We start from the raw sequence: 55419 nt of genomic DNA on the forward strand, positions 1-55419 counted from the left end.
GCCCTGCTCCAAGGTAGTCAGATCGTTGCGATTGGTCAGACGCGGCATATTAATGGCCTGCTGGGCCGTTAGTCCCCAATCGAGTACGCCGATGATGCTGTGCGCCACATAATTTATAATACGGCTGCCGCCGGGAGAGCCTATCACCAGGCGCAGTGAGCCGTCGTCATTAAACACCATCACCGGTGCCATCGAGCTTCGGGGGCGCTTATTGCCCTCAACACGGTTTTGCACGTAGTTACCATCACGTTTAGGCGAGAGCGCAAAATCGGTGAGTTGGTTGTTTAACAAGTACCCATTAACCATCACGGTCGAGCCGAAGGCCATTTCAATTGAGGTGGTCATGGACACGGCATTGCCCTTGGCATCAACAATGGAAATATGGCTGGTATTTGGGAGCTCAAAAGCGTCATCCTCGGCATAGCTTAGACCCACAACCGGGTTACCATGACGCTGCTTTTGGTCGCGCTCACCGATAAGCGTCGCACGCTTGTCCAAATAAGCGGTGTCCATCAGGGCCTGAGTGGGGACAGGCTGAAAATCCGGGTCCGCCACATAGACATTACGGTCGGCAAAGGCCAACCGCGAGGCCTGAGTGAAATAATGCAGCGCCTCAGGGTCGTTAGCCGGGTACTGACTTAGGTTTTTGTGCTCCAGCAATTTTAGAATTTGCAGTACCGCCATACCGCCACTGCTCGGCGGCGCCATGGAGCACACGCGGTAACCATGGTAGCCAACGCAAATAGGAGCCCGTTCTTTGGCTTGATAAGCCTGAATATCCGCGGTGGTTAACAGCCCTGGTGCCACTTCACTATGCTGCACGGCATTGGCGATGGCGGCGGCGTTATCACCCTGATAAAACGCCGCAACGCCCTGCTCGGCCATCTGTCTATATAAGGCCGCCAGTTGCGGGTTTTTGCGAATGGTGCCCGCTGCAAGGGGCTCACCGCCGGGGAAAAAGTACTCGCTCGCCGCAGGTAATTTCTCAACGCCCGGGTTTATGCGTCGGGACAGCAGGTTATGCAGTCGCGAAGACACTTCGAACCCCTGCTCGGCTAAGGCAATGGCATCACCGAACAGCTCTTCCCAGGCCAGGGTGCCATATCTTGCATGCGCGTCGGCCAGGGCTTTCATCACCCCGGGTACGCCCACAGAGCGACCACCGACAACCGCATCTATCCAGCGTACCGCCTTGCCCTCGGCGTCAAGGAATAACTCAGGGGTAGCCGCCTGTGGTGCGGTTTCTCGACCATCAAAGGTGGTTAACTGACGCCCTTGACCGTCATAGTGCATAATAAAGGCACCGCCGCCTATGCCCGATGATTGTGGCTCAACCAAGGTCAAGACCAATTGCACGGCAATGGCCGCATCGATGGCACTACCGCCTTTGGCCAAGACCGCTTCGCCGGCCCTTACCGCATAGGGATTCGCGGCGGCGACCATGTACTTATCACCAACAACCTGGTGCTTAGTGACGATACTGGTGGTGGCTTCGGGTTCTCTATCAGCGAGTACCTGTTTGGTGACACCGGGTTGTTCTGTGGTAACGCAGCCGATAGTAAGAAAAAGAGAGGCTGCAAGGATCAGCAGGGATTTAGAAAAAGTCATAAAAATGCCAGGGTCCATTGTCTTGTTTAAGATTGGCATCTTAAGGGAAATACCAATTCACTTAAATAGCTAATCATTCTAGCGGGCTAAATATCATGCTCACTGTGTTGGGATTTTTCTATGTAGAATAACTACATAAGAAAAAACTCCGCCTTGTGAGCATATCATTTATCCAGCGCTATATCTGATCACATACTTAACAGAATTGGTATAAACGGGCACAATACGCAAAAAATAATAGATTATCGCCCTATGTTTCAATCCTTGTTTAAAAAGTCGACCCTGTTTGCGCCTTTAGCCCTGATCATATTCTGCACCCTGATCATGGTATTCGACCTTAACCCCCTGTTACAGTTTGATCGCGCTGACATTAATGAAGGGCAAATATACCGACTGCTCAGTGGCAATTTTAGTCACAGTAATGGTGCCCATTTATTAATGAATATGGCCGGGGTCGGTGCACTGTGGCTACTCCATGGTCACTTTTTTACGGTTCGCGGCTATTGGCTGGCGGTCGTGAGCATATCAGTGGGGTGCACCGGGCTTATTTATTTGTTTGCCGACAACATCGATATTTATGTGGGCCTAAGCGGCACCTTACACGGTTTATTAGTTTATGGCGCACTGAGGGATATTCGCAGCGGCGAGAAAACCGGTTACCTCTTGTTGTTAGGCGTATTGGTCAAGGTGGGCTATGAGCAGTTTATCGGCGCCAGTGCCGACTTAGAAACCCTCATCGCCTCCCGGGTGGCCATTGAAGCGCATTTATTTGGCGTTATAGGCGGTGTGGCGCTGGCCGCATTGCACTGGTTAAAGGCATCGCGCTCGCCAGTAAATTAGCTTATCTAGAGAAGCAAATAAAAAAAGCCCGGGGAGACCCGGGCTTTTTTATGCTGTTAACACTCAACCACTATAGGTTTTCTTTAAACAGCTTATGGATACGACGGTATTCGTCTAACCAGCTTGAAGGTTGGATAAAGCCGTGCGGCTCCACAGGGAAGATGGCCGTCTCAAAGTTTTCTTTTTCCAGCTCGATAAAGCGCTGTACCAGACGCACTACGTCCTGGAAGAACACATTATCATCCACCATGGGCGCGTTGATCAGTAATGGCTTTTGTAGGCCCTCGGCGAAATAAATCGGCGAGCTACGCTCATAGGCGATGGGATCCACATCCGGATGGTTAAGGATGTTCGAGGTGTATGGCGCATTATAATGAGCCCAGTCGCTGACCGGACGCAGTGCAGCACCGGCTTGGAATGCATCTGGCGCGGTGAATAGAGCCATAAAGGTCATAAAGCCACCGTATGAGCCACCATAGGTGCCCACGGCGCCGGTATCAACGTTGGCATGCTCAGCCATCCATTGAATACCGTCAAGCAAATCCTGGGTCTCCGGTGTACCCATCTGACGATAAATGGCAGTACGCCAGTCACGGCCATAGCCTTTTGATGCCCGGTAATCCATATCCATGACCACATAGCCTTCACTGGCCAGTAATGAATGGAACATAAATTCACGGAAATAACCGGACCAACCAAAGTGTGAGTTTTGTAGATAACCGGCACCATGGTTGAAGATCACTGCCTTACGGGTCTTACCGCTTTCACCTTCTTGGTAGTCGCTTGGGTAATACACCTTGGCATACACAGGCTGCTCGCCGTGGCTTGATGGTACGGCAACAATTTGCGGCGCTACTAGTTTGGTGGCCTTAAACTGCTCGGATACCGTGTGAGTCAGTTGCGTTACCTCGGCCTTAGGGGCCGCGTCCATCACAAATAGCTCAGGTGGATTCATAATGGTCGAGTGCGTCAGCAACAGTTTGCTCTGATCCGGGCTAAGTACATAGTCCGTCATGCCGTTAAGGTCGGTCAGCGCTTCAACCTCACCGCCTTGTAACGCCAGGCGATAGATTTCATAGATACCCGGGTGCTTTTTGTTACCCTTAAAGTACAGGTAGGCATCATCGTCGCTGAGCGTCAGGTTAGACACCTCAAATGCACCGCTGGTGCGCTGAGTCGCCTTACCATCGAGCGCCTTGGTATAGATATGACTGTAACCCGATTGCTCGGATAGGTAGTACAAGGTGTCACTGTTGTTGAACCAACCAAAATCATTAAAGGTGTAGTTGACCCAGGCATCATCATGTAAACGGTGCTGATTAACCAGCTTTTTACCATTGAAATCAACGGTGGCAATCCAGCGGTCTTTGTTATCCCAGGCTTCCAGCATCACCGCGACCTGAGTACCGGCGTTGTTCCATTGGATAGCACTTTGATCCCAGCCCCAGTCCATCATCAAATTGATTTCACGGCGCTTCTTTTCAGATGTGTACTTTTTGCCTTCGCGGGCATAGTTTTCAGCCTTAACCTCGGCCAAAACATCTTCATCCCAACCTGGCAGGGTGTTATAGGTCAAGGTCGACTTTTGCTTGTTGTCCAGGTCGATATACACCAGTTCGGTTTCCTGCGGCTTGGCATCGGCCACTCGACGACGAGCCGGAACCGCATCGATACCGGCATCATCGGTGATGTAGTTAGGCATGATATCGCCTTCACCACGCCAGCTGCGGGTGTCGGTTAGGGCCACAATAAGCTTGGTGCCATCCGGTGATAGCTGGGCATCCACTAAGCGCTTGTTCTCGCCCAGGTAGATACTGGCATCGATGACCGAGTCATTTTCATCCATCAGCGCTTGTTGGCGTGCAGCGGCATCTTTTTTATTCTTTAACTGCAAGGCCACATAGTCGATCAGCTTATGCTGCTCTTTGGCAATGTAGCTGGTCGGCTCGCTCACCTTCACCGGCGTGTCTTCAAGCTTAAGGTTCACTAGCTCGCTGCGCTGACCTGTGCTTAAATCAACCTGCATAAACAGGTTGCCGACTCTGTATACCAAAGAGTTATCATTTAAAAACTGTGGCTTAGATTCAAAGGCAGAGGTCTTGGTAATTTGGATCAGGGTATTGTTAACCATGTCCTTAACAAAGATATCCCCTTCAAAAACATAAGCCTGAAGACGCTTATCTTTGCTCATGACCGCACCGTCAGCGCCCAGAGTATGAAGCTCTTTTAAAGGCACCACGACTGCATCGTCGCCAAGCACTTGAACATAATGATCTCTTAGTTCATTGCCCTGCTGTTTCTGCTTATAGATCACCGCACCTGAGTCGGCGCGCCAAAATGCACCTTCGGGCTGATTACCCAACCAATCGGGATGGGCCATCGCCTGCTCTAAGGTGATGGCAATAGAGCCTGGTTTAGCAGGAGTCGATACTTGTTGTTTTTCAATCGTGCTGGACTCAAGGCTAGTCGGAGCATCACTTTGTGACGCCGTACTTTGACAGCCCGCGAGGATAAAGCTAGAAGCAACGGTGGCCGCTAGCACAGTTTTATGAAACATAATTATTAGTATTGAAATTGCAGGTGCCAAGATTTAAGCAAAAACTCGACAATAAAGACAGGTGTTTTAGATTAAATACGCGCTTAACGAGGCGAATAACGGCACAAAAAAAGGTCAGCAAGTGTTGCTGACCAAAACTCTGCGCTAGCAATAAAACAAGCTATGAACCTGTTCCCTATAAATATAGACCATAATTTGAACAATTACGTTTATTCATTTGTAAGTATCTGCACATCCAGCCAAACCAGACGATGGTCCGAAGAGAGCCTCCTGTCGCGCACCAATTCATAACCTGCTTCGCCTTTTGCCGGCCAGTAAACGCCGCCTTCGAGCGCACGTAATCCCTGCTTAGAAGGCAGCACATAGTCGGCGCGAGCCTGCCAACTGGCGGTATAATACTTGGCGTATGACTCGGTTGCCGACTCGGCACCGCCTTTGCTCTGAGGCGTTACACTGCTGTCTACCTTAGGATGCTCTAAGACCTGATTAATGGCCGCGGGACGCGCCTTTGGCCCTTGCGGCGCTGCATTTAAATCACCGAGGATCACAAAGCGCCCCGCTCCTTGTAAACCGCCGCGGCGACCCTTGTCATCAATAAGGTAATCGGGGACATCCGTAGCGATATAGTCCGCCAATAGCTTAATCTCAGCAAAATTACGCAGACCATTTCTGTCTTCCGGGCCGTCAAACACAGGCGGCGTTGGATGCGAAGCGAGAATATGCAAACGCTGGCCGTTAATCGTCAATGGAATATCCCAAAACGACTTAGAACTTAGGCGTGCGGCCTGCCAGGTTTGTTGATCATAGAAGGCTTGGCCGTTCAGTGTAGGGCCCACAGCCCCCGTTTGCGTATGCCAGGGCAAATGTTGGAAGGTTCGCACCGCTTCGTTATCGATGGGAAAGCGGCTCAACAACAGCATGCCGTATTGGCCGGGATAAAAGCCAAAACCATAGGCATCACCGGCTATGCCGCTTTTTTTGCCATCCCCATCAAAATCAAACTCACTGGCAACCCCGGTATTCACTGGTGCCGCATAGCTGTACTGGTAACTAATTCCCTGATACTCATCATGAGCCTGGCCGAGGAAATGTTGCTGAAATAACGCTGCATTTTTTTGCCAGTCAGCGGTGAAATCAAATTCATTGAGTAAAATCACATCCGGGCGCACGGCCTGAATAATGGTCGCAATATTATGGATTTGTGGGTGAGTGCCCTCGGCCAGTAACTGAGGCAATGGAGACTCGGTGAGTGAGGTAAAGTGTTTACTGTAATTAGAGCCGTCCATACTCACATTAAAGGTTGCGATGCGTATGCTCGGCGCTGACTGTGAGGCCTGAGATTGAAGCGCCGAAGAGGTGTTGGCGCTCACAGCGCCAGCGCTGATCAATAACGTGCTGACAAGAGAAAAAGCCCGACATTGTACTTTCATACTGGGTTCCATATAAGCTGACGAAAGAAGGCTTGTACCCATGAAACTATTAAAATTGGTACAAGGCCATTATGGTAGCAGCTAAGGCTTTGACTTTGTAATTAAAAGAGGTAAAAAAACCGAGCAGTTGCTCGGTTTTTATGGATTCACCTAAATTATCGCTTAATTTAGAATAAGTCGCTGAGCCATGGCTGCAACCCCAGGATAATGCTCCTCGGGAAGGTGCTCTGCTAACTCTGCCAGGCGCTGACCCAGAGCATGCAAGGTATCTGCACTGACATTAATATGACCCATCTTACGACCCGGCTTCACACCCTTGCCATACCAATGGCTACGGGTTTGTGCAACGCTTAGCACCTCGGCCGGAATAGCCGCCTGACCCAGCACATTGATCATCGCACTTGGGCGCAATAACTCGGTATCGCCTAAAGGAAGACCGGCTACGGCACGCACATGGTTTTCAAACTGACAGCTGTAGGCACCCTGTTGCGTCCAGTGCCCTGAGTTGTGCACGCGAGGGGCTATTTCGTTAACGAGAAGCTGGCCGTCGACGTCGAAGAACTCAATGGCCAATACCCCAACATAGTCAAGCTCATTAGCCAATTTGCGATAGGCATCAATGGCTTGCTGCTGCACACTGTCATTTACCAAACCGGCCACCGACAGAGTCAGTACACCATTGGTATGTTCGTTTTCGGTTACCGGATAGATGGCCAGGTTGCCTTGGTGGTCTCGGGCACCAATCACAGATACTTCGCGCTCAAACGGGATCATCTTTTCGCAAATAATGCTGTGATGCGCATCCTTTTGTAAAAACTCGACCATTTCAGCCCAGATAGTGTCCGCATCCGCGGCGTCTTTTAGGCGCCATTGACCCTTACCATCGTATCCCGCTTGACAGGTTTTAATCACCAAAGGTAACGACAACTCGGTGATGGCTTTATCGAAGTGGCTGCGCTCGGTTACCAACACATAAGGTGCGCTCGGAACACCGGCACGCTCCAACAAGGCTTTCTCTTTGGCACGATCACCACCACAGGCAATGGCCTCTTTCCCTGGGAAGAACTTACCACTTTGCTCACACAGGGCTAATACATCAGCAGGAATGTGTTCGAATTCGGCGGTAATGCGTTCGCTCTCGGCAATCGCCTGCTCCAGTGTTAAGCCATAATTTTCACCTGTAACAGGGTGAACGACCTGCTTTGACCCTACATCATAGGCATAGATATGAATATCCAAGGGGGCACCAACCAGCGCCATCATTCTCGCTAACTGTCCGGCCCCAAGCACTAACATTTTCATTGAAGCCTACCCCTTATTCAGCTGGGTTAGGGTTAGCTAAAACGGTATCGGTTTGCTCTTTGCGGAAAGCATCGATTTTTGCCAATAACTCTGGCTGCTGACAACCTAAGATTTGTGCCGCTAACAAACCGGCATTGGCGGCACCCGGATCACCAATGGCTAAGGTGCCCACGGCTACGCCCTTAGGCATTTGGCAAATAGATAGCAAGGAATCAACACCGTTTAGGGCTTTAGATTTTACCGGTACGCCTAATACAGGCAATGAAGTGAAGGCAGCAGCCATACCCGGTAGGTGAGCCGCACCGCCGGCACCGGCGATAATGACCTTGATGCCACGCTCGGCAGCCGATGAGGCATAGTCTGCCAATAATTGAGGAGTACGGTGTGCCGATACCACCTTGGTTTCATAGTCAATGCCAAATTTATCCAACATATCCGCTGCATGTTGCATAGTGGGCCAATCAGACTTGGAACCCATAATAATACCTACTTTCATTGTTACTCCTCGGGTCAATAACGATACTAGTTTAACTGCAGTTTACCCGCGCCGGCGCCAAGCACAATTGACTTGAGGGGTACGCCAGCACACCGCGGTTGGCCATTTGCCAACATAAGTTGCGGCGCATTATACAAAAAAGCCAGCTAAAAAGCATGCCAAGTTGGCGGATAAAATGGTGTTATCCGGACTTGCTATTTTGACCCGATGCGTTAGCGTCTCGCCACGCCCTTAGCGTCTCTTTGGGGCCTAAAATAAGCGTCAAGAGGGTTAAGCCGCCAGGCAGTAAAATTGCTTTGAGTATAGGACCTAGGATATAACTATAAAAAATGATAAATGGCATAAATAAGATATAGCCAAAAGCCCAGGTGGCAAGGTTAGTAATTGATTTCATGCTGTTTTCCTTAACGATTTTAAAATTGAGCGCGCTCATTATAATTATTGAGCGCGCTCATTTCTAGTTTTAAAACAGGTGTTTTGTGAGCGATAAAGAAGTAACAAGCAAAAAACAATTAACTCGCGAACGTATCATGAGTGCGGCCTGGCGATTATTTCAGGAGCGCGGTTTTGCAGCTACTTCTACACGCGATATCGCCAAAACTGCCCAGGTTGCCAACGGCACCCTATTCACCCACTTTGAAAATAAAGATGATTTGCTGCGCCAGCTGATGCTGATGCACATCGATGAGGTAATTGCCAAGGCCAAGCATGAGGATACGTTTGAACAGCCAAAGTTGAAAATGCGCCACTATGCACAACATCTCTATCGGTTTTATCTGCAGCACATCGAATTCAGTAAGTCTTTATTGCAAGGCTTGGTATGGCAAGGCGCGTTTTTTAGTGCGCAAATGGAAGAGTTTAAAAAGCTGTTATTCGATGGTACTCGGCAATATGACGAGGTGCGGGCCGCTGCCATGATGGATTGCTACTTTATGACCCTGATTGAAGGGCTTAACAGTGAGCGGCCGGATGTCTCCACCCTGGTTCGCCGTTTGAGTGCCAAAATAGCCTTGTTATAAAATGCGGCTCTGCGCTTTGGCGCTAACCCTTGGTCGTTCTGAGTTCCGCGCCGTGCCAAATTAGCTGGTAGCGGCTTTCTGTTACGAAGGAAAAACCAAGGCGTTGTAATAGCCTTATGCTGCGCAGGTTGTCCCTGTGAACCAGGGCTTCCACAGCCGTCACCCTCCCTCCCATATATTGCTCCCCGTGCGATAGCAGCAAAGACAAAGCGTGATACATCAACCCCTTACCCCAAAACGAGGGGTGAAGTTCGTAGCCTAGTTTTGCCACCTGGGTATGGGCGTCATAAATCCCACAACTGCCGATCAGTTGCCCTTGATGCATGATGGCCATACGCACGCCCTCGCCCGTTAGAAAGAGCTCAATATCCCCTTGAATAATGTCTCGCACCTGCTGTTTTGAGGGCATGGCATAATCGTTGTAACGCACTACCTCGGGGTGTGTGAGTAACGCATAGAGATCTGGCGCATCTTTGTGACATATAGGACGCAGTGTCACCGAGCCTTCTGGGCAATCAATCATTAAACTTGAGGAGCGGAGGTTGAGTTGTGGAATTATTGCCTTAAACTAGCGCTATCGGCAAGTTTAAAAATGACAACAGCATGAGCCAAGAACAATTTATCATGGTCCCTCCCACCACCACAGTGTACTGCCCACAGCGTGGCGAGGGATGGACGCTAACGGGGATTACAGGTATCGATGAATATACCTCGGTGATGTTCGATGGGGTGCGTTATACCCTGTCGGCCAGGGAAATCGTCGAGCAACTGCTGCCTAATCAGCAAGCGCGCGAACAAGCGGGCAGCTAAGATCAATAAAAAAGGGCCTGTCGGCCCTTTTTTATTATTACTTTTACTTTAATGCGTTGATACGCGCATCCAACGGCGGGTGCGACGCAAACAGTTCGCCGATTGAGCGCCCCGAGGCAATGCCAAAAGCCATCATTGATCCCTCCAATTGCGACTCGCGATTGCCTTTTAGGCGCTCCAGTGCAGCGCGCATCTTATTGGCGCCCACTAGCTCGGCAGCACCGCGGTCGGCGGCATATTCACGTTTACGGCTAAAGTAGGCAACAACCACGGATGCCAGTACGCCAAAGAGAATTTGAAACAGCATATCGAATAAGAAATACGTCCAGCTTGGGCCGCTCTCTTCTTCGTTGCCACTTAGGAAGTTATCCACCACACCGGCTAGCACCTTGGCCAGGAAGATCACAAAGGTATTTACCACGCCTTGGATCAGTGTCAGGGTCACCATATCGCCATTAGCAACATGCGAAACCTCATGGGCCAGCACCGCCTGGGCTTCATCCTTGGTCATGTTATGGAGCAGACCGCTGCTCACCGCGACCAGGGCATTGTTTTTTGAAGGGCCGGTAGCAAAAGCGTTAATTTCCGGGCTATCGTAAATCGCCACCTCGGGCATTTTAATGCCACGTTGCTGGGCCTGCTCGGCCACGGTAGCCATCAACCATTGCTCTGTATCGGTGCGGGCATGTTCAATCACATAGGCGCCGGTTGAACGCTTGGCTATCCATTTAGACATGGCTAAAGAAATAAACGCGCCACCAAAACCAAAGACCGCGGCAATCGTGAGGATCCCGCCCATGCTGCGTGAGGAAATACCAAATACGGCAAATATAATCGATAACACCACCCCGAGCACCAGCATTACCGCCAGGTTGGTCAATAAAAACAGCACAACACGTTTCATACTTCATTCTCCAATCGAGTAAGATTATTCATTAGGGGTCCTCCCTTAGGGTTGACCTTGACCCATAATGGATAGCATCACTCTGGCCATGAGTTCTATATATAGGCTAACTACGGCGGCATCAAGAGATAGTTTTATGAACATTTGTAAAGAGTTGTTACAGGGCGCGGGGTTGTATTGAGGCGCTAGCGCAGCGCCAACACATCCAACAAAGCACCATGAATGCGCAGTTTTGGCGTCCCTTCGCTGTATGGGCTCTCGGCCAACATGGGTACCGGCAAACGTGCCTTTAAAGTCGCCAGATTAGCATCGTACTGTGCCATTTCTGGGTCTACCTGATTGGCAATCCAACCCGCTACCTCAACGCCACTCTGTTGTAAAGAAGCCATGGTTAACAAGGCATGATTTAAACAGCCGAGTTTCATGCCCACCACCAGGATCACGGGCAGATTTACCGCTGCCACCCAGTCACTGAGTAATTCCTGGTCGTTAATCGGTAACAGCCAACCACCGGCCCCCTCGGTGAGCAAAAGATCTGTGTCCAAGGCACGGATCTCATCATAGGCCCGGTTTAGCTTAGCCATGGTGATCTGCTCTCCCTGCTGGGCCGCGGCAATATGGGGAGCTATGGGCGGCTCATAAATAAAGGGGTTCACCTGCTCATACAAAGCCTGAGTATTGCCGCTTTCGATTAACGTTAGGGCATCGGTGTTTACCAGACGACCAAAGGCCTGCTCGGCACCGGCGGCGATAGGTTTAAAGCCTAAGGCCTTGCGTTTATGTTGTACCGCCAGTTTAAGCAACAGGCTGGTCACATGGGTTTTCCCGGCATCCGTGTCCGTGGCGGTAATAAAAAATTGCTTCATTTGATAAGTTCCAAAAAGACCACGTTATAACTGAGGGCAACCTCTGAGTTATCGCCCCCTAGGCACTGCAATATTTGCGCATACTCGCCTTTACTCAGTGCCCTGTGACCCTGCTCTGCACTGTTTGCACCTATGGCAGACAGGCTTTTTAGGGCTTCCTTGGCACTTGCATAGGTGTCAAACAAGGACAACTCCTGCTGCCAATTGACCTGGAAGCCGGCATTGTGCGCTGAACCTAGTATGTCTTCAAAGCTAGCGAAGTGATTAATCGCCGCTCTCCCTATACTGGCAAACGCCGTTTTTACCTCACCCAAAGAGCCGGCGGCAACAATGGCCAGGTAGGCACGCCCCTTGGGTTTAAGCACGCGATAAAGCTCGGCCAGGGCGATGTTTAAATCACTGGACCACTGCATGGCAAAATTGCTGAACACAGTGTCCAAGCTGTTCCCATGCAGAGGAAGCGCATCCATATCGGCGCAGAGCTTAACGCTAGGTGTGTGTATTTGCGCGAGCATCGAGGGTGATAAATCAAGGGCTAGCAAAGTATCGCTTTGTGCCGCAAGGGCCGCACTGTTAACGCCGGGCCCCGCCCCTAAATCCAAACACAGCCCTAATGGCCGTAGTGCTAGATGTGCCAACAGCACCTCGCTGGCACTGGCCTGTACGCGGGCGTGATGCTGATAACGACACGCCGCCTTAGAAAAGTGCGATTGGGTTTGTTGCTTTAACGCCACGCTCATCGACAGGACTCCAGGGCCTTGACCAGGGTGTCTATGTCCCGCTCTTGATGGGCCGCGGTCAAGGTGATACGTAAACGCGCGGTATTATGAGCAACCGTAGGCGGGCGAATGGCACTGAGCCAGATCCCCTGCTCACGTAAATCGGTTTGCATCTGCAAAGCGCTTTCGCTGTCACCCACTATCAGCGGCTGTATCGGCGTTTGCGACTCCATTAGTGCCAAAGACGACTGCGCGCACCGCTCTCTAAAATACGTGATATTTCGTTGCAATTGCTGACGCTGCACATTCGCATCAAGCAATTGCGTCAAACGCTGCTCGGTAATGGCACACTGCATGGGCGAGATAGAGGTGGAATAAATGTAGTCTCTATTGCCCTGCAGCAGTAGCTCTATCACGGACGTAGATGCCAACACCACGGCGCCATTGCTGGCCAGAGCCTTACCGAAGGTGATCACCAGAATATCCGGACGGGTTTTGCGCTCGAGTGCCGAGCCTAAGCCGTCACCGAGTACACCAAAACCATGGGCGTCATCAAGCATAAACCAGGCATCATGGGCACGACATAGGGCATCAATCTCACCGACCGGCGCACAATCCCCGTCCATCGAAAATACCCCTTCACTGACCACCAGCTTATTTCGAGCTTTAGACTTAGTGAGACGAGCCTGTAAGTGGCTCATATTGTTGTGATTAAAACGCTGCATGGCGGCGTTGGCCTGCAGGCCGCCGTCGATCAAGCTGGCATGATTAAGCTTATCCTGCACTATCAGGCCATCATTACTCTCGGCAAACAGGGCTTTTAACACACTGATATTGGCGCTAAAGCCACTGGGAAAAAGCATGGCGCTTTGGTAGCCAAGCAGATCGCAAAACTGCTTTTCCAACACTTGATGACAGCGCTGATAGCCGGTCACCAAGGGCGAACTGTGAGAACCGGAACGGGCCTCTAGCTCATTCAGGGGCAGATCCCCTAGGGCAAGGTAGTCGTTCGAAGCAAAGTTAAGGTAGTCGCTCCCCTGCACCCGAATGCTGCGGGCACTGACTTCTTCTACCAGTACACGACGGCGCAACAAATGTTGCTGCCGCCTTGCATTTAATGCGTCTTGTATGTAGTCAAACGCCATTTATTTTGCTTCGTAGAACAGCTCGGACTCGGCCTTATCGGCAATCGCCGAGCTCAGTGATGCCTCATAGGCTTCATCTGAATAGTCTTCGCCCTGAGCCGGACGCATGCCTAACTTGCGAATTAGGTTCATATCCGTATCCGCTTCCGGGTTGTCCGTGGTCAGTAACTTGTCACCATAGAAAATCGAGTTCGCACCGGCGAAGAAACACATGCTTTGCATCTGCTCGTTCATGGCCGTACGACCGGCAGATAAACGAACATAACTCTTCGGCATCATGATACGCGCCACGGCAATGGTACGAACAAATTCAAAGTGATCCAGGTCGTCAACATTTTCCAGTGGCGTTCCCTTCACCTTTACCAACATATTGATCGGCACACTTTCCGGCTGTTTTGGCAGGTTAGCAAGCTGGATCAGTAGGCCGTATCTGTCCTTAGCCTGCTCGCCCATGCCAACAATACCGCCCGAACACACCTTCATGCCGGCATCGCGAACATGGTCTAAGGTGTCTAGACGGTCTTGGTAGGTACGTGTAGTGATGATCTGCTGGTAATACTCGGGTGAGGTATCCAGGTTGTGGTTGTAGTAATCCAAACCCGCGTCACGCAATTGGTGAGCTTTGTCGTTATCCAGCATGCCCAGAGTCATGCAAGTTTCAAGGCCAAGCTCCTTAACCTCACGAACCATTTTCTCGATGTAAGGCATATCGCGGTCTTTAGGATCGGACCACGCGGCGCCCATACAAAAACGGGTCGCGCCCTTTTGTTTTGCTAAACGGGCCTGCTCAACCACCTTTTCCACTTCCATCAAGCGTTCACGCTCTAAGTCGGTTTTATAATGGCCGGATTGAGGACAATATTTGCAGTCTTCTGGACACGCACCGGTTTTAATCGATAGCAGGGTCGAGATCTGAACCTCATTGGGGTTAAAGTGCTGCCTATGAATACTCGCCGCTTTAAACAGTAGATCGTTAAACGGCATTTCAAAAAGGGCTTTTACTTGTTCATGAGTCCAGTTATGGCGAATTTCGGCCTGTTGCATGGGGTTCTCTTTATTATCGACGGTAAACTTATTTTGTATCAGTCTACGAGTTGCCTTAGTATTGTCAACGCCAGTGCAATGTTTAAAGTTTACCTATGGACAATAATTATACAGAAACAAATCCCATTGATGTCGAATTTGACCGTGACCATATTTGGCACCCCTATACCTCCATGCTCAAACCCCTGCCCAACTATCCGGTCAGCCATGCCCGCGGTACTCGCTTACACTTAGCCAGCGGCGAGAGTTTGGTCGATGGCATGGCCTCATGGTGGAGCGCATTGCATGGCTACAATCACCCAAGCTTAAATCGCGCACTGCAAGAGCAAAGCGAAAAAATGAGCCATTTGATGTTTGGTGGTATTACCCATGCGCCGGCCGTGGATCTGTGTAAAAAGCTGATCGCTATGACCCCAGCGCCTCTGGATAAGGTGTTTCTGGCAGACGGTGGCTCGGTCAGTGTTGAAGTGGCGATCAAAATGGCGCTGCAGTATTGGTTCAGTCAGGGTCATAAACAAAAGCATAAAATTATGACTCCCCGAAAGGGCTATCATGGCGATACCTTTGCGGCAATGAGCGTCTGCGATCCGGTTAATTCCATGCACAGCATGTATCGCGGCTTCCTACCCGAGCAAATCTTTGTTCCGCAGCCGGTCAGTGCCTTTAATGGCGACTTTGACGAGCAAGAAGCCGAGCAATTGGCGCATTACTTTGCCGAGCATCATCAAGACGTTGCCGCCTTTATCATCGAGCCCATAGTGCAAAATGCCGGCGGCATGAACTTTTACCACCCGCACTATCTAAAAACCGTACGCGCCCTGTGCGACCAATACGATGTACTGCTGATCTGTGACGAAATCGCCACAGGATTTGGCCGTACCGGCAAGCTTTTCGCCGTCGAACATGCGGATATCTGCCCGGATATCATGTGTGTGGGCAAGGCCTTGACCGGTGGCTATATGACCTTAGCCGCCACCCTAACCAGCCATAAAGTCGCGCGCGGTATTTGTAGTGGTGAAGCCGGTGTCTTAATGCATGGCCCCACCTTTATGGGCAACCCCCTCGCCTGCGCAGTGGCGAACGCCAGCCTAAGCTTATTGCTAGAGAACGATTGGCAGCAACAAGTCGGCAATATCAATCTCTGGTTACAACAACTCACGCGCTGCACGGAGCTAGACGCCGTGGCTTCGGTGCGCACTTTGGGCGCTATTGGTGTGGTAGAGCTGGATACCAACGTCGATGTGGCTAAAATTCAGCGCTTTTTCGTAGCGCAAGGGGTGTGGATCCGACCCTTCGGTAAACTCATCTATCTTATGCCGCCGTTTGTCAGTTCGAAGCAGGATATCGACACCCTGTGCCAGGCCATCTACCAGGCTATTGCCGAAAAACATTATTAGTTCAAAGGGCTAATAACCTAGCGGCCACTTTATTAGTTTGCGCACAAAGCAATCAAATCACCGTAAAAGTGAATAAAAGACGCTTTTACGGTGAAATTTGCCGCATACTTCCCGGATTACACTAGGAATCCCCCCTTGCTTTTTGTTAGAGTACCAAACTTTTCAATAAGCAAGTGACTTTCTATGCAGCAACACGTTCAGATCCAGCCAGCGGAGGCCTTTGTACCACCGAGGTTTACCGTGTATCAACATCGCCAAATCGATAAAATTGAGGCTTTGCACCAACTGCCGGAGCATATGCGCTTTGAAATGAAGGTGGTCGCAAGCGTATTCCCTTTCCGCGTCAATAATTTTGTCATTGAAGAATTAATTGATTGGGATAAGGTCCCCAATGATCCCGTCTTTCAATTGACCTTCCCTCAACGCGGTATGCTTGATGACGAGTCATACGAAAAAATGGCGGCGCTGCATAGAAGCAACCCCAGTGCCGAAGAAGTAATGACTCTGGCCCAGGAAATTCGCTTAAAGTTGAACCCGCATCCCGCCGGACAAATGGAAAAAAACGTGCCCGAACTGGATGGCGAGCGCGTCGAGGGTATCCAGCATAAATACAAAGAAACCGTCCTGTTTTTTCCATCTCAGGGCCAGTATTGCCACTCTTACTGCACCTTTTGCTTCCGCTGGGCGCAGTTTGTAGGTAAAGCGACACGCTTTAACAACAACGATACCGAACTGCTGCACGGTTATTTGCGCGAGCATACCGAAGTAACCGACCTACTGATGACCGGCGGCGATCCCATGGTTATGCGTACGGTCAAACTGCGTGGTTATCTTGAAAAGTTAAAAGAGCCCGAATTTGATCATATTCGTACTATTCGTATCGGCACCAAGTCATTGACCTTTTGGCCATACCGATACCTGACCGACCCAGACGCGCAGGACTTACTGGCCCTAATAAAAGAATTAGTCGATGCCGGAAAGCATGTGTCCATTATGGCTCATATAAATCATAAGCAAGAGCTGCGCAGTCCGGCCACCCGCGAAGCCATCGCCTTAATCCGTAAAACCGGGGCACAAATTCGTACCCAGGCGCCACTGCTCAATAACATCAACACCGATCCCAATATGTGGGCCGAGATGTGGAAAGAGCAAACCCAGCTTGGCATGATCCCCTACTATATGTTTATCGAGCGCGATACGGGTGCAAAACGCTACTTTGAGTTGCCCCTGTATAAGACCTGGGAAACCTTCCGCGAAGCTTATAAGCAGATCTCTGGAGTAAGTCGCACCGTTCGTGGCCCGTCTATGAGTGCTGGCCCAGGTAAGGTCGAAGTATCGGGTGTGAGCGAAATAGCCGGGGAAAAGGTGTTCGTGCTGCGCTTCATCCAGGCTCGTAATCCGGACTGGGTACAACGTCCTTTCTTTGCCAAATACGATGAAACGGCGACCTGGCTTGATGATCTTAAACCGGCCTTCGGCGAAGAGAAGTTCTTCTGGGAAGACGAATACAACGCCATGTAAGGCCATTAAAAAAAATCCCGCATTAAGCGGGATTTTTTATTTGCCGAAGCAATAACTACCATTCAAACTGATAGGCCATTTTTGCTATGGTGCGCAGCGCCACATTATGGGTATTACGCTGGGCATATAAATGTTGCATGGCCTTGTCTTTGACCTCACCAACAATCACCTCTTTGACCTGATAACCCAAGGCATGAGCGGCTTCCATATAGGCTACGAATTCCCATTTCTTAATATTGGTGTTATCGGCGATCACCAGGGGGATCCCCTCGCTCAGGGCTTTGATAAAACGTGCCAAGTTTAGGTTGTGATATTCGGGCAGTTTATGTTTATCAAACTGATACCCTTCGGCGCCGACAAAGTAGTCGTCGGTACTACAAATTACATATTGACTGGTATCGCCGGCAACCAGGTCGTCGGCGAGATTGAGCGCGTAATGGGTTTTACCACTGCCGGGCAAACCGCGCAAAATAAACACTTGTTTCATTAACTACTCACTAAGGCTAGCGTGAAGCTGATGCATAAAAACGCCAAGGCGATTAAAGATAGAGGCGCTAGATGCATCATTTTATTTATCTTTCTGGCTCTTATAATGCCACAAACTGCGCACAGACTGCACAGCCCAAGTAGTAATAAAGCGGAATTTTTTGCATTTATAAGCCAAAAATCCCGAGTTTGCACTCCCAGGTAACGCCACAAGCCAAAATCCTGCTCGGGACGACCGTAATGGATCAGTATCAAAACCAGCACAAATACGCTCCATCCCAGCGTCGCACACCAGCCGACCAACACAAATGGACCCACCCTATCGCCTCGTAACATATGCGTTTGCCTTTTATAATCAACGTCAATTTGAGTTTAGGTTAATTTTCACCCAATTTTCAGCAATTAACCGGCTAAGAGCGTAATTGAGAGTTTTTTTCTCACCCGAACACGGTTAAGATAGGCCTCTTAACTTACATCATAATAAAGCTGCTTAGTAAGAGGCTAAGCACTTTGGGCAATAGTAATCATTGGAGTGAAAATGAGCCATACAGCAATCGCCGAGCTATTAAAAGGCGCCGTTGCCGTGGACAGCCAGGTCACCATTAAAGGCTGGGTGCGTACACGTCGCGATTCAAAAGCAGGTATTTCGTTTTTAGCCGTTCATGACGGTTCGAGTTTTGATCCTATTCAAGCGGTCGTGCCCAATTCGCTTAATAATTATGATGAAATCACTCGCTTAACCGCTGGTTGCTCTGTCTCTGTCACAGGTAAGCTGGTTGCCTCAGCTGGCCAGGGCCAGGCTTATGAAATCCAAGCAGAAACCGTAGAGGTAATTGGCTGGGTTGAAAACCCGGACACCTACCCAATGGCGGCCAAGCGTCACAGCATCGAATATTTGCGCGAGCATGCTCACCTGCGTCCGCGTACCAATGTGATTGGCGCCGTAACGCGCGTGCGTAACTGTTTATCGCAAGCGATTCACCGCTTCTTCCATGAGCGTGGTTATATGTGGATCAGTACGCCTATCATCACCGCCAGCGACTGTGAAGGCGCCGGTGAAATGTTCCGCGTGTCGACCCTTGATATGCAGAACTTACCGCTAACCGATAAAGGCGATATTGATTACAGCCAGGATTTCTTCGGTAAAGAAGCCTTTCTAACCGTATCGGGCCAGTTGAATGGCGAAACTTACGCCAGCGCGCTATCTAAAATCTACACCTTTGGTCCTACCTTCCGTGCCGAAAACTCGAACACCTCGCGCCACCTGGCGGAGTTCTGGATGGTTGAGCCGGAAGTGGCGTTTGCCGACCTTAACGATATCGCCAAGCTGGCCGAAGACATGCTGAAGTATGTATTTGCCGCCGTGCTTGAAGAGCGTCGTGATGATATGGAATTCTTTGCCCAGCGCATTGAGAAAACCGCCATTACACGTTTAGAAGAATTCGTGAGCAAGGATTTCGCCCAGGTGGACTACACAGACGCCATCGAAATCCTTAAACAATGCGGCAAGAAGTTCGAGTTCCCTGTTGAGTGGGGTGTTGATCTACAATCAGAGCACGAGCGTTACCTGGCCGAAGAGCACTTTAAAGCACCGGTAGTTATCAAAAACTACCCTCGCGATATCAAGGCCTTCTATATGCGTCAAAACGAAGACGGCAAAACCGTGGCGGCCATGGACGTGGTAGCTCCAGGTATCGGTGAGATCATCGGTGGTTCACAGCGTGAAGAGCGTTTGGATGTACTTGATGCCCGTCTTGAAGAAATGGGTCTAAATAAAGAAGACTACAGCTGGTATCGTGACCTGCGCCGTTATGGCACAGTGCCGCACTCAGGTTTCGGTCTGGGCTTTGAGCGTCTGGTTGCCTATGTAACCGGTATGGGCAACGTCCGTGACGTTATCGCCTTCCCGCGCACTAAGGGCAGCGCCACTTACTAAGTTTAAGTGCCTAGCCAGATAGCAAACACAGAAAAACCGCTCATTGAGCGGTTTTTTTATTGCCGTTCTATTGAACGCGCATGAATTAACGAGCCAAAAAAAGCCGCTATTAAAGCGGCTTTTCTTCACTAAGCTAGTCTATTACAGAGCGGCTTCCAGCTCAGGCAGCACATCGAATAGATCCGCAACCAAACCATAATCGGCTACCTGGAAGATTGGTGCTTCGGGGTCCTTATTGATGGCAACGATCACTTTCGAGTCTTTCATGCCTGCAAGGTGCTGAATGGCACCGCTAATACCCACGGCAATGTAGAGGTTAGGGGCAACGATTTTACCCGTTTGACCTACCTGCATATCGTTAGGCACAAAACCGGCGTCTACCGCGGCACGTGACGCACCGATGGCGGCACCGAGTTTATCGGCAATGCCTTCAAGCAGCTTAAAGTTTTCACCATTTTGCATACCACGACCACCTGAGATGATCACATCGGCAGCGGTAAGCTCTGGACGCTCAGATTCGGTCTGCTCTTTAGAGACGAACTCACTGTTGCTAGAAGCAATCACATCGGCAATGGCTTCAATCGGTGCAGCACCGCCCTGCTCGGCAATATCAAACGCACTGGCACGTACGGTAATGATGTGTTGGGATTCCAGAGATTTTACTGTGGCAATGGCGTTACCAGCATAAATCGGACGCTTAAAAGTTTCGGCGTCGATTACATCAATAATGTCCGATACCTGTGCTTTATCCAGTAGCGCAGCAACACGTGGCATCATGTTTTTGCCCGTGGTGGTGGCGCTGGCGAAGATATGGCTGTAATCGGCGCTTAGCTTAACTACTAGGTCGGCACAGTTTTCTGCTAGCTGATGTGCATATTCGGCGCTATCGGCTACCAAAACGCGGCTTACGCCACTGATGGTGCTCGCTTCCTGCGCCGCGCCCTCTAGGCCTTCACCGATAAGCAGCAGATCGATATCGGCGCCCACTTTGGCAGCCGCATGCACTGTTTTCGCCGTTTCAGGCTTAAGATGACCGTATTCGTGTTCAGCAATTACTAATGATTTCATGACACCACCTTCGCTTCATTCTTCAATTTACTGACTAAGGTTGCTACGTCTTCAACGATCACACCACCTTGACGTTGGCTTGGCTCTTCTACGCTCACCAACTGCACGCGAGGAGTAAGGTCAACGCCCATGTCTGCGGCATTTTTAACGTCCAACGGCTTACGTTTTGCCTTCATGATGTTCGGCAATGAAGCATAACGAGGCTCATTCAAACGTAGATCGGTTGTCACGATTGCCGGCAGTGTGAGTGCCACTGTTTGCAAACCACCATCGACTTCACGGGTCACATTAACCTTGCCATCATTCAATTCTACTTTTGAGGCGAAGGTGCCTTGCGGCCAACCGCGTAACGCGGCCAGCATTTGACCTGTTTGGTTATTATCGGCATCAATACTTTGCTTACCAAGGATCACAAGATCCTGTTGCTGTTCATCAATCACCTTATCAAGCAACTTGGCCACATGCAGTGAGTCCAGCTTATCTTCACTTTCGATATGAATAGCGCTATCGGCACCCAGTGCTAATGCCGTACGCAGCTGCTCCTGCGCCGATTTGTCACCTATGGTTACCGCAACGACTTCCGTCGCCTTGCCCGCTTCTTTTAAACGTATCGCTTCTTCAATGGCAATTTCACAAAATGGGTTCATCGCCATTTTCACATTGGCCAAATCCACATCACTGTTATCGGCCTTAACGCGTACTTTTACGTTGTAATCGATTACACGTTTAATGGGCACTAATACTTTCATATATGCTCCTAGTAGAGACGCAGGAAAGTGGGTTTAGGAGGCTAAAGCCTGCATGTTCACTATTTTGACACCACAACCTGACGTTAACGTAAACTTATTTATTTTGATGAAATCAGCGTACTTCCTGTTGACGTAAACGTCAACCTAAAATAACCTTGGAGCACTATCTTTTGTGTAACGATTAATTTGCATTTCGTAACACTTTGACCGTCATCAATAGCAGGGGATTATTATGGTAGAACGTGAGACCATGGAATTTGACGTGGTGATCGTAGGCGCAGGGCCTAGCGGCCTTGCCAGCGCCATTAAACTTGCGCAGCTTGCACAAGAACAACAACAAGAACTAATGATATGCGTGGTGGAGAAAGGCTCGGAAGTCGGTGCTCATATCCTCTCCGGCGCGGTATTTGAAACCAAGGCCCTCGATGAACTACTTCCGAATTGGAAAGAACTCGGCGCCCCAGTCAACACAGCAGTGACCGAGGATGAGATCTTGTGGTTTAGCGACGAGAAAAGCGCCAAAACCCTACCCCACTTTATGGTTCCTAAAACCTTCCATAATAACGGCAACTATATCGTCTCTATGGGTAATGTCTGTCGCTTCTTGGCCGAACAGGCAGAGCAGCTTGGGGTGGAAATCTTCCCAGGCTTCAGCGCCCATGAGCTGATCATCGAAGACGATACGGTCAAAGGCATTATTACCGGCGATATGGGTCTGGACAAAGACGGTAATGAAAAGCCGGGCTATATGCCGGGCATGGAACTGCGCGCCAAGTACACCGTATTTGCCGAAGGCTGTCGTGGTCACTTGGGTAAGCAACTAATCAATCAATTTGCCCTGGATGCAAACAGCTCGGTGCAACATTACGGTATCGGCTTTAAGGAAATTTGGCAGATCGATGCGGAGAAACATCAGCAAGGTAAAGTCGTCCATGGTACAGGTTGGCCTTTATCCGGTGATACCAGCGGCGGTGCCTTTATGTATCACAGTGAGGACAATCAGGTGGTGGTCGGTTTAATCGTGGATTTGAACTACTCAAACCCACACCTAAGCCCGTTCGATGAATTCCAACGCATGAAGCACCATCCAGTGTTTGCCGATGTGCTTAGCGGCGGAAAGCGCCTTGCTTACGGTGCCCGCGCCATTGCCAAAGGCGGCCTGCACTCTTTACCTAAGATGCACTTCCCGGGTGGTTTGTTGGTAGGCTGTGACGCCGGCACCTTGAACTTCGCCAAGATCAAGGGTAACCACACGGCGATGAAATCAGGTATGTTAGCCGCAGAAAGTATTTTTGCTGCGCTTAAAGCAGACCAACAACATACGGATCTGGCTGACTTTGCAGAGCGCTTTGAAGCGTCTTGGCTGTATGATGAACTGTACCGCTCACGTAACTTTGGCCCGGCCATGCACAAGCTAGGTAAGTTCTTCGGTGGCGCCTATAACACCCTAGATCAAAATCTGTTTGCTGGTAAATTGCCCTTCACCTTTAAGGACAATACGCCGGACTATGCCACCTTGCTACCAGCTTCTCAGGCACCAAAAATCGACTATCCAAAACCGGATGGTCAGCTCAGCTTCGATAAATTGTCGTCGGTATTTTTGTCTAATACCAACCATGAAGAGTCGCAGCCTTGTCACCTTAAACTCAAAGATGCCAGCATTCCCATTAAGGTGAACCTAGCGCGCTTTGATGAGCCGGCCCAGCGTTATTGCCCGGCGGGTGTTTATGAGGTGGATAACACCGAAGGCGAGCCTAAGTTTGTGATCAATGCGCAAAACTGCGTGCACTGTAAAACCTGTGATATTAAAGACCCCAGCCAGAACATCACCTGGGTGACACCGGAAGGTGCCGGCGGTCCAAACTATCCAAATATGTAATATTATCTCTATATCCTAAGTTGCAACTGGGGCGTCAGCCCCTTTTTTGTGCGTAAATTCAGACGATTACTATACTAGTAGTAACTATGCACGCAGCGGGGAAGACCAATGCCACAACAATCAGTGACCTTTCGCTTTTTAGCCGAACCTACCGACGTCAACTTCGGTGGTAAGGTGCATGGCGGTGTAGTAATGAAATGGATAGATCAGGCCGGGTACGCCTGTGCCGCCGGTTGGAGCGGCCATTATTGCGTCACCGTGTCTGTGGCTGGCGTAAAGTTCCGCCGCCCCGTGCTGGTCGGCCAACTGGTCGAGGTTCGGGCCAGCATAGCCCATACCGGCAAAACCAGTATGCAAATCTTTATCCAGGTGCGCTGCGGCGACCCGAAAACCCAGCATATGGTGGAAACCAATCATTGCGTGATCAGCTTCGTGGCCATGGATCAAGCCGGCTACCCGGTAGAAGTGCCAGAGTTTGTGGCCAAAACCGATGAGCAAAAGCGACTCGAAGCCTATGCCATACGTATGAAAGAAATCGCCATAGAAACGGAAAACCTGTTGCACCAAACCACGGATAAGGGATAAAGATTAGCCCTAACCCGTTCGCTAGGGCCGGGATTAGTCTTTGTTTGTCCTTGAATTTAGCCGGCACCGCCGATACACTGGCGCGCTAATCTTATACCTAAGCCAGTACCGCTGTGACCACATCCTTTGCCATTGACGCCATCGGCCATATCCGCTCACCCTATAAACAAAAGTTTGCCATTCCCAGGCAACCACGCTTGGTGGATAGCGCCCGGGCGCAACTGGTGCTGGCGGGCGAGTTTAATCACGAAGAGTTTGTCCGTGGCATCGAAGAGTTTAGCCACATCTGGGTGCTGTTTCGCTTTCATGAAACCGCCGATAAAGGCTATTCCGCCTTGGTGCGTCCTCCGCGTCTAGGCGGCAACGCACGTAAAGGGGTATTTGCCACCCGCGCCACGTTTCGCCCCAATGCCATCGGCATGAGTGCGGTGGAATTGCTTGGGGTGGAGTATGCAAACGGCCAAGTCTCGTTACAACTCGGTGGCGTCGACCTGCTCGATGGCACCCCGGTGCTCGATATCAAGCCCTATCTGCCCTATTCCGATGCCTTGCCCGATGCCAGCGCCGGTTTTGCCGACACCCGACCGCAAACTCAGATGACGGTGAGCTTTTCCGAGCAGGCCCTGACCTTTATCGCCTCGGTTGATCCGGCGTTGCAACTGCAAACCTTTATTACCCAGGTGCTGCAACAAGACCCGCGCCCGGCCTATAAGAAAAACAAAGAAGGGACGCAGAGTTACGGCATGACCCTGTATGATTTTAATATTCGTTGGCAGGTTGACGGCGAGCATAATCATGTCGAGCAAATATCGCCACTTTAGCGCTTTGCCCACGGGCGCAGCACTGCTAAACTAGCGCCCATACCTATTTACTAATAACAAAACGGAACCTTCATGCGTACCAGTCAGTATTTACTTGCGACCTTGAAAGAGACGCCTTCAGATGCCGAGGTGGTAAGCCACCAGCTTATGCTTCGCGCCGGGATGATCCGCAAATTGGCCTCGGGCCTGTACACCTGGCTTCCGAGCGGTGTAAAAGTACTTAAAAAAGTAGAAAACATTGTTCGTGAAGAAATGAACAAGGCCGGCGCCATCGAAATGTTGATGCCCATTATCCAACCCGCCGAGCTATGGCAGGAGTCTGGACGTTGGGAGCAGTATGGCCCCGAACTACTGCGCATTGAAGACCGTCATAATCGTCCGTTTGCCTTGGGTCCTACGCACGAAGAAGTGATCACCGATTGCATTCGCCGTGAGATAAGCAGCTATAAGCAGTTGCCTATTACCCTGTACCAGATCCAAACCAAGGTGCGCGATGAAATTCGCCCGCGCTTCGGTATCATGCGCTCACGCGAGTTTATGATGAAGGACGCCTATTCATTCCACTTAAGCGATGAATGCTTGGCGCAAACCTATGAAAAACTGCACCAGGCCTACTGTAATATCTTTGATCGTTTAGGCCTGGATTATCGTCCTGTATTGGCCGATACCGGCTCTATTGGCGGCAGCTTCTCGCATGAGTTCCACGTTCTAGCCGAATCCGGTGAAGACGCCATCGCCTTCAGCGACGGCAGCGATTATGCTGCCAATATCGAAAAGGCTGAGGCTCTAGCACCTCTCGATGCACGCCCTGAGCCAAGCAAAGAGCTGCAAAAATTCGATACGCCGAAAGCCAAAACCATCGTCGAACTAAAAGAGCACTATGGTGTGAAACCTCACCGTGGCGTCAAAACCCTGTTCGTATATGGCGAAGAAAACGAGCAAGGCGAGCGCGGCCTAGTTGCCCTGGTATTGCGTGGCGACCACGAGCTAAACGAACTAAAGGCAGAAAAGCTAGCCGGTGTGTTCTCACCGCTTGAAATGGCCAAAGAAGAAGACATTGTTAACCTAATTGGCGCCCGCCCTGGCTCACTAGGCCCGGTTGGCCTGACTGTGCCAATCATTGTTGACCGCAGCGCGGCGGTAATGGCCGATTTTGTTGCCGGTGCCAACAGCGATGGCGTGCACTACAGCGGTATCAACTGGGATCGAGATGTGAGTGACTATGAAGTTGCCGACATTCGTAACGTGGTTGAAGGCGATCCTAGCCCCTGTGGTCAGGGTACACTGAGCATTAAGCGCGGTATCGAAGTGGGTCATATCTTCCAGCTTGGAACCAAATACTCAGAAGCCATGAACGCCGGTGTATTGGGTGAAGACGGTAAAAACCAAACCATGACCATGGGTTGTTACGGTATTGGTGTTAGCCGAGTGGTTGCCGCTGCCATCGAGCAGAACAACGATCAATACGGCATTATTTGGCCCAAGAATATCGCCCCGTTCGAGGTCGCGATTGTGCCTATGAATATGCACAAGTCACACCGTATCCCGGATATTGCCGAGCGTTTTTACAGCGAACTGCAAGCAGCGGGTGTCGATGTACTATTCGACGACCGTAAAGAGCGTCCGGGCGTGATGTTTAACGACATGGAGCTGCTAGGTGTGCCTTATACCCTAGTCATTGGTGAGCGTAATCTGGATAACGACGAAGTTGAGCTGAAAAACCGCCGTACCGGTGAGAAAACCATGCTTAAAATCGACGAGGCCGTGGCCGCCATTGTGGCGCAACTGCAATAAGGCTGGTTTAGCCCGAGCCAATATAAAAAAGCCAGTCTCAGACTGGCTTTTTTAATGTCATTGATAGTCGCGATAAAACTCCCACATATCAACCTTAGTGCCATCATCCAAGACACAATATTGGTGCCGGTTCGCCGCTCTGCCCTCACTTAGGTAATGACCGCCTTGTTCAAGGCAAAAGCGTATCGCCGGATTGCGCATATCACCGGGCTGCAACTCGGTGGCTTGTTGTTGTTCACAAGCACAAACAACACAAAGTGACACGAGAATTATTACTGCACGCATCTGTGCCTCCTTAATCCTTGGTTTTACCACATCAAATTTTGCAGCTAACGCAAGTAGAGTAACACCTGTTATTTATTGGCTTATTGTTTTATCACCGAGACATCGGGTGTCGTTGCTGTGACACGAATTTGTACCCGGTAAAGCTGGGCTCCCTCTTCGGGCACCTTGATATTAAAAACATGGCTTTTAAAGTCCTTACCCTGATAATAGCTCAATCGTAACTGTTCGGCATTATAGCTGTGCGCCGGGAATCCGGTACCACACTGGCCGCTGCTGTCGATATGAGTGCAACTCACGTGGGCCATGTCCTCAATAACAGCTAATTTAACATCCCTCAACACCATCCCGGTGCGGTTGATAAAATCGACCCCGACAAACGCATCACCTGAGCTCGTGGTACTTTTACATCCCCCTAGTAATAACAACAATGACAGCAATAACATTGTCATGGATTGTTCTTTTTTTAGACTTCTTATTGTCATTCGTGCCTCCTAGGCTGGATTCTATTACTCTGGGATGAACCTGATTATGGATAAGAATAAGCGCACATACTACCGAGCAGTTTTTATATCAGATGTACACTTGGGCTATAAAGACTGTAAAGCTCAATATCTATTGGACTTCTTAAACAGCATAAAGTGCGACCGACTTTATCTGGTCGGCGATATTGTCGATCTGTGGTCGATGAAACGCCGATTTTTCTGGCATCCCAGCCATTATCATGTCCTCGAATCCCTTAAGGCCAAGGTGGATGAAGGAACCCGCGTTATCTATGTGCCGGGCAACCACGATGAAACCTTCCGCCGTTACGATCAGGATACCCTGATGGGGGTGGAAGTACATCGCCAGTTTGTCCACACCACGGAAAATGATAAGCGCTTCTTGATCCTTCATGGCGATGATTTCGACTCGGCCACCCGCTACAACAGATTGATCCGGGTGGCAGGCGATGCCGCCTATGATTTTTTACTGTTTTTGAATCGCTGGCATAACCGTATTCGCCGTCTCTATGGTGGTCGTTATTGGTCTCTGGCATCCTGGATCAAGGCCCGTGTGCATAAGGCGCAAGCGGCGATCACCGCATTTGAAAATGCCGCCATCCATGAAGCCAAGCGCCAAGGGTACGACGGTATCGTGTGTGGTCATATCCATCAGCCACAACTGCGAATCAGCGATGGCATCATTTATTGTAACGATGGCGATTGGATAGAAAACTGCACTGCCCTAGTCGAAAACGAGCACGGTCGCATGGAGCTGCTACACTGGTCTGATACACAACATGTGGTGGCAACCAACACCCTTGCCGAAGTGAACAGTAAGGCGGCTTAAATTAACCTTACCTTGGCCTCATTTGCTCCGTCAAAAATGGCCAAGGTTGCATCTCACGGCTAATTAACGTACTAATAATTGTTCACTATAACGACAATAATGGAAGTGAATCTATGTCTGACGAGCAATTATCCACGCAAAACAGCGTGGCCGGAGACGCCAAGCTGGACACCGCGTTTTTCGGTCACCCCAAAGGTCTGCAAACTCTGTTCTTTACCGAGATGTGGGAGCGCATGAGTTATTACGGCATGCGCGCCATGCTGGTACTCTTTATGACCGCCTCCTTGCAACAAGAAGGCCTGGCCTTTACCGTAGCCTCCGCCGCTGCCATTTATGGCTTATACACGGGCGCGGTGTACTTTTTAGGCCTGCCCGGCGGCTGGATCTCCGACCGCCTCCTCGGTGGACAAAAAACCGTGTGGTATGGCGGCATTATTATTATGTGCGGCCATATTATTCTCGCCATTCCCCACCCCAGCTCCTTCTTTATCGGCTTGATTTTTGTGGCCACAGGTACGGGTCTCTTAAAACCGAATATCAGCGCCATGGTCGGCCAGCTTTATCAAACCGAAGATGAGCGCCGCGATAGCGGCTACGCGATTTACTACATGGGGATCAATATTGGCTCCATGATAGGGTATGGCGTATGCGGTTACTTTATGGAAAATGTCGGCTGGCATTGGGCCTTTGGTGCAGCGGCCGTGGGCATGGCCTTAGGTCTGGTACAATACCGAGTGAGCCAGGGTTATATTGCCGGTATTAACGACAAGCCCGCCAATCCACTGTCGGCCAAAGGCGCGTCTTTGGCCTGGACCGTCATCGGCGCCTTTATCACTATTGTCGCACTCACGGTTGTCGCAGGTTATCAGGGCTGGCTGGTGATCAATCCGGTTGCCTTAGCCGGCTCCGTGGCCATCGTCTTTACCATCACCTTCTTTATTTATTTTGGCCATATCTATTTTATGGGCGAGCTCAGCAACAGTGAAAAGCAGCGGATGTGGGCGCTGTTTTTGGTCTGTGTGGCCTCGGCCTGTTTCTGGTCTGGCTTTGAGCAAGCGGGCTCATCGCTTAACTTATTCGCCCGTGACTACACAGACAGAATGTTAGGCACGTTTGAAATCCCTACCGCCTGGTTCCAATCGGCCAACTCAATTTTTATTATTATCTTGTCGCCGTTTTTCGCCGCCCTGTGGATTAATATGGCCAAACGCATGATCACCCCTTCCTACAGTGTAAAGTGCGCCGTAGGCTTGATTATCATGGCGTCGGGTTTCTTAGTGATGTTTTTTGCCGCTCAATACGCCGCTGATGGTTTAAAGGTGGCCCCTTACTGGCTGATCACTACCTATTTCCTGCATACCGTGGGTGAGCTCTGTTTAAGCCCAGTGGCATTGAGTGCCGTGAGTCGTCTCTCTCCTGCTCGTTATGTCGGGCAGATGATGGGGGTTTTTGTTCTGACTTACTCCATCGGAAATATTATCTCGGGTTTGTTGGCCGGTTCTTTCGATTCGGAAAATGTCCAGCAAATCCCGGGCTTATACATGCAGATCGCCCTATTTAGCATAGGCGTGGGTATAGTCCTGGTGCTGCTTAACTTTAAAGCCAAGTTTTGGGAGCGCGCCAACGGCAGCGACGAGCCCATGCTTGATGCCAACCCCAGTGAACAACCCGCAGAGCAAAAAGTGTAATTAATAACCAATCTAACTAGGCCTCTGAATTCAGAGGCCTTTTTTATTGCGAAAGCCAGTAACGCGCGGCTTAGAGGCCCAACCAGTCACATAAAAATACACTCTGTTACGCATAAGTATGAATTGTTTTGGCATATTAGGTATCATTGCCCCGAATTTTTATGCAGTATCAGGTAGTAGTATATGAACTCCTCTCACCAAGTCCTTGGCGCCAGCGCCTCGGCAACAGCAAGTTCATGGAATCGTCATGACACCCATTGGCTGCTCAGCCTTTTTGGCACCGCCGTCGGCGCGGGTATTTTATTTTTACCCATCAATGTAGGCTTAGGAGGGTTTTGGCCCTTAGTAATTATGGCCTTGGCCGCCTTTCCCATGACCTATTTGGCGCACCGCGGTTTGGCCCGCTTCGTGCTCTCGTCAAAAAAGGATGACAGTGATTTTACCGATGTGGTGCAGGAACACTTTGGTGCCACCGCAGGGCGTCTGATCTCCCTGCTCTATTTTCTATCCATCTTCCCGATTCTGTTGATCTATGGCGTTGGCCTGACCAACACGGTGGATGACTTTATCGTCAACCAGCTGTCAATGAGCTCACCGCCACGCGCAGTGCTCTCTGGCGTACTGGTGGCGGCCATGGTGGCCGTTATGCTCGGCGGAGAGAAACTGATGTTGCGCGCCTTCGCATTTTTGGTCTACCCCTTGGTGGCGGTATTGTTTGGTCTATCCCTGTATCTTATTCCACACTGGCAAATGCCCTCCATGGACATTAGCAGCGCCCCAGAGCTGGCCACCAACCTATGGTTAGCGGTGCCGGTAATCGTTTTTTCATTTAGCCACGCCGCAGCAATTTCCAGCTTTGCCAATGCCCAGCGCCGCCACTATGGTGAGCAAGCCCGCGCCAAGTCAGACAACATCTTAAAGTACACCGCCATTATGCTGATTAGCTTTGTACTGCTCTTTGTGTTCTCTTGCGTATTTGCCTTATCAAGCGAGCAGCTGTTAGCGGCGAAGGACGCCAATATTTCGGTGCTTTCTTATTTGGCCAACACCTATAACAACCCACTGCTTGCCTATGTTGGCCCCTTGGTTGCCTTTGTTGCCATTACCTCTTCTTTCTTCGGCCACTTTTTAGGGGCTCGTGAAAGCTTTAATGGCCTAGTGGTAAAGCACTCATCATTAAGCTATCGCGGCGCCGATAAACTCGGTGTGGCCTTGATGTTTGTGGCCATTTGGATTTGTGCCATTTATAACCCCAGTATCCTAGGTATGATGGAAGCGATTTCCGGTCCAATTATCGCCATGATCCTCTTTATTATGCCCATGATTGCCGTTTACAAGGTCCCTGCGCTGGCGCAATACCGAGGTAAACTCAGTACCCTGTTTGTACTGCTGGTTGGAGCCTTAGCGGTGTCGGCCCTGGTGTACAGCCTACTGAGCTAACCTAGTTCTGTGCTTGGTTCTATAAGCCAAAGCAAGCTTGAGCCCACCAGACTGGGCAAAAAAAATCCACCTGATGTACAGGTGGATTTTTACGTTTTGACTGCTGGGTTTAATTAGAAATTAACCGTAACTTCTGGCGAACAAATTGACGTGCCAGACTCACACACCTTATAAACGAAGGAGCCGCCGCCACCGAATGAGTCGGTATGGGCACCATCGTTAGCCGTGGAAAAGGTCACGGTGTCACGGTTTTTGGTGCGATATACATCCACATTACTGCCGTTTGCATTGCTCCAGGTTAAATCCACATAGCGGGTGCCTCTGGAAGCATAACCGGAAGCCTGCAGGGTAATATCGCTGCTTGAGCCGCCTGTGACGGTGACAACTTGGCTGCTACTATCCGATGCGCCGTCGTTGTCGGTGACGGTCAAGGTGACGTTGTAGCTGCCATCGGCACTGTAGCTGTGCGAGGCAACCTGACCACTGGCCGACGCGCCATCACCAAAGCTCCAGCTGTAGCTGCTGATGCTGCCGTCACTGTCAGCGCTGAGGCTAGCATCAAAATCACAGCTTAGATCCGTGCAGGTGTAGCTGAAATCACTGGTTGGCGGCGTATTGGGCGTGCCCCCGCCATCATAGTTACCGACCAGAGACACGCCAGAGAAGCTACTATAACCGAGCACCGTGACGTAATAGGTGCCGGTCTGTGGCGAGGCGAAGCTACAGCTTTCGTCGTTGCCCCCTGAATACGGACGACAATCGTAACTGCTGGCCGTTGGTTTTGAACCGAACTTAACATAGAGGTCAGCGTCACCGCTGCCACCGGACATATCAAACACTAGGTTGGATGCACCAGAGGGCACAGCCATCTTATAGTCAAAGGCATCGCCGCTGGCTCCGGCCAGGTTCTCGACTGGCACGCCGTTAACTAAATCTTCCGGCTCTGGAGGCGGTGGCAATTCACCGACATCACAGCCATCGGCAAATAGATCAAACATGGCCTTGGCTTTGACTATACCCCATCCATAGCTGTTATCTCTTCCCGCGCTGCCACGGTCTTCTGCTGACAGTGCCATTGCGGTGCGGACCTGGTCATTGCTACAACTTGGATAGTGGCTCCATACCAGAGCTGCAACACCCGCTACATGTGGAGTCGCCATGGAAGTACCACTCCAGGCGGCATAACTATTATTGGGCAAGGTTGAATTAACTGCAACGCCCGGAGCGGCAATTTCAACCTGGCTGTTGTACTGGGAGAAGCTGGCTTTAGTGCCGTTAGAGTCAACCGCCGCAACCGACATCACGGAATCGTAGGACGCCGGATAAGACATGCTGCTGTTACCGTCATTTCCCGCCGCAGCGATAGAAAGCAGGCCATTAGCATGGGCATTATCGAACGCCGCTTGCTCGGCGCTACTTGAACCACCGCCGCCCAGGCTCATGCTGATCACCTTGGCGCCGGCGGCCATACACTGATCAACCGCGGCGATTAAATCTGAACCGTATGCCCAGTTGCCGCTGCTATTGAATACCTTGACCATATGCAGGCTTAAGTTACCACTGGGGTTCACACCCACCACACCCGTGCCATTACCGCCTAGTGCGGCAATAGTGCCGGAGACATGAGTGCCGTGGCCATGACCATCTTCATACCAGTTGCCGGAGTTGTAGTTATCGTATCCGTCATCGCCGGTCACGCCGGTAGTAGGCAGGTCCTCATGACCGAGATCATAACCGGTATCCATGATACATACCTTCATATTACCGGTTAGCGCATCGCTCACTTGATCCGCTTGTACCATAGAGATGCCATAAGGCGTACTTTCAGCCATTAGGTAGCGCTTTTGATCCACTTCGACAAATTCAATGTCTTTTCTATTTTTGAATTGTTTGGCCGCTTGCGCTGGGAGTGTAACGGCAACGAGGCGATGTTTGTCGAGCTCCCGCTCAACCTTGCCCCGGCTATTGCTCACCGCCGTCATCACCGATGCTTTGTGACCTGGTTTGAATTTGACTATATAGCGTTGATCTTCGTTGGCCGCCTGTGCGGTGCCTGCAAGTGCTAACGCAGACAGTACTGCAGACACAACCAGGGGTCGTTTTATTTTCAGCATAGATAGATTCCTAAGATAGATTTATAAATTTTCCTTCATCGGGCCGGGTTTGCTGGAACCTCTTACGCTCACTCGTCCCTGCTATTCGCCACTTTTGTTTACGGCTTTTTGTTAATAGAAAGTGAACAAATATTGAACAGAGTATAGCAGGCGATTTTAGAGTCGAAAGAAATCGGCGAAGAAATGGGCATTTTTTAGGAACTAAGAAGGAAATATAAAAGATTAGCGCTGTAACTCCCCTCATTAAATAAGGAAAATCTGGCCAGTTCCGAGACTTAAAGTACTAACCTGGTAAGGGAAAATGCCTGCCAAGTAGTAAACAACTCGGCAAGCAAAAAGCGCGAGAAATTAAATCATAGATACAAGGTTGAAGCGGGGTTTCTAAGGGGTCTGAGTGGCCTATTCACGTCCTTGTAAATCTAAAATGATGCCTGGCTAAAATACGCTTTTTAACGCAAATAGCGTCTGCCCCAGTGCCGGGACGTTGGCACAGATGGGAATTAGCCGCAAAGCGAGAGGCCACAGGTGCCCTGGTACATGGGCTATTGACTGTTTAATAAACTCCAAAGGATAGTCAAAATAAACCAGTAAATAGAGTACATTCGCCAAGCCAAGACGGTAGCCATCTAATTTATACTCACTTTGGTCATTAAGCACTAAGGCTAGCTGGTTCACCGAGGCTCTCGCCCCAGAGCTGCCCACATCATGGTCGTGAGTAAATGTATGGTAAACCTTTACTCTGGCAATATCCTGGCGAGATAAAACAATCGTTTCACTTAACTGTGCGCATGCCAATGGGCTTACCTCGATCCGCTCAGCGCTCAAAGTCATCAACTTTTTCTTATCGGCTCCCAAGGTGCGCCAAAAGACAATGCGCTTAAGTATCAAGACGCCAACTAAGGCCGGAAAATAGATAAATACAAATGCCCTAGGGCCAAAATAGGGCTCAAGGATAAGAGGCAGCGGCGCTAACGCCAGTACCATAAGGGCAAACGGCCATTCCTTTTTTGGCGACAGCGTTGCCAGCAGCCTAAGTAATGGCAGCTTAATAACACTGTGCGGGGAAAGCCCCTTTTGCCCTTTAAAATGGGCGTAGGAAAACCACACAGGATCGGTAAGTTCAAGCTTCATAATTGAATTAACAGTTAATTTAAGACATTCATCATGACCCAACGGCCACCGATTTGTGCAAACTTGCACTGCCCGCTTTTAACAGCATCCTTTTTATCGACGCGGCTGGTATCAAACGAATAATTAACCCAAATTTCTTCGTCATAATTATATTTTTCTGCATTTTCGCGCGTATCTTGATAGATGCTGGTTTTGGCATTTTCTATTACTTGCACCTCGTTGGTACGAAAATTTCTAATACCCTGATAGCTACCCTTGGTGTAATAGGTGTGGATTTTTGCCAGATACGGCGTCATGGCCTGTTCTTCTTCTGGATTCAAATCTCTTACCAGTGGTTTTAACAAGGCTGCATCATTATTCTTAACGGCCTCGGCGGCCTTTACGCAGTTTTCGATGGGAGTTGAGTAATCTTGAGCTATGACGCTAAACGAGGTTGCGGCCACGGCCGCCAGTAATATGATTGCTTTCATTTTCGTCATCCATTGACAGTGCTATCCCTGTAGTCATGCACCGATATTAACAAAGTCACATAGATAGTAAAGCTGAGCGGGTCATCTAGACCCGCTCCTGCTATTTATCTGAACAGCACTTTTTCTTGATTAAACCAGCGCACACAAAAGGCTAACAGTCCTACCGCCAGCAGGATACTCGAGCCGACGATCACCGCCAGTATGCCAATCTCGCTGGTCCCCTTTAGCAACTCCTTGATTGCTAAGGCCACATTGGTCACCGGAATAAACGCCGTTTTATAGGTCAGTTCCATATTCGGCATCACAGAAATCATCACCGGAATAAAGACCAGCATAGACAGCGGACCCATATAGTTTTGCGCTTCCTTGAAGGTGCGTGCATAGATAGAAATAGACAACACGATACTTGAGAACATCGCCGCCAAGGGGATCAACAAGGACAACATGGCGAGCAGCTCAACAAAGGTGATGTGCGATAGCGCGACGGTGAACTCACTGACATTAACAAAGGTGCGGGCCACAAACAGCCAGAGCCCCATGCTGAGTATACTCAAACTGGCCGTTGCCAGGGAGGCGGACAGCACGGTTAAGAACTTACCCAAAACTATGTTGGTTCTGGATATTGGGGTAAGTAGCAGGGTTTCCAGCGTGCCACGCTCCTTTTCACCAGCGCCTAAGTCGATGGCCGGATAGACGGCCCCGGTCAGTACAATGGGGATCAACAAATAAGGCAGCAGCACGCCAATTTTTTCACCCCAGCTTTCACGTGCATCTGCGGTATCCACCTTCTCCAGCTTGATGGGGGATATCAAAAACTCCATCTCGCTCTCTTTGGTGACACCCAGCGCATTAAATGAGAGGGTTTGCACCTTGCTTTGGTATTGCTCTTTTAATTCTTCGATGTATCTAAACAGGTAATTGATGCGCGCAGAGTCATTATAAATCACCTGCCAGGTGGTTTGTTCTCTAGTCGATGGTTGCGCCTTGGCTTCAATCACAATCCCCACATCCAGCTCTTCATTCTGGATTGCCTGGATAATGTCATTCTTATTTGCGTAGTTGGCGGTGACAAGTTCAAAGTTCTTATGGTATCTGACACTCTCGGTAAACTCAGGCGCCGCCTCCGCACCTATGATATACACCTTATGGACTTCTTGTTCCGCCTCCAGGTTAGCCATTGCCATCATGTAGCCGACCACGGCAAAAATAACCGGGAAGATCAGCAGTGGCAAAGCGACAATAAACATCAGGGTTTTTCTGTCACGTAACAGCTCTTTTATTTCCTTTAAAAATACTTCAAACATGACGATGCCCCTCAAGAATGTTCATAAACGCCTGGTTTAGCTCCTCACTGTGCCCCTGTTCTTTAAAGGCCGCCAAGGTGCCATCAAAACAAGTGAGTCCCTGGTCAATCACGGTTACGCGGTCACACAACAATGCCACTTCATCAAGATGGTGGGTTGAAAACACCACTGGCGTGCCCTGCTCCTTTAGGCCTTTAATAAAGTTGATCACCGTTTGTGTGGTCATGATGTCCAATCCCGTGGTCGGCTCATCAAGAATGACCACCTTAGGTCTGTGCACTACGGCGCGGGCAATATTGGTTTTTTGCTTCATCCCGGTGGAGAGATTATCGGCGCGCTTATCCAAAAAGCTATGCATATCAAGCAGGGTAAAAAGCTCATCACAGCGCTGCTTGAGCTCGGCGCCCTTCATGCCATGTAATTTGGCAAAATATTCGACATTTTCTTTAGCGGTCAAACGACCATAGAGCCCGGTTGAGCCGGATAAAAAGCCGATGGCCTTACGCCCGGCCAAGGGTTTTTTGACTAAATCAACGCCGCCGACCTCGATACTGCCTTCATCCGGTTTAAGCGCCGTAGAGAGCATGCGCAAGGTGGTGGTTTTACCGGCGCCATTGGGCCCTAACAAGCCCAATACTTCGCCCTGTTCACAGTGAAAGTGCACATCGCGGACGGAGTGGAAGTAGTCTTTTTCTTCGCGCGGGTCTTGCTGCGCCTCGGTGATCCCCTTTTTATGATCCTTGGTGAGCTTGAACTTCTTCTTAAGCCCGTTCACGCTTATCATTTATTATTCTTCCTTCGTTTTGGCCTAAAGTAGTCGGTATTGGCATAAAAATCGGCGTTATTATTGTCTTCATACCAATGCGGCACCCCCAATAACGGCAGTGGCGACATGGCTGAGTTATCCGCCAACACCCTATCTTTGGCTATCATCTCATAGAGGCGCTCATCTAGGTAGCTGTATTGGCTGGCTAAATCTTTACAAAATATATCAGCGCTTACCGGCACAAACAGCGCCTTACCGGTTAGGCCAATAAAGGGCTGAGTCAGCATTTCATAGTTCGCATGGCCAAAGGTATAGGCACGGATTTCGCTCTGCCACCCTTCGCGGCGTGATACAAACACCTCATGCCATTGATGTTCACGAAATGCCTCTGTCCAACTTGAGTCAGTCACCGCCAAGATCACCGCACATTCGTCAAACAGGGTCAGGGCATTGCGCATTTTACTGCGCTGATTTCCCTGTTGCACCGCCATTTCGTCGATATGCAAACGGTTTAATAACGCCTTGGTTTTGGGAAATAAATGCCACATATAGGCGCCAAAAAGGTCGTGCCAGTTATGCTGGCGGGTAGGTACCTTGCCGGTTTCAAATATAAACGACTCATAATAACGTCCGTCACGCTCAAACTCGGCGTTGTCAATAAACTGCAGCGGTTGGTTATTAGCATTGACGATAGTGTGGCGGTTAAGCTCGGCCAGCGTTGGCCAATCCTTGTATTGGTCCAGTGCAAAAAGCGCATTTAGATGAGCAAAGGCACCAGTCTGCAAACAGGCTGTTTGCCAGTGTTTAAAAGGGGTAAAACGTTTCATTACTGCGATTATTAGGCGTAAATTTTGCGTAGTTTAGCGCAAAAACTGGTTTAATTTTACCGCTATCCTTATACTGGCTCGGTCTTATAGCAATGAAACCAATAATTATGAAGCGCTATTTTCCTTTGACTCTAGTCAGCGCGGCGATTCTTGCCGGCTGCGCTAGCACACAGATCAGCAACCAGGACGTCATGGCTGGTTGGAACAGTATCAATGCCGAGCAACTGGCAACGCATGTAAAAACCTTGGCTTCTGATGAATTCGGCGGCCGTGCCCCTTCTTCAAAAGGCGAAGAGCTGACGCTGGCTTATTTAACCGAACAGTTTAAAGCCCTGGGTTACCAGCCGGGTAACGGTGACAGCTTTTTACAACAAGTGCCTTTGGTGTCTATCGAGGCCGATGCCAACATGACCCTAAGCATTGGTGGTAAAGACTACCAATACAAAAAAGACATGGTGATAGGTACCAGCCGTATCAGTGCCAAAGAAAGCATTCAAGATTCCGAGTTGGTATTTGTTGGTTATGGCGTTAATGCCCCTGAATACAACTGGAACGACTACGAAGGCCTGGATGTTAAGGGCAAAACCGTGGTGATGCTGGTAAACGATCCAGGCTTTGCCACTAAAAACCCAGAACTCTTCACCGGCGATGCCATGACCTATTACGGCCGCTGGACCTACAAATTTGAAGAGGCCAGCCGTCAGGGCGCCGCCGGCGCCATCATAGTGCATGAAACCGCACCGGCCTCCTACCCTTGGTCCGTGGTTGAAAATTCTTGGAGTGGTCCGCAGTTCGGCTTCCAAAAAGATAACAACAATATGGATCGCGTGGCCGTCGAAGGCTGGGTAACTTTGGATGTGGCTAAAGAGCTCTTCACCAAGGCCGGACTGAATTTTGATGAAGCCAAACAACGTGCCGCCGAGGGCGCCTACCATGTGGATATGGGCGATCTGACTGCCAGCGTTGAGGTAAACAGCGAAATCAAAAAATCGGTATCGTATAACTTTATCGCCACCCTACCGGGCAGCAAAAAGCCGGATGAGCACATTATCTACTCGGCACACTGGGATCACCTGGGTACGGATAAAAACCGCAAGGGCGACCAGATTTATAATGGTGCCCACGACAATGCCACCGGCACCGGCGGCATGATTGAAGTGGCTGAAGCCTTTACCACCTTGCCGCGTCATCCCGACCGCTCTATTACATTCTTGGCCGTGACCGCCGAAGAGCAAGGCCTGTTGGGTTCTAAATACTATGCCGCTAACCCTGTGATTGCTACAGATAAAACCGTGGCCAATATCAATATGGATAGCCTCAACCTGCTGGGCAAGGTTAAAGATGTGAGCGTAGTCGGCATGGGTAAGTCTGAGCTCGACGATATGCTAGGTGAAGCGGCGAAAATCCAGGAGCGCACCATCTCTGGCGATCCTAAGCCAAGTTCGGGTGGTTACTATCGCTCGGATCACTTCGCCTTTGCCAACATGGGTGTCCCGGCCATGTATGCCGGCGGCGGAAGTAAAGCTCGTGACGAAGAAACCGCTCAATACCGTAAGCGCATGAGCCTGGTACTGCGCGGTTGTTATCACCAGCCTTGCGACCGTTACCGCGATGAATGGGATCTGTCCGGCGCGGTGCAAGACCTGCAATTGTTCTATAAGGTGGGCTTTGATATCTCGCAACAGGAACAATGGCCAAAATGGTATGCCAATTCAGAGTTCCAGCGTAAATGAGATAAGAGATAACTGCGAAATATTCCCTAATTTGATTTCTAGGGAATATTTCATTGTTAATTAGCTTTATAATTTAAAAATAGCTCCACAATATCTACATTTTAACGCTTCAGCCTTGATAGATTCAGCGCAATCAGGACACTTCTTTGTCAACTCATTACACTGCTCTATTTTTTGATAGGTTACGACTAACTTACCCTCTGGCTTTACTATAATTGCATATATCCAAATAAATAACCCTAAACCCCAGAGCGGCAGTAAAACAAGCCCTAAAAGAAATATACCCGCTCCCCTTTTTCCTTCTTCATAAGACTCAGATACCACCTCATAGCCCTGTGCCAGATTTATAGACTTGGCCTTAGCGTAACGTCGTTTTGCAACCAAGAGATTTCCAGAATAGATTTTTACTATTGTGTTTTCCATATGAAGCTCCCAATGTATAAAAAATCCCCTTTAAAACATAATAGGCAGGAGTGACCCGCGAATTCAACTCCGAAGTACATTACTCGTTAAATTAAACTACTCTGCTTAATCCCTAATATATTATGACTGCTTTTTGAATTCACGCTCAATGTAATTAGTTTTTTCTACTGTCGTCAGTAAATCGATACGTTTTTGCTGACCTGCCGAAGCAGAGGATGGAAGCCTCTTACACGGTTGCATTAAACTTCTTGAATGAGGGAAGATAACTGACATCTAAGCGGTTAGCCTATCTGACGTTAATTAATAAAGAGAGCTTCATTTTAGTGTTGCTCTCTTGTGAAAAACTGCTTGTGACTGGTAATAACTTATGTCTATATAGCAACTACAAGGTATTACCAACAAGCAGTTGATTTATTTTTTACCTTTTAACTACAGATGTTACATTCTTTATCTGAAATTCAAGCTTACGTACACTTCAAGCTAAGCCATTAATTTCTTTTGGATTTGCTCCGTGGTCATTGTCACCGTCTTGGCTATCTTGTACGAAGAAAATGATAAGTACGATAAAACCGATAAGTGGTAGGAAGTAAAGTAACTGCCACCAACCCGAACGGCCAGTATCGTGAAGGCGACGTGCGCCAATTGCTAGACTTGGGATAAATAGAGCCAATGAATAAACATTAGTTAGTGGCATTGATTCGAAACCAAGCACTACATCTAATATAACCGCTACAATTGCAAAGATGAGATAGAAGAGGATGAACATCCAATAGCCTTTACGGCGAGTACGGCCAGAAAAATCAGCGTATCGCTTAAGCGCTTCCATAAAGTATTCCATAGCAAATCCTATATATTATTGTTAATTCCAATATGCGAATTAGTTTCTAGCTCGCATATTTACCTTAAGAACAAAGGCTTATGCGATGATAATTCAATCCTCGCATAAAAAAAACCAGCCGAAGCTGGTTTTTCATAACAGGAACAACTGGTTAGACCAGCCTTAGCTCATCGCCATCAACATTTTTGTCGGCTGCTCTAGGTAGTCTTTCCACAGGTTGTTGAAACGGGCAATGGTGCCGCCGTCGATGACGCGGTGATCGCCAGACCAGCTTACCTGCATAATGGCTCGAGCCTCGACTTCACCCTTGGCATTAAAGCGCGGCAAATGCTGCAGCTTACCCAGGGCCACAATGGCCACCTCAGGTTTGTTGATAATAGGCGTCGCCGTGGTACCGCCGATAGCGCCGATATTCGAAATCGAAATGGTGCCAGACTTAAGGTCCGCCGGCGCCACACGACCTTCACGGGCGCTGTCCGTAAGACGCGTAACTTCGTTAGCCACATCAACAATAGACTTGTTCTGTACCTGCTTCACGTTTGGTACCAATAGACCCAGTTTAGAGTCAACGGCCATGCCGATATTGTGATCGTCAAAATACGTCAATTCGGTGCAGTCATCATTCACCTGGGCATTGAGTATCGGGAATTCCTTCATGGCCAATGACAATGCCTTGATGAAGAATGGCATCATGGTGAGTTTCACACCTTGTTGCTTATACTCTTCTTTCATGCCACCACGCAGGGCGATAAGATCGGTCAAATCGATTTCATCGCTGTAGGTGAAATGCGGAATAGTCGACACCGAGCGCACCATCTGTTTGGCCATCGCCGCCTTCATGCCCTTAATAGGCTCGACGCGTGTACCACCGCTTACTGGAGCTGCTGGCGCCGCGCTTGTGCTGGTTGCTTGCTCCGCAGGCTTAGCAGATGCACCACCGGCAATAAAGCGTTCGATATCTTCTTTAAACACACGACCATTCTTGCCTGAGCCAGGAACCGTGCTGATATCCACATCCAATTCACGAGCACGACGACGTACCGCAGGTGAAGCCAGGGCTTTACCTTGGGCCACAGGTTCGCTTGATGGCTTATCGGCATTGGCTGTTTGTGCTGGTGCAGCTTGAACAGCGGCAGCCGCATCAGTGTTTGCAGCATTAGCTGATGAACCCGCGATTTCCATCTGGAACAAGGGGCTGTGTACCTTGGCAATATCGCCTTTTTGGTAATACAGCTTCATCACCTTGCCATCGTACTTGGCCGGGATCTGTACCAGCGCCTTATCGGTCATTACGTCACAGACGGGCTGATCTTCTTTGATCTCATCGCCTTCGCTGATAAGCCATTCAACCACTTCACACTCGACGATACCTTCACCGATATCCGGCAGGATAAAGTCTTCAAGGGCAGAGCCTTGAGCAGCCGGCGCTGCTTGGGTCGCTTGTTCGGCAACCGGCGTTGCAGCTGCGCTGCTTTCCTCGCCGGCCACATCCATGGCAAACAAGGGTGCATGCACCTTGGCGATATCGCCCTTGGCGTAGTAAAGCTCGGTGATCACGCCATCATGTACTGCGGGGATCTGAACCAGCGCCTTGTCCGTCATAACGTCACAAATTGGCTGGTCTTCTTTAACCTCATCGCCCACGGCGACTAGCCATTCAACCACTTCACACTCGACGATACCTTCGCCGATATCTGGTAGGATAAAATCTTTAGCCATGCCTGTCCCCTTAAAACTCAACCGCGTTTTTAATCGCCTCGAATACCTTTAAGGCATCTGGGATATATTCTTTTTCTAGTGCCAACGGATATGGAGTATCAAGACCACATACTCGCGCAATAGGCGATTCCAGGTGTAAGAAACACTCTTGTTGGATGGTGGCAACTATTTCGGCACCAAAACCATTAGTAATCGGCGCTTCATGACTGACCACCAAACGACCGGTTTTCTTCACTGAGTTGGCAACGGTTTCTACATCCCATGGCAAGATGCTGCGAAGGTCGATTAGTTCAACACTAATGCCCTGCTCTTTAGCCTTTTCAGCGGCGGCACTGATGATTTCCATCTGCGCACCCCAGGCCAACACGGTCACGTCTTTACCTTCTTGCACTACTTCGGCTTTGCCAAGCTCGATGCTGTAATCCTCTTCAGGCACCTCACCGACCGAGGCGCGGTATAGACGCTTAGGTTCAAAGAAGATCACTGGGTTGTCGTCTTTAATGGCCGCACGCAGCAGGCCCTTGGCCTGATAGGGGTCGCGTGGCACAACGATTTTCAAACCCGGGGTATGAGCAAAGTAGGCTTCCGGTGATTGCGAGTGATAAAGACCACCGGCAATACCACCACCGTAAGGAGTACGAATGGTCAGGTTGCCCACATTAAATTCGTTGCCACTGCGGTAACGGAACTTCGCTGACTCATTAACGATTTGGTCAAAGGCCGGGAAGATATAATCGGCAAATTGAATTTCGGCAATGGCCGGCGCACCGAAGGCGGCAAGACCATTGGCGAAACCGGCAATACCCTGCTCGGTTAGCGGGGTATTGAAAACACGGTGCTTACCGTATTTTTCCTGCAATCCAGAAGTGGCACGGAACACGCCACCAAAGTAACCCACGTCTTCACCAAAAATACAGGCATGATCATTCTCGGCCATGGTGATATCCAGGGCTGAGTTAATGGCATGGAGCATATTCATTGTTTTCATTATTTGATTCTCCCTGCTGTAATTGGGTAAGCGTCCGGGTACTTCTTAATATGAGATTTCAATTGCTCATATTGCGCCTGCAGGCTTGGAATTGGCGTGTTATATACATCACTGATCAGATCTTCAAGCGGTGGCTTGGCCACTTTCTCGGCAACTTTAAGCGCATCCAGGATCTGTTCACGCACCTGCTCTTTTACCTTCTCGTCTTCTTGCTCGTCTAACCAGCCTTGAGCCACAAGCCAGGTACGGAAACGCGCAACTGGGCAATTTTCGCGATAGCTCGCTTCTTCATCTTTCGAGCGGTAACCACTTGGATCGTCCGACGTTGAGTGCGCGCCAAGACGATACGCCAAAGATTCGATGAGTACCGGCTCACCGGTTTTGGTTGCATGCTCACGAGCGGTTTTGGTCGCCGCATAGACGGCAAGGGCATCACCACCGTCAACACGAATGGTTTTAATGCCATAACCCACACCGCGTGAGGCGATACCGTCGCCGGCAAATTGTTCTTCCGCCGGGGTAGAAATCGCATAACCATTGTTACGGGCAAAGAAGATCACCGGGGCCTTATGCACCGCCGCCATGTTCAAACCGGCGTGGAAGTCACCCTCTGAGGCTGCACCTTCACCGAAGTAACAGATGGTAATGTTATCGATTTCGCTATCAAGCTCGCCGCTTTGCTTGTTGATATGCTTAATTTTTTGGCCGTAGGCATAACCGCTTGCTTGCGGAATTTGCGTGCCCAGCGGCGAAGAGATGGTCATATAATTCAATTCGTTAGAACCATAGTGGATCGGCATTTGACGACCCTTACCCAAGTCCTTCTCATTGGAGAACATCTGATTCATGAACTGTTCGAGGGTAAAACCACGGTAGCGCAATGCCGCTTGCTCGCGGTATTGGGCCATGATCATGTCGTTATCGTCTAGCGCCGCAGCACTGGCGGTTACCGCCGCTTCTTCACCAAGACATTGCATATAGAAGCTTACACGGCCTTGACGTTGTGCCGCTTGCATACGCTCATCCAGGGCACGAATAAAGCGCATGGTGTCATAAATTTTAAGTGCCGTTGCTTGATCGATTTCAGGCACGGTGGCGCCTTCGCTTACACCGCCTTGTTCGTTAAGGACACGGTAAGTGGGTATATTCAGCGCGTGGCTGTCGATGAACGCAAGTTCGTGACTGATATTCAACGAAACGTTATTGGGGTTAGTCATAACCTTCCCTTCTCTTGTTGTCATGTCACTAGGCACAGGTTTGTTATTGTGGCTTCTGCGTTAACGTTAAATCTGAAATAAACAATTCAACCGCAGTGAGTATGTAGAATAATATTTCTACACTTGGTGCCTAGTTTAAATTATGCTTCCGCCACTTTACGTCAACGTAAAGGCTTATTCAACTAATCATAGCCGAATAATTGCATCATTGATAACGCCGGGTTGGCAAGTTCGGTGTACGCCTCATAACACACTGAAATGATTAAATATTATGAGGCGAAGTGGTCTGATCAGATGAATTCATCCGACAATTCGGTGGGTACAACGGTCAGCAATGCACGCTGCCCTATAGCGACCTTGGCATTGGGGAAAATAATGGCTTCGCCATCAACCTCGGCGCGTATTTCTTCGCCACCGTCATGACCTAACAACTCACCTTTGGCAAAGCCGGTAAAGTTAGGCACGTCGTCGGAAAAGGTGAAGGAAAAGTCTTCATGATGACGATTAATGGTGCGATACACTGAGAATAACTCCACATCTTCCGCCTTTAATGGTGGATAGACGACCTCATCCTGGCTAATAAGCGCCGCCAGCGTCTCTTTGGCCTTGGCAAAGCGCGCCATATCGTTTTCGCCAAATGGACGCACCTTACCCAACTCTATGGTAAAGGCATCGGCACCAAAGTGGCGAGAGGAGAAATAGCTAAAGGTTGAAGCCGGCTCCGCCATCAACAACACGGTTTGCACCCCACAACTGATTAAGAATTGCAGCTGTTCGCGCTTGTGCGGTTTACCGTGTAGAAACGGGTAAACGGCAAACTTTTCATTTTTCGAGTCACGAATGGCGGTATGCAGGTCATAGTGGGCGCGATAGCGTCCCTCGCCTGGCGCGGTAAAAAACGCTTCAACGTATTCTTCCAGCTTTTTCGCACGTTCACGCTCTGGGTTCGTTACCTCACCCACACTGTGTTTACCGCAGAACAAGCGATTGAGGTTTTCATCGACAAAGCGCTCACCAATATTAATGGACTTGGGGTTGCCGAAAATAAACATCACCCGATGAGTCAACTCAAGAGTACCGGCAATAATGGCTCGGATAAGCTGGTCGCAAATTTCAATGGGCGCGGTTTCATTGCCGTGCACGGCGCTGGAGAAGATAAAATCCTTGTTGCCGTAGTGCTTCGGCTCGAATTGGATCACCCCAGTGTCAAGGACCTTTACATCGGTGCCATTATCAAGCGTGAACTGGGTTGGCGCCAAGGTGAATTCATTCTCACGGGTAATTCCGAGGAAATCGCCACTTTGCTGCAGACGTTGTAAATACATAGTACACCTTCTACATATGATGCCACCAAGGGGGTGGCAAAGTTTAGATAGCAAAAAGCCAGTCAAACGACTGGCTTTGTTTTAATTACGGGGCTTAAGCAATACTGGCGTTGACCAGCTCAATGGCAGCTTGTTCTAATTGTGCCAGGTGTTGCTCGCCCTTAAAGGATTCAAAGTAGATCTTATAGATATCTTCGGTGCCCGAAGGACGTGCCGCAAACCAACCATTTTCGGTGACCACCTTAAGGCCACCAATGGCGGCATGATTGCCCGGTGCCTCAGTTAACTTGGCAACTATAAGTTCACCGGCCAGCTCGGTGGCACTGATATCGTCACCGCTTAATGCTTTAAGCTTTTGTTTTTGCTCTGAATTTGCAGGAGCATCGATGCGTTTGTAAAGCGGTTCACCAAATTTGGCGACCAGCTCGCGATAGTATTGCGACGGTGTTTTACCGGTCACCGCAAGGATCTCGGCGGCCAATAGGCCCATAATAAAACCGTCTTTATCTGTACACCACACCGAGCCGTCGATGCGTAAAAACGCCGCGCCGGCACTTTCTTCACCACCAAAGCACAGGGCACTGCTGTGCAGACCCTCAACAAACCATTTCATGCCTACCGGCACTTCGACCAGCTCTTTGCCATGGCTGGCCACCACCTTGTCGATGATAGCGCTTGATACAAGAGTCTTACCTACCTTGACGTCCTCTGGCCACTCGCGATGGGTCAACAGGTAGTCGATGGCCACTGCCAGGAAGTGGTTAGGGTTCATCAAACCATCCTTGGTAACAATGCCATGACGGTCAAAGTCGGGATCATTACCTATGCCGATATCGAATCTGTCTTTAAGACCAATCAGGTTGGTCATGGCGTAAGGCGACGAGCAGTCCATACGGATTTTGCCGTCTTTGTCTTGCGGCATAAAGGCAAAACGTGGGTCGATGACGTCGTTCACCACGGTCAGGTTTAAACCGTATTGCTTAGCGATAAGCGGCCAATAGTTGATGCCCGAACCACCAAGTGGGTCAATGCCCAGGCTGATACCGGATTTGGCAATGGCATGCATATCCACTACGTTGACAAGGTCTTCGACATACGGGGTTTTCAGGTCCACATACTTGATAAAACCGGAGCGCACCGCCTGCACATAAGGAAACAGCTCGACTTCAACCAGATCTTCCGCCAGCAGCTGGTTCGCTCTGTCCTCAATCCATTTGGTGATCTCTGTGTCCGCCGGGCCACCATTCGGTGGGTTGTATTTAAAACCCCCATCCTGTGGCGGATTATGTGACGGCGTCACCACGATGCCATCGGCCAGCTCGCCCGGGTGGGCTTGGTTATGACTCACCACCGCATGACTGATCACCGGCGTTGGTGTGTAGTCATCCCCTTCTTGGGTGATGATCTGCACCTCATTGGCAACCAAGACCTCAATGGCAGAATTAAACGCTGCCTCAGACAAGGCATGGGTGTCTTTACCCAGGAACAAGGGGCCAAAGATATTGTTTTGTTTGCGGTAATCGCAAATAGCCTGAGTAATGGCCAAAATATGCGATTCGTTAAACTGGGTATTCAAGGAGCAGCCACGATGGCCCGAGGTGCCAAATGCCACACGCTGTTCGGGGTTTTGCTCAACGTCAGGTTCATGCAAATAATACGCACTCATCAGCTTGGGCACATTAATCAGCTCTGACTGAGGGGCGGTTTTTCCAGCGTTAGGATGAACGGCCATACTTGGCTCCTTATAAATAGTCGCGAATGGTTTCAGCTTGTTCTTTGCTATAACCTAACTCCAGAGCCACCTCATGCAGCATCATTTTCTTGCGCGTGGTGTTGGAGTTAGTCATCACCCAATACGGGCTGTCGTCTATGTTCTTTGGATTTAGGCTGCTGCCGCTGGCCTGAAGCTCTTCTTTGCTGGTGGCAAAGTAGCGACGGTCACGACCTTTAATATTCAAGACACGTTCAAAGGTGGTTTTGTGGCTGCGGTGAAATGCCGCAAGAATAAATAAGAAGCGACCCACCACCCCTTTTTGCATCGCCAATTCTTCTTTATTAAGAATATCGAATACCGACCCTTGATTGCTGGCCTGTGCTTTAGCAGGTGCACTGGTTGCCACTGTAGCAGTCTCTGATTGTTCTAAGCCGGTTGCGTCAGCCGATGTTGCGGGTGCAGTTGTCACTGCAGGGGCAGGCGCGGCCGCAGGCACCGAATCGGCGCCCGTATTGTGCAGATTCAATAAACGACGCAGAATAGTAGAGGCACTCTCGCCAATACTTTGGGTGTTGCTGGCGATATATTGATATAGCTCGTCGTCTATTTCTATTTTTTTCATGATATTCCTGTCATTACTGCCATGTCTTTCACGCATGCCAGAATTATACCCAAGTTACCTGAATAAGCTAGGGTATACAGAGCATCATCTCGGTATAAATACGCCAGTTGATTTACCTTCAAGGTTGCAAATAGGCCCTTAGCTCGGGCACAATCCCTGCGTTTTCCTAACCCCAAATTGGCATATCTATGTTACTTAATTATGAACAAAGCGGATTAAGTGCCGAGCAGGCGCCGAGCGTTATCGTTATCCATGGCCTGTTTGGCTCCCTCGACAACTTAAAAGTGGTCGCGCGGGCGCTGGGCGAGCACTTTCATGTGGTTAATGTGGATGTGCGCAACCATGGTCGTTCATTTCACAGCGAGCAGATGGATTATCCGGCCATGGCCGAGGACATCATTGCCCTGCTCGCCCATTTAGGCATAGACAAAGCCCATTTGGTGGGCCACTCCATGGGCGGTAAAATTGCCATGCAGGTGGCGCTCACTAAACCCGAATGTGTCGATAAGCTGGTGGTCTTGGATATCGCCCCGGTTGCTTATCATTCTCGCCACGACGCCATTTTTAAGGCCCTGCATAGCGTGGCCGAGATCGCCGTGCGCTCGCGCGCTGAAGCCGACGCCCTGATGAGTGAACACATTGACACTATGGGCGTACGCCAGTTTTTGGCTAAGAGTTTGAGCAAAACTGACTCGGGCGCCCTGGGCTGGCAATTTAACCTGCCGGTGCTGGCCTCACAATATCAACAAATTCTCTCTGCCCCAGTTGCAAATGATTCTTGTTTGTGTGATACACTCTTTATCAAGGGTGCCGACTCGGATTACATCGATAGCCCCTACCGCGATGAGATTATGCGCCTGTTTCCCAAGGCCAAGGCCAAGGTGATTCAAGGAGCCGGACACTGGCTGCACGCGGAAAAACCGGTGGCGGTGAATAAGTCCATTGTTGATTTTTTAACTCGTTAATCCATATCAATAAATTTGTGTGTTAAGCGCACTATACTGATGTGGGTCGAAACGCGCATTATGGCCTAAATTATTCGTTTTTTATGTGCTACAATGCGCGCCGTTTTACAAATAGGTAGCAGTACATGGTCGACCAATTAATAAATGGACTAGATACCCTTGGGTTGTATTTTGGCCTTGCTGGCATCTTTTTTTTCATCGGCATGGCAATTCAAGACGTGTTGAAAAAAGGCGATGTGCCTAAATTTGGCCGTTATGTTGTATGGCTTGTATTATTTTTAGGCTGTTCCGGCTTTATCGCTAAGGGCCTTATTCAGGTGTTTTGGCAAGGAGCAGGTGTGGGTTAACCATGGCCAAGTCAGAGCTAGATAGAACGACGCTCGATTTATTCGAGTACGAGCGACGCCCGGGTCGTCCAAAAACAAACCCGCTCCCACGGGAGTTACAATTAAAAGTTAATAAGCGAAACCAGCTTAAGCGCGATAAGGCGCGAGGCTTGAAACGCGTCGAATTTAAAGTTTCATCGGAGCTGTATCAGGCATTAAATGATATGGCGGATGCGCAAAATATTAGCCGCAGTGCGTTGATTGAAACCATTTTGCAAGAACGATTGGCTATAGATACATAAAAGGTTATTTATTCATGGCAAGTGTAGGTATATTTTTTGGTAGCGACACGGGTAACACTGAACACGTAGCAAAAATGATCCAAAAAGAGCTCGGCAAGAAACTCGTGGCCGTGCACGATATCGCAAAAAGTAGTAAAGAAGAGATCGCAGAGTTTGACTTGCTGCTATTTGGTATCCCTACTTGGTACTATGGTGAAGCTCAGTGTGACTGGGACGACTTTTTCCCTGAATTAGAAGAAATCGACTTCGAAGGTAAACTTTGTGCCATCTTCGGTTGCGGCGACCAGGAAGACTACGCCGAGTACTTCCTAGATGCCATGGGCATGGTTAACGACATCATCACCGAGCGTGGTGCCATCGTTGTCGGTCACTGGTCTACCGAAGGTTACGACTTCGAAGCCTCAAAAGGCATGGCCGATGACAATCACTTTGTTGGCCTGGGCATTGATGAAGACCGCCAGCCGGAGCTAACCGAGCAGCGCGTGAAGCAGTGGTGTGCACAAATTCATGACGAAATGTGCCTGGCCGAATTAGCCGACTAAGTCTTTGCCGGGCAAGTTGAACTTGGCTTTACACTTGCCCCCTAAGCACGTTATTGTTAATTTTTAAAATGCGTCGCGCGCACTGGGGCAAAGTCTGCCTTATGTGCACAAAAAGAATCATAATTGAGAACACGTTGAATGACTGATCATAACCTAGAGCTCAAAAAAGCTGGCCTTAAGGTCACGCTCCCACGGATCAAAATTTTAGAGATCCTTCAGTGCCCTGATAACCAACATATCAGCGCCGAGGACGTCTATAAAATCCTGCTCGATAACAGTGAAGAAATCGGTCTGGCAACTGTGTATCGCGTACTGAACCAATTCGACGACGCCGGTATTGTAACCCGTCACCACTTCGAAGGCGGCAAATCGGTATTTGAACTTGCCGGTTCAACGCACCACGACCACCTGGTGTGCTTAAAGTGTGGCCGCGTAATCGAATTTGAAGACGAGCTAATTGAGCAGCGTCAGCTGGAAATCGCCAGCAGCAATGGCATTAAGCTGACCAACCACTCACTTTACCTGTATGGTGAATGTGTGGACACGGATGCGTGTAAGCAATACGCATTAGAAAACGGCTAAGCGCCCTTTTCACTCACATTAAGCCTGCCTAGCGCAGGCTTTTTTGTGTCTGCTTTTAAGGTGTTGATAATGAGGCATTAAGGTGTGTTGCGTGGGTTGCGGTTATTTCCAACCTTGAAGCCATTTTTCTTGGCTTTTCAATTCAGTCCAGTCTATTAAGTACTCGTTCTTAGACAGAACCGCTTCCAATTTACAGGAAATGACAGAACCCTCCTCGTCGAACTCAATTTCTGATACTAAGAAATGCTTTTCTCGATTCATCGGCTTCACTGCTGTCCACTTACTATGGTGTAATTTAGCCGGGTTAATGCGGTTCATGCCCACTCCAAAACGTTCTGACTGTATTTGCAAACAATGAGTTTTACGAAGCTTCTAAGACTCAAGTTCAGTAATTTTGAATGTTAACAGAGAACACCTAACGTTAAAGTTAAAAGCAAGACGTTTTTCAGGTCCTTTTTGAACGCCTTGTAAGCGCCAGTGGCAACACAAACAGCATCCGTTATCACCGCTCCAAACGGGTATGAAGAACTGCCATTGGTGACACAGTCAAGGAGTTTTTGTACGTGCAGGCAAGCACCTCAAAAGTGCAAGCCCAGCCACTGCAGAGAAAACGGATGCGAGGAAAATTCCCAGCTTAGCACTGTCAATCAGGGTCTTATCGAAAGCTATGTTCGCAATGAACAACGCCATGGTGAAGCCGATTCCGGCGAGCAGGCTCCCCCCGGCCAATACCCTCCAGCTAAGTTCAGGTGGGCGAATGGCGATGTGCAAACGTATAGCCAGCCAACAGAACAACAGGATACCAATAGGCTTACCAAGCACGAAGCCTAGGTAAATTGCTACTGCGAGCAAGCTTTCCACTTCGCTGAACGTGAGTGGCAATCCAGAGTTCGCAAATGCGAACAGGGGCATGATGACAAAACCCACCCAGGGATGTAGCGCCATCTCCAGACGCTCCACTGGAGATAGCGTTTCACGCACGGCAATTTCGGCCATCTGTAATGTTTGACGATCCTTGGTATCGCCGCTGCTTTCACTGCTTGCTGGATGCGCAATAACCTGACCCAATATCGCGTACAACCGCTTATCGCTGACCCATCGACGCGCCGGCGTCATCAGGCCGAGCATCACGCCTGTGATGGTAGCGTGGATCCCGGATGCATCCACGGCAAGCCAGATGACCAGGCCCACGAGAAAGTACAAAGGAAAACCACGAAAACCGAGCCTTGCAATTACGCGGATACTCACTAGGCCAAGCGCAGCCATCACCAAGGGCCACCAGGCAATATCACTGCTGTAGCCGATTGCGACGACCAGTATGGCGCCGATATCGTCAACAATCGCTAACGACAGCATAAACACCCTTAAGCTTTGAGGAACGCGTGAGCCAAGCAGGGCGAGGCAACCGATAACAAACGCTGTGTCAGTTGCCATGACAGTGCCCCATCCATGCTGGCCGGGCTGTCCTGATTGCAGTGCCAGATAGATCGTAGCGGGAACGATCATACCGCCCAGCGCAGCGACTATGGATAACGCGGCCATGCGGGGCTTGCTCAACTCGCCGAGAACCAACTCCCGCTTAAGTTCCAATGCGACAAGAAAGAAAAACAGCGTCATCAGGCCATCATTGATCCATTCCCGCAGTGAACGGGCAAACTCGAATGAGCCAACCTGAAGACCTATTTGTGTCTCCCATGCGTGTTCGAACGAGTCAGCCCACGGTGAGTTGGATACAATGAGTGCGGCAACAGTGAAAAATAGAAGAATGGCCCCACCCGCTGACTCAATACGCAAGAAGCGCACAAAGGGGTTGGTCAGCCGATCAGCAAATTCCTTCGGTAATCGGGTGACTCCTGAATTGTCTTGCTTACCTGTACCCATAAGAAGTCGTTCCGACTGTCAAGGGCCAACGCCGAGGTTCAGAGGCGATCTGCCCTTGTGAAAGTAAGGATGCGCAGCGGGTCAAACTTCGCCTGCAAGCACTTAATATATTTCGTTTTCTACGATACGCTCAAAGCGAAAATAGGCAAATTTCTGCACCCTTTGGGCCGGGGTGATGTGCTCCTCTATTCGCTCCTCAAGCAGCCTGAACTCCGGCCCAAGCTCGGCCTTCAGCTTTGCAGCATCATATTGAACTATAGGCAATCCACTGCATTTTTCAGGGCCACCGATTGCAAAAGCAGCAATAATTAGATGACCGCCCAGGCGCAGCGCCTTTTTCAACGCCCCTACGTAACGCTGACGGTCTGCAGCATCCGTTAAGAAGTGGAACACCGCACGGTCGTGCCAAAGTGCAACCTGACTATCCGGCGAGAAAGCGGTAACGTCAGACTCAAGCCAATTGACCGCGCCGGCTTTTTCTCCCAGTCGCTTTGCCGATTTAGCCAATGCCGCACCGGATATATCTAGGACGGTAAGATTTGTGTACCCCTGATCAAGCAGTTGGTCGACCAGCACCGACGCTCCCCCACCTACGTCTATGATCGGAGACACGGGTTGGAGATGACTGTTGGCTATGAGCTCAAGGGAGAGGACCGGCTTTGCTTGAAACCAGCTGACTTCAGTCACTTCTTTGTGCTCATAGACGTTTTGCCAATGAGCCTTTCTATCAAACTCTTGCACTTACCCCTCCAGAATGAAATTGGTCTTCCCCATCAAAAGTAGCACAGGCTCGCTGTTTGGCGTCCTTTGGTTTCGGCGCTTGTTATGTGCACTGTTAATATGACTTTGGTTCATATGAGTTAGGCTCGGGAAGCAAAGGGGGGGTTGAATCAACATAAGTTAAAAATGACTGCCACAAAACAGCCGTTCTTTGATGAGTTAATTCTAATTTGCAACCCAGTCCCATAGCCGTCCTTATGGTGCCATCACGCCAAGTGTCATAAACTGCTCCACAATGTGCTTCGCGATAACTCAACCAGGCGTCCTGGCCTTTTTGAATTGCAGTTGCTGATACACTGTCTTGTGAATATCTCTCTAGACTCTTCGCCAAGTACTTAGCCATTACCTTCTCAGCCGCCACCAGATCTTTATGCATACACTGATTAATCGCGAGTGTCGTCCACGCTTTTTCACAGTCTACTTCTTCCTCAGCGAAAGCGAACAAAGGGATAAAAAGTAACAGGGGCACTAATTTTTTCATTGCTTCTCCATGTGCACATAACGCCCTGTTAATGGAAAAATTGTGTTGGCTAAAATGTGAAGCGGAGCAAAACCAAGCCAACGCAATTTTGTCCACTTTAAACAGTTTGTTATGTGCAAACTAGTAAAATCTACACTGTGATTTTGGTAACTTTTGCACACTTTCTAATGAATATACAAACTTAGCAACCCGTGATTCGTCGTCGCCAATAGGCGAAAAGCATGTTGTGGTTGATGTTTTTCCTTGAACCCCAACTGTAATTTCATAAGGAAAGCTACTGACACATATTTTTTCCAAGTCACCTGAACCTGAATTGCCCTCCGCAATATCTAATTTTGCGAGTCTGACTAGTTCAGCCTTTTCTGACTTATTTAGACTCAGTGATATTATTATTTTTTCTCTGCCATCAGCACAAAGTGAGCGTTCAAATGTACTTTGAAAAGAGTCAAAATGGTCAGAGCCCACTCTAAATGAAGCGTATTCCGCCTCATTAGTGCTAGCACATGCAGTCAAAGCAATAGCAATGAAAATTAGATATATTCGCACGAAATCCCTTTGCACTGGTCTTCCCCATCAAAAGTAGACAGGTTATTACGCAAACCGTTGCTCATACTCCAGCGGGCTGAGATAGCCTAACGCAGAGTGACGTCG

General features: G+C 49.6%; 55 protein-coding genes (1 of these 55 cut by a window edge). 19 read left to right on the top strand and 36 right to left on the bottom strand.

Annotated elements, in window-relative coordinates:
- Positions 1-1608: the 5' portion of a gamma-glutamyltransferase gene (ggt, locus tag C2M36_RS06440; RefSeq protein WP_105254263.1), read on the bottom strand. It extends 156 nt beyond the left edge of the window; only the first 1608 of its 1764 coding nucleotides appear in the window; the start codon lies at positions 1606-1608; its stop codon lies off the left edge, out of view.
- A gap of 252 nt (positions 1609-1860) precedes the next feature.
- Between ggt and rrtA the strand changes: the two genes are divergently transcribed.
- Complete coding sequence (gene rrtA / locus C2M36_RS06445) at positions 1861-2448, top strand: rhombosortase (protein ID WP_105254213.1); 588 nt, start codon at positions 1861-1863, stop codon at positions 2446-2448.
- Between the two features lie 70 nt (positions 2449-2518).
- Here the strand turns inward: rrtA and C2M36_RS06450 are convergent, their stop codons facing one another.
- From C2M36_RS06450 to C2M36_RS06470, 5 genes are all read right to left on the bottom strand, one after another.
- Complete coding sequence (locus tag C2M36_RS06450) at positions 2519-5005, bottom strand: S9 family peptidase (RefSeq protein ID WP_105254214.1); 2487 nt, start codon at positions 5003-5005, stop codon at positions 2519-2521.
- 209 nt (positions 5006-5214) lie between these two features.
- Positions 5215-6435, bottom strand: a complete 1221-nt coding sequence (locus C2M36_RS06455) for an endonuclease/exonuclease/phosphatase family protein (RefSeq protein ID WP_105254215.1) — start codon at positions 6433-6435, stop codon at positions 5215-5217.
- Positions 6436-6597: 162 nt separating this feature from the next.
- On the bottom strand, positions 6598-7737 hold the full coding sequence (locus C2M36_RS06460) for a 5-(carboxyamino)imidazole ribonucleotide synthase (RefSeq protein WP_105254216.1): 1140 nt from the start codon (positions 7735-7737) through the stop codon (positions 6598-6600).
- A 13-nt stretch (positions 7738-7750) separates the two neighbouring features.
- A complete protein-coding gene (gene purE / locus C2M36_RS06465; protein ID WP_105189681.1) occupies positions 7751-8233 on the bottom strand; it encodes a 5-(carboxyamino)imidazole ribonucleotide mutase in 483 nt (160 codons plus the stop codon).
- A gap of 181 nt (positions 8234-8414) precedes the next feature.
- A complete protein-coding gene (locus C2M36_RS06470) occupies positions 8415-8627 on the bottom strand; it encodes a hypothetical protein (RefSeq protein ID WP_105254217.1) in 213 nt (70 codons plus the stop codon).
- Between the two features lie 85 nt (positions 8628-8712).
- On the opposite strand from C2M36_RS06470, the gene C2M36_RS06475 reads away from it, so the two are divergent.
- A complete protein-coding gene (locus C2M36_RS06475) occupies positions 8713-9252 on the top strand; it encodes a TetR/AcrR family transcriptional regulator (protein ID WP_234399107.1) in 540 nt (179 codons plus the stop codon).
- A 22-nt stretch (positions 9253-9274) separates the two neighbouring features.
- Here C2M36_RS06475 and C2M36_RS06480 read toward each other — a convergent pair whose 3' ends face one another.
- Entirely contained in the window at positions 9275-9751 is a 477-nt protein-coding gene (locus tag C2M36_RS06480; RefSeq protein ID WP_158678863.1) for a GNAT family N-acetyltransferase, read from the bottom strand.
- Between the two features lie 104 nt (positions 9752-9855).
- Between C2M36_RS06480 and C2M36_RS06485 the strand changes: the two genes are divergently transcribed.
- Positions 9856-10062, top strand: coding sequence for a hypothetical protein (locus C2M36_RS06485; RefSeq protein ID WP_199883018.1), 207 nt, complete (start codon positions 9856-9858; stop codon positions 10060-10062).
- A 43-nt stretch (positions 10063-10105) separates the two neighbouring features.
- On the opposite strand, the gene htpX is transcribed toward C2M36_RS06485, so the two are convergent.
- The 5 genes from htpX to bioB all read right to left on the bottom strand — a co-directional run bounded on the left by htpX (position 10106) and on the right by bioB (position 14740).
- Entirely contained in the window at positions 10106-10966 is an 861-nt protein-coding gene (gene htpX / locus C2M36_RS06490; protein WP_105254219.1) for a protease HtpX, read from the bottom strand.
- A 185-nt stretch (positions 10967-11151) separates the two neighbouring features.
- Positions 11152-11832 (bottom strand): dethiobiotin synthase, encoded by a 681-nt coding sequence (bioD, locus tag C2M36_RS06495; RefSeq protein ID WP_105254220.1) that lies wholly within the window; start codon positions 11830-11832, stop codon positions 11152-11154.
- Complete coding sequence (locus C2M36_RS06500) at positions 11829-12572, bottom strand: methyltransferase domain-containing protein (RefSeq protein ID WP_105254221.1); 744 nt, start codon at positions 12570-12572, stop codon at positions 11829-11831. The genes bioD and C2M36_RS06500 overlap by 4 nt, the downstream gene beginning before the upstream one ends.
- Positions 12569-13696 carry an aminotransferase class I/II-fold pyridoxal phosphate-dependent enzyme gene (locus tag C2M36_RS06505; RefSeq protein ID WP_105254222.1) on the bottom strand — a complete coding sequence of 376 codons (1128 nt, stop codon included), beginning with the start codon at positions 13694-13696 and terminating at the stop codon, positions 12569-12571. The genes C2M36_RS06500 and C2M36_RS06505 overlap by 4 nt, the downstream gene beginning before the upstream one ends.
- Positions 13697-14740, bottom strand: coding sequence for a biotin synthase BioB (bioB, locus tag C2M36_RS06510; RefSeq protein ID WP_105254223.1), 1044 nt, complete (start codon positions 14738-14740; stop codon positions 13697-13699).
- 95 nt (positions 14741-14835) lie between these two features.
- On the opposite strand from bioB, the gene bioA reads away from it, so the two are divergent.
- Both bioA and C2M36_RS06520 read left to right on the top strand, forming a co-directional pair.
- Positions 14836-16137, top strand: coding sequence for an adenosylmethionine--8-amino-7-oxononanoate transaminase (bioA, locus tag C2M36_RS06515; protein ID WP_105254224.1), 1302 nt, complete (start codon positions 14836-14838; stop codon positions 16135-16137).
- Positions 16138-16320: 183 nt separating this feature from the next.
- On the top strand, positions 16321-17658 hold the full coding sequence (locus C2M36_RS06520) for a KamA family radical SAM protein (RefSeq protein ID WP_105254225.1): 1338 nt from the start codon (positions 16321-16323) through the stop codon (positions 17656-17658).
- 55 nt (positions 17659-17713) lie between these two features.
- Here the strand turns inward: C2M36_RS06520 and C2M36_RS06525 are convergent, their stop codons facing one another.
- The gene (locus C2M36_RS06525) at positions 17714-18145 is read right to left on the bottom strand and encodes an ATP-binding protein (protein WP_105254226.1); all 432 of its coding nucleotides are present in this window, start codon (positions 18143-18145) and stop codon (positions 17714-17716) included.
- 537 nt (positions 18146-18682) lie between these two features.
- Here C2M36_RS06525 and asnS point away from each other — a divergent pair.
- Entirely contained in the window at positions 18683-20080 is a 1398-nt protein-coding gene (gene asnS, locus C2M36_RS06535; protein WP_105254228.1) for an asparagine--tRNA ligase, read from the top strand.
- Positions 20081-20221: 141 nt separating this feature from the next.
- Here asnS and C2M36_RS06540 read toward each other — a convergent pair whose 3' ends face one another.
- Positions 20222-21148, bottom strand: a complete 927-nt coding sequence (locus C2M36_RS06540) for an electron transfer flavoprotein subunit alpha/FixB family protein (protein ID WP_105254229.1) — start codon at positions 21146-21148, stop codon at positions 20222-20224.
- On the bottom strand, positions 21145-21897 hold the full coding sequence (locus tag C2M36_RS06545; protein WP_105254230.1) for an electron transfer flavoprotein subunit beta/FixA family protein: 753 nt from the start codon (positions 21895-21897) through the stop codon (positions 21145-21147). The genes C2M36_RS06540 and C2M36_RS06545 overlap by 4 nt, the downstream gene beginning before the upstream one ends.
- A 232-nt stretch (positions 21898-22129) precedes the next feature.
- Between C2M36_RS06545 and C2M36_RS06550 the strand changes: the two genes are divergently transcribed.
- The 4 genes from C2M36_RS06550 (at position 22130) to C2M36_RS06565 (ending at position 26976) form a co-directional block, all read left to right on the top strand.
- Complete coding sequence (locus C2M36_RS06550) at positions 22130-23776, top strand: electron transfer flavoprotein-ubiquinone oxidoreductase (protein WP_105254231.1); 1647 nt, start codon at positions 22130-22132, stop codon at positions 23774-23776.
- A 108-nt stretch (positions 23777-23884) separates the two neighbouring features.
- Positions 23885-24361 (top strand): acyl-CoA thioesterase, encoded by a 477-nt coding sequence (locus C2M36_RS06555; protein ID WP_105254232.1) that lies wholly within the window; start codon positions 23885-23887, stop codon positions 24359-24361.
- Between the two features lie 113 nt (positions 24362-24474).
- Positions 24475-25182, top strand: coding sequence for a tRNA (N6-threonylcarbamoyladenosine(37)-N6)-methyltransferase TrmO (tsaA, locus tag C2M36_RS06560; RefSeq protein WP_105254233.1), 708 nt, complete (start codon positions 24475-24477; stop codon positions 25180-25182).
- A 72-nt stretch (positions 25183-25254) separates the two neighbouring features.
- Positions 25255-26976 carry a proline--tRNA ligase gene (locus tag C2M36_RS06565; protein ID WP_105254234.1) on the top strand — a complete coding sequence of 574 codons (1722 nt, stop codon included), beginning with the start codon at positions 25255-25257 and terminating at the stop codon, positions 26974-26976.
- Positions 26977-27033: 57 nt separating this feature from the next.
- Here the strand turns inward: C2M36_RS06565 and C2M36_RS06570 are convergent, their stop codons facing one another.
- Together C2M36_RS06570 and C2M36_RS06575 are read right to left on the bottom strand one after the other, a co-directional pair.
- Entirely contained in the window at positions 27034-27261 is a 228-nt protein-coding gene (locus C2M36_RS06570; protein WP_105254235.1) for a DUF333 domain-containing protein, read from the bottom strand.
- 80 nt (positions 27262-27341) lie between these two features.
- Positions 27342-27743 (bottom strand): hypothetical protein, encoded by a 402-nt coding sequence (locus C2M36_RS06575; RefSeq protein WP_105254236.1) that lies wholly within the window; start codon positions 27741-27743, stop codon positions 27342-27344.
- Between the two features lie 46 nt (positions 27744-27789).
- On the opposite strand from C2M36_RS06575, the gene C2M36_RS06580 reads away from it, so the two are divergent.
- The 3 genes from C2M36_RS06580 to C2M36_RS06590 all read left to right on the top strand — a co-directional run bounded on the left by C2M36_RS06580 (position 27790) and on the right by C2M36_RS06590 (position 31718).
- On the top strand, positions 27790-28590 hold the full coding sequence (locus C2M36_RS06580; protein WP_105254266.1) for a UDP-2,3-diacylglucosamine diphosphatase: 801 nt from the start codon (positions 27790-27792) through the stop codon (positions 28588-28590).
- A gap of 113 nt (positions 28591-28703) precedes the next feature.
- A complete protein-coding gene (locus C2M36_RS06585) occupies positions 28704-30278 on the top strand; it encodes a peptide MFS transporter (protein WP_105254237.1) in 1575 nt (524 codons plus the stop codon).
- A gap of 183 nt (positions 30279-30461) precedes the next feature.
- A complete protein-coding gene (locus tag C2M36_RS06590) occupies positions 30462-31718 on the top strand; it encodes an aromatic amino acid transport family protein (protein ID WP_105254238.1) in 1257 nt (418 codons plus the stop codon).
- 113 nt (positions 31719-31831) lie between these two features.
- Here C2M36_RS06590 and C2M36_RS06595 read toward each other — a convergent pair whose 3' ends face one another.
- The 6 genes from C2M36_RS06595 to C2M36_RS06620 all read right to left on the bottom strand — a co-directional run bounded on the left by C2M36_RS06595 (position 31832) and on the right by C2M36_RS06620 (position 38330).
- Positions 31832-33832: a S8 family serine peptidase gene (locus C2M36_RS06595; RefSeq protein ID WP_105254239.1), complete on the bottom strand. Its 2001-nt coding sequence runs from the start codon at positions 33830-33832 to the stop codon at positions 31832-31834.
- Positions 33833-34267: 435 nt separating this feature from the next.
- A complete protein-coding gene (locus tag C2M36_RS06600) occupies positions 34268-34963 on the bottom strand; it encodes a hypothetical protein (RefSeq protein WP_105254240.1) in 696 nt (231 codons plus the stop codon).
- Between the two features lie 14 nt (positions 34964-34977).
- Positions 34978-35433 carry a hypothetical protein gene (locus C2M36_RS06605; protein WP_105254241.1) on the bottom strand — a complete coding sequence of 152 codons (456 nt, stop codon included), beginning with the start codon at positions 35431-35433 and terminating at the stop codon, positions 34978-34980.
- Between the two features lie 104 nt (positions 35434-35537).
- Entirely contained in the window at positions 35538-36737 is a 1200-nt protein-coding gene (locus tag C2M36_RS06610; protein WP_105254242.1) for an ABC transporter permease, read from the bottom strand.
- Positions 36730-37521 (bottom strand): ABC transporter ATP-binding protein, encoded by a 792-nt coding sequence (locus tag C2M36_RS06615; protein WP_105189636.1) that lies wholly within the window; start codon positions 37519-37521, stop codon positions 36730-36732. The genes C2M36_RS06610 and C2M36_RS06615 overlap by 8 nt, the downstream gene beginning before the upstream one ends.
- The gene (locus C2M36_RS06620; protein ID WP_105189635.1) at positions 37518-38330 is read right to left on the bottom strand and encodes a DUF3025 domain-containing protein; all 813 of its coding nucleotides are present in this window, start codon (positions 38328-38330) and stop codon (positions 37518-37520) included. The genes C2M36_RS06615 and C2M36_RS06620 overlap by 4 nt, the downstream gene beginning before the upstream one ends.
- Before the next feature lie 107 nt (positions 38331-38437).
- On the opposite strand from C2M36_RS06620, the gene C2M36_RS06625 reads away from it, so the two are divergent.
- Positions 38438-40063 (top strand): M28 family metallopeptidase, encoded by a 1626-nt coding sequence (locus C2M36_RS06625; RefSeq protein ID WP_105254243.1) that lies wholly within the window; start codon positions 38438-38440, stop codon positions 40061-40063.
- A gap of 66 nt (positions 40064-40129) precedes the next feature.
- Here C2M36_RS06625 and C2M36_RS06630 read toward each other — a convergent pair whose 3' ends face one another.
- The 8 genes from C2M36_RS06630 to seqA form a co-directional block, all read right to left on the bottom strand.
- A complete protein-coding gene (locus tag C2M36_RS06630; RefSeq protein WP_105213598.1) occupies positions 40130-40486 on the bottom strand; it encodes a hypothetical protein in 357 nt (118 codons plus the stop codon).
- 475 nt (positions 40487-40961) lie between these two features.
- A complete protein-coding gene (locus tag C2M36_RS06635; protein WP_105254244.1) occupies positions 40962-41324 on the bottom strand; it encodes a DUF805 domain-containing protein in 363 nt (120 codons plus the stop codon).
- 162 nt (positions 41325-41486) lie between these two features.
- Positions 41487-43043, bottom strand: a complete 1557-nt coding sequence (locus C2M36_RS06640; RefSeq protein WP_105254245.1) for a dihydrolipoyllysine-residue acetyltransferase — start codon at positions 43041-43043, stop codon at positions 41487-41489.
- A gap of 10 nt (positions 43044-43053) precedes the next feature.
- Positions 43054-44031, bottom strand: a complete 978-nt coding sequence (locus C2M36_RS06645; protein ID WP_105189631.1) for an alpha-ketoacid dehydrogenase subunit beta — start codon at positions 44029-44031, stop codon at positions 43054-43056.
- A complete protein-coding gene (locus C2M36_RS06650) occupies positions 44031-45248 on the bottom strand; it encodes a thiamine pyrophosphate-dependent dehydrogenase E1 component subunit alpha (protein WP_105189630.1) in 1218 nt (405 codons plus the stop codon). Before C2M36_RS06650 ends, C2M36_RS06645 begins: the two co-directional genes overlap by 1 nt.
- A gap of 290 nt (positions 45249-45538) precedes the next feature.
- Entirely contained in the window at positions 45539-46573 is a 1035-nt protein-coding gene (gene astE, locus C2M36_RS06655; protein ID WP_105189629.1) for a succinylglutamate desuccinylase, read from the bottom strand.
- Between the two features lie 94 nt (positions 46574-46667).
- On the bottom strand, positions 46668-48305 hold the full coding sequence (gene pgm / locus C2M36_RS06660) for a phosphoglucomutase (alpha-D-glucose-1,6-bisphosphate-dependent) (RefSeq protein ID WP_105189628.1): 1638 nt from the start codon (positions 48303-48305) through the stop codon (positions 46668-46670).
- A gap of 10 nt (positions 48306-48315) precedes the next feature.
- A complete protein-coding gene (gene seqA / locus C2M36_RS06665; protein WP_105189627.1) occupies positions 48316-48909 on the bottom strand; it encodes a replication initiation negative regulator SeqA in 594 nt (197 codons plus the stop codon).
- 188 nt (positions 48910-49097) lie between these two features.
- Here seqA and C2M36_RS06670 point away from each other — a divergent pair, with 188 nt between their 5' ends.
- The 5 genes from C2M36_RS06670 to fur all read left to right on the top strand — a co-directional run bounded on the left by C2M36_RS06670 (position 49098) and on the right by fur (position 51626).
- Entirely contained in the window at positions 49098-49874 is a 777-nt protein-coding gene (locus C2M36_RS06670; protein WP_105254246.1) for an alpha/beta fold hydrolase, read from the top strand.
- Positions 49875-49999: 125 nt separating this feature from the next.
- Complete coding sequence (locus tag C2M36_RS06675; RefSeq protein ID WP_105189625.1) at positions 50000-50221, top strand: DUF2788 domain-containing protein; 222 nt, start codon at positions 50000-50002, stop codon at positions 50219-50221.
- A gap of 2 nt (positions 50222-50223) precedes the next feature.
- A complete protein-coding gene (gene ybfE / locus C2M36_RS06680; protein WP_022946544.1) occupies positions 50224-50502 on the top strand; it encodes a LexA regulated protein in 279 nt (92 codons plus the stop codon).
- Positions 50503-50516: 14 nt separating this feature from the next.
- Positions 50517-51044 carry a flavodoxin FldA gene (gene fldA / locus C2M36_RS06685; RefSeq protein ID WP_105254247.1) on the top strand — a complete coding sequence of 176 codons (528 nt, stop codon included), beginning with the start codon at positions 50517-50519 and terminating at the stop codon, positions 51042-51044.
- Between the two features lie 138 nt (positions 51045-51182).
- A complete protein-coding gene (fur, locus tag C2M36_RS06690) occupies positions 51183-51626 on the top strand; it encodes a ferric iron uptake transcriptional regulator (protein WP_105254248.1) in 444 nt (147 codons plus the stop codon).
- A gap of 102 nt (positions 51627-51728) precedes the next feature.
- Here the strand turns inward: fur and C2M36_RS06695 are convergent, their stop codons facing one another.
- The 5 genes from C2M36_RS06695 to C2M36_RS16790 all read right to left on the bottom strand — a co-directional run bounded on the left by C2M36_RS06695 (position 51729) and on the right by C2M36_RS16790 (position 55314).
- The gene (locus C2M36_RS06695; RefSeq protein WP_105254249.1) at positions 51729-51944 is read right to left on the bottom strand and encodes a TIGR02450 family Trp-rich protein; all 216 of its coding nucleotides are present in this window, start codon (positions 51942-51944) and stop codon (positions 51729-51731) included.
- Positions 51945-52172: 228 nt separating this feature from the next.
- On the bottom strand, positions 52173-53507 hold the full coding sequence (gene nhaA / locus C2M36_RS06700; protein WP_105254250.1) for a Na+/H+ antiporter NhaA: 1335 nt from the start codon (positions 53505-53507) through the stop codon (positions 52173-52175).
- A gap of 102 nt (positions 53508-53609) precedes the next feature.
- Positions 53610-54248 (bottom strand): class I SAM-dependent methyltransferase, encoded by a 639-nt coding sequence (locus C2M36_RS06705; protein ID WP_105254251.1) that lies wholly within the window; start codon positions 54246-54248, stop codon positions 53610-53612.
- A gap of 94 nt (positions 54249-54342) precedes the next feature.
- Entirely contained in the window at positions 54343-54768 is a 426-nt protein-coding gene (locus C2M36_RS06710) for a lysozyme inhibitor LprI family protein (protein ID WP_105189620.1), read from the bottom strand.
- 120 nt (positions 54769-54888) lie between these two features.
- Positions 54889-55314, bottom strand: coding sequence for a hypothetical protein (locus C2M36_RS16790; RefSeq protein WP_158678861.1), 426 nt, complete (start codon positions 55312-55314; stop codon positions 54889-54891).
- Between the last annotated feature and the right edge of the window lie 105 nt (positions 55315-55419).

It is taken from the genome of Pseudoalteromonas sp. T1lg75 (genome assembly GCF_002964705.1).
Lineage (GTDB): Bacteria > Pseudomonadota > Gammaproteobacteria > Enterobacterales > Alteromonadaceae > Pseudoalteromonas.

What these genes read in the sequence shown, in the direction of transcription:
- rrtA (WP_105254213.1), top strand. Translation starts at nt 1,861, where the DNA reads ATGTTTCAATCCTTGTTTAAAAAGTCGACCCTGTTTGCGCCTTTAGCC.
- C2M36_RS06450 (WP_105254214.1), bottom strand. Translation starts at nt 5,005, where the DNA reads ATGTTTCATAAAACTGTGCTAGCGGCCACCGTTGCTTCTAGCTTTATC.
- C2M36_RS06455 (WP_105254215.1), bottom strand. Translation starts at nt 6,435, where the DNA reads ATGAAAGTACAATGTCGGGCTTTTTCTCTTGTCAGCACGTTATTGATC.
- C2M36_RS06460 (WP_105254216.1), bottom strand. Translation starts at nt 7,737, where the DNA reads ATGAAAATGTTAGTGCTTGGGGCCGGACAGTTAGCGAGAATGATGGCG.
- purE (WP_105189681.1), bottom strand. Translation starts at nt 8,233, where the DNA reads ATGAAAGTAGGTATTATTATGGGTTCCAAGTCTGATTGGCCCACTATG.
- C2M36_RS06470 (WP_105254217.1), bottom strand. Translation starts at nt 8,627, where the DNA reads ATGAAATCAATTACTAACCTTGCCACCTGGGCTTTTGGCTATATCTTA.
- C2M36_RS06485 (WP_199883018.1), top strand. Translation starts at nt 9,856, where the DNA reads ATGAGCCAAGAACAATTTATCATGGTCCCTCCCACCACCACAGTGTAC.
- htpX (WP_105254219.1), bottom strand. Translation starts at nt 10,966, where the DNA reads ATGAAACGTGTTGTGCTGTTTTTATTGACCAACCTGGCGGTAATGCTG.
- bioD (WP_105254220.1), bottom strand. Translation starts at nt 11,832, where the DNA reads ATGAAGCAATTTTTTATTACCGCCACGGACACGGATGCCGGGAAAACC.
- C2M36_RS06500 (WP_105254221.1), bottom strand. Translation starts at nt 12,572, where the DNA reads ATGAGCGTGGCGTTAAAGCAACAAACCCAATCGCACTTTTCTAAGGCG.
- C2M36_RS06505 (WP_105254222.1), bottom strand. Translation starts at nt 13,696, where the DNA reads ATGGCGTTTGACTACATACAAGACGCATTAAATGCAAGGCGGCAGCAA.
- bioB (WP_105254223.1), bottom strand. Translation starts at nt 14,740, where the DNA reads ATGCAACAGGCCGAAATTCGCCATAACTGGACTCATGAACAAGTAAAA.
- bioA (WP_105254224.1), top strand. Translation starts at nt 14,836, where the DNA reads ATGGACAATAATTATACAGAAACAAATCCCATTGATGTCGAATTTGAC.
- C2M36_RS06520 (WP_105254225.1), top strand. Translation starts at nt 16,321, where the DNA reads ATGCAGCAACACGTTCAGATCCAGCCAGCGGAGGCCTTTGTACCACCG.
- C2M36_RS06525 (WP_105254226.1), bottom strand. Translation starts at nt 18,145, where the DNA reads ATGAAACAAGTGTTTATTTTGCGCGGTTTGCCCGGCAGTGGTAAAACC.
- asnS (WP_105254228.1), top strand. Translation starts at nt 18,683, where the DNA reads ATGAGCCATACAGCAATCGCCGAGCTATTAAAAGGCGCCGTTGCCGTG.
- C2M36_RS06540 (WP_105254229.1), bottom strand. Translation starts at nt 21,148, where the DNA reads ATGAAATCATTAGTAATTGCTGAACACGAATACGGTCATCTTAAGCCT.
- C2M36_RS06545 (WP_105254230.1), bottom strand. Translation starts at nt 21,897, where the DNA reads ATGAAAGTATTAGTGCCCATTAAACGTGTAATCGATTACAACGTAAAA.
- C2M36_RS06550 (WP_105254231.1), top strand. Translation starts at nt 22,130, where the DNA reads ATGGTAGAACGTGAGACCATGGAATTTGACGTGGTGATCGTAGGCGCA.
- C2M36_RS06555 (WP_105254232.1), top strand. Translation starts at nt 23,885, where the DNA reads ATGCCACAACAATCAGTGACCTTTCGCTTTTTAGCCGAACCTACCGAC.
- C2M36_RS06565 (WP_105254234.1), top strand. Translation starts at nt 25,255, where the DNA reads ATGCGTACCAGTCAGTATTTACTTGCGACCTTGAAAGAGACGCCTTCA.
- C2M36_RS06570 (WP_105254235.1), bottom strand. Translation starts at nt 27,261, where the DNA reads ATGCGTGCAGTAATAATTCTCGTGTCACTTTGTGTTGTTTGTGCTTGT.
- C2M36_RS06575 (WP_105254236.1), bottom strand. Translation starts at nt 27,743, where the DNA reads ATGACAATAAGAAGTCTAAAAAAAGAACAATCCATGACAATGTTATTG.
- C2M36_RS06580 (WP_105254266.1), top strand. Translation starts at nt 27,790, where the DNA reads ATGGATAAGAATAAGCGCACATACTACCGAGCAGTTTTTATATCAGAT.
- C2M36_RS06585 (WP_105254237.1), top strand. Translation starts at nt 28,704, where the DNA reads ATGTCTGACGAGCAATTATCCACGCAAAACAGCGTGGCCGGAGACGCC.
- C2M36_RS06590 (WP_105254238.1), top strand. Translation starts at nt 30,462, where the DNA reads ATGAACTCCTCTCACCAAGTCCTTGGCGCCAGCGCCTCGGCAACAGCA.
- C2M36_RS06595 (WP_105254239.1), bottom strand. Translation starts at nt 33,832, where the DNA reads ATGCTGAAAATAAAACGACCCCTGGTTGTGTCTGCAGTACTGTCTGCG.
- C2M36_RS06600 (WP_105254240.1), bottom strand. Translation starts at nt 34,963, where the DNA reads ATGAAGCTTGAACTTACCGATCCTGTGTGGTTTTCCTACGCCCATTTT.
- C2M36_RS06605 (WP_105254241.1), bottom strand. Translation starts at nt 35,433, where the DNA reads ATGAAAGCAATCATATTACTGGCGGCCGTGGCCGCAACCTCGTTTAGC.
- C2M36_RS06610 (WP_105254242.1), bottom strand. Translation starts at nt 36,737, where the DNA reads ATGTTTGAAGTATTTTTAAAGGAAATAAAAGAGCTGTTACGTGACAGA.
- C2M36_RS06615 (WP_105189636.1), bottom strand. Translation starts at nt 37,521, where the DNA reads ATGATAAGCGTGAACGGGCTTAAGAAGAAGTTCAAGCTCACCAAGGAT.
- C2M36_RS06620 (WP_105189635.1), bottom strand. Translation starts at nt 38,330, where the DNA reads ATGAAACGTTTTACCCCTTTTAAACACTGGCAAACAGCCTGTTTGCAG.
- C2M36_RS06625 (WP_105254243.1), top strand. Translation starts at nt 38,438, where the DNA reads ATGAAGCGCTATTTTCCTTTGACTCTAGTCAGCGCGGCGATTCTTGCC.
- C2M36_RS06630 (WP_105213598.1), bottom strand. Translation starts at nt 40,486, where the DNA reads ATGGAAAACACAATAGTAAAAATCTATTCTGGAAATCTCTTGGTTGCA.
- C2M36_RS06635 (WP_105254244.1), bottom strand. Translation starts at nt 41,324, where the DNA reads ATGGAATACTTTATGGAAGCGCTTAAGCGATACGCTGATTTTTCTGGC.
- C2M36_RS06640 (WP_105254245.1), bottom strand. Translation starts at nt 43,043, where the DNA reads ATGGCTAAAGATTTTATCCTACCAGATATCGGCGAAGGTATCGTCGAG.
- C2M36_RS06645 (WP_105189631.1), bottom strand. Translation starts at nt 44,031, where the DNA reads ATGAAAACAATGAATATGCTCCATGCCATTAACTCAGCCCTGGATATC.
- C2M36_RS06650 (WP_105189630.1), bottom strand. Translation starts at nt 45,248, where the DNA reads ATGACTAACCCCAATAACGTTTCGTTGAATATCAGTCACGAACTTGCG.
- astE (WP_105189629.1), bottom strand. Translation starts at nt 46,573, where the DNA reads ATGTATTTACAACGTCTGCAGCAAAGTGGCGATTTCCTCGGAATTACC.
- pgm (WP_105189628.1), bottom strand. Translation starts at nt 48,305, where the DNA reads ATGGCCGTTCATCCTAACGCTGGAAAAACCGCCCCTCAGTCAGAGCTG.
- seqA (WP_105189627.1), bottom strand. Translation starts at nt 48,909, where the DNA reads ATGAAAAAAATAGAAATAGACGACGAGCTATATCAATATATCGCCAGC.
- C2M36_RS06670 (WP_105254246.1), top strand. Translation starts at nt 49,098, where the DNA reads ATGTTACTTAATTATGAACAAAGCGGATTAAGTGCCGAGCAGGCGCCG.
- C2M36_RS06675 (WP_105189625.1), top strand. Translation starts at nt 50,000, where the DNA reads ATGGTCGACCAATTAATAAATGGACTAGATACCCTTGGGTTGTATTTT.
- ybfE (WP_022946544.1), top strand. Translation starts at nt 50,224, where the DNA reads ATGGCCAAGTCAGAGCTAGATAGAACGACGCTCGATTTATTCGAGTAC.
- fldA (WP_105254247.1), top strand. Translation starts at nt 50,517, where the DNA reads ATGGCAAGTGTAGGTATATTTTTTGGTAGCGACACGGGTAACACTGAA.
- fur (WP_105254248.1), top strand. Translation starts at nt 51,183, where the DNA reads ATGACTGATCATAACCTAGAGCTCAAAAAAGCTGGCCTTAAGGTCACG.
- C2M36_RS06695 (WP_105254249.1), bottom strand. Translation starts at nt 51,944, where the DNA reads ATGAACCGCATTAACCCGGCTAAATTACACCATAGTAAGTGGACAGCA.
- nhaA (WP_105254250.1), bottom strand. Translation starts at nt 53,507, where the DNA reads ATGGGTACAGGTAAGCAAGACAATTCAGGAGTCACCCGATTACCGAAG.
- C2M36_RS06710 (WP_105189620.1), bottom strand. Translation starts at nt 54,768, where the DNA reads ATGAAAAAATTAGTGCCCCTGTTACTTTTTATCCCTTTGTTCGCTTTC.